The following is a 48,054-nucleotide window of genomic DNA, read 5'->3' on the forward strand; positions in this document are numbered from 1 at the left end:
GACACTACGGATGTGGATGGTTTCTTTGACAATCCAACTGAACCTCGTGCGGTTCAATTCCTTTCTAAGATTATCGATCACAACTCTGATAATGTCCAAGTGGATGCCTAAGGAGGTTGCCTATGATTTTCAAAAAAATCTTACGTTACCTAACCGTTGCAAGCTTGGCAATTCTCACTATTTTTCTTATCACGAGTCACAAGACTAAGGCGGAAGACACTAGTAAGCTTCTTGATAGTAAAGCAGTCCAAAAGATTGTTAAGCGAGGGACACTCAATGTCGGTGTGAAGCAAGACGTTCCTAACTTTGGTTACTATTCTGCTAAGACTAATACCTACGAAGGTATGGAAGTTGATCTTGCCAAGAAGATTGCTGATGAGTTAAAAGTTAAAGTGAATTATATCCCAGTAACGACGCAAACTCGTGAACCACTTATGGATAACGGTACTATCGACTTGCTTATCGCTACCTATACCATTAATGATGAACGTAAGGCTTCTTACGCTATCTCAACTCCTTACTACTATGACCAAATCGGTTTCTTGGTTCTTAAGGATTCAGGTATTAACAAAATCTCAGATTTGAATGGTAAGACTATCGGTGTTTCTCAAGGGGCGTCAACTAAGGCTGCGTTGCAAGAGTACGCTTCAGCTAATAACCTTAAGTTCAACTATGTTCAACTCGGATCTTTCCCAGAATTGGCTGTTTCTCTTTACGCTCACCGTGTAGATGCTTTCTCAGTTGATAAATCTATCCTCTCTGGATATGAAAGTAAGAAAACTAAAACCTTAAAAGAAGGTTTCAAAACACAAGAGTACGGTATTGCTTCAAGCAAGTCTAACCAAGAGTTGATTGATTATACCAACGATTTGATTGCTAAATGGCAAAAAGATGGTAGCCTTCAAAAACTCTACGATAAGTATCACTTGAAACCAGCTAAGGCTGAAGATAAATAGAAAGGAGTCCTGAATTTATGTATCTTTTAACTGAAACGGCTAGTCCTTTCGCTCTTGAACGTTGGGCTGCTTTCTTCGCTAACTTTGGTCAGTTTGCCAAAGGTTTCTTCTATACCCTCGGTATTTCAATTGGTGCCTTGATTGTTGCCCTTCTTCTTGGGCTTATCTTTGGGGCTATGAGTTCGACTCACAACAAGGTTCTTCGTGGCATCTCACGTGTTTATGTCGAAATCTTCCAGAATACACCCTTGCTTGTCCAATTCGTGGTCGTCTTCTATGGGATTTCAATCTTAACTGATGGTCATGTCATGATCCCAATTTCATTGACAGCCATCCTTTGTGTGGGGGTCTACACAGGAGCCTATATCTCTGAGATTATTCGTACAGGTATTGAGGCGGTTCCTAAAGGTCAAACCGAAGCGGCCTTGTCTCAAGGATTCACCTACGCTGATACCATGCGTATCATCATCTTGCCTCAAGCAGTCCGTACTATCTTGCCGCCATTGACCAACCAAGTGGTTAACTTGATTAAGAATACTTCTACAGTTGCCATTATTTCTGGGGCTGATATCATGTTCACTGCTAAGGCTTGGGCTTATGATACCACTAACTATGTACCGGCCTTCGCTGGGGCTGCCTTCCTCTACTTTATCATGTGTTTCCCTCTAGCTACTTGGGCACGTCGTAAAGAAGAAGAGAATAAGAAAGCTTACTAAGGAGGTCCACTATGTCAGAAGTTTTATCAGCTACTAACCTTAAATTCTTGGCACAAGGGATGTGGACGACCCTTTACTTGTCTTTCTTCATCATTGTGCTGTCTACCTTGTTCGGAACTATTCTGGCGGTTATGCGTAACGGAAAGAATCCTATTCTTCGTTGGATGGCTTCTATCTACGTTGAGTTCGTTCGTAACGTTCCTAACTTGCTTTGGATTTTCATTATCTTCTTGGTCTTCCAGCTTAAGTCTACAGCGGCAGGAATTACCTCTTTCACGGTCTTCACTTCAGCGGCCTTGGCGGAAATCATTCGTGGGGGACTGAACTCTATCGACCATGGCCAAACGGAAGCCGGCTTGTCTCAAGGGTTTAACAACAGACAAATCTTTATTTACATCATCTTCCCACAAGCTATTCGTAAGATGTTACCATCTATCATTTCTCAATTCGTAACGGTTATCAAGGATACTTCTTTCCTTTACTCTGTTATTGCCTTACAAGAATTGTTTGGTAAGAGTCAGATTTTGATGGGTGGTTACTACGAACCTAGTCAAATCTTTACCTTATACGGTATCGTGGCTTTAGCCTATTTCGTGGTCAACTTTGCCATCTCTAGCTACTCTCGCTACCTCTCTAAACAATGGGAGCAAGCTAGTGAATAAAACAAACAAAAACTCACCTGCAGGTGGGTTTTTGTTTTCTGGATACTAAAAACGACTCCAATCAGAGTCGTTCGTTGCTTTAATTCACCGTTACTTTTCCTGAATAATAATCTAGGGTAATCCCTTCTTGTACATTTGGAACAAAGACATTGAACTCAAGTGAGCCATCAGCTGACTTGGCTTCAAGATGTGATCCTGATGGAATGAGGTTATCCCCTTCATAAATAAGGGTAACGCGATAACGGACACGTTTGTTTTTATCCTGAGCTTTTCGTACCAGGCTTTCATAATAGTTTTGTCCCGTAGAACTTTCGCTATTAGCTTGGTTAGCCCAAGCAGTTTGAACGGCAATATTTTTTGGATTTGAAGTCGAGGCATCAAATCCTTTGAGACCACCTACAAGTGCATAGCCCAACAAATGACCTCTATCTACGGCATGGCTATACTCTCCTGAAAGATTGTGAACTTGATGCCATCCCGCAGGTGTCCAAGAGGTTGAGCCATTCCCTGTTTCTTGACGATTTTTGTACTGTCTGGTTGCTTTACTTAATAAGGCATTCGCAACTGTAGGAACCGTTTGTCCTTGAACCGTTTTGACTTGGTTATTGGCATAGGGTTGGCTAGAAACCTTAGCATTTAGATTAGTCTTATTACCATTAACAATATAAGCCCCTGCCCCATTCCATTCTAAGGAGTTTCCTAGTTGACTCTTGACGGAGCTAGTCATCACTGACTCAGCAAGCTGTTCTTGTGGCGTAGCCTTTCCATTTGTTGAACCGTTTGATTTGACGGAGTTATTGGATTTTCCCGAGACTAGACTAGCTACCTGCTTGATTGGATTATTAGGCGATAGCTTATTGCTCGTCCCAATGTAACCTAAAACTGCAATCAAGACCGCTATTAGTAACGAGACTAGCTGACGTTTCTGTTTATTTGTTAAAGATGTCTTTCTTTTTGCCATTGTTCTCTTTCTTTTATATGAATGTCATGACTAAAGGAGCGGGATTACTTCCCACTCCCTTTTATTTTCCTGTAAATTTAGCAACAATTGCCTGCCAGGTTTCTGGTTTTAAGATGCTTATAGGATCCTTGCCCTCTCCTAAAACAGCATAGCCAATCATCAATCCGATTGCTAGAAAAGCAAGGCCAATCACACACACACTCAAAACAAGTAATAATTGACGAAAAACATAGCCTTTACCAGTTTCCATACTAAGCCTCACTTACACGTGAAATATTTGCTCCTAGTTTAGCTAGTTTCTCATGGAATTGATAGTAACCACGATCCAAGTGTGTCAATTTACCAACAGTAGTTGTTCCTTCAGCCACCATCCCTGTAAGAATTAGTGCTGCCGAAGCTCGAAGGTCAGTAGACATAACTTGAGCACCTTGAAGTGGCAAACCACCGTGAATCATAGCCGTGTCACGAAGGATTTCTGAATGAAGTCCCATACGACGCATTTCTTCTAAGTGTTGGAAGCGATTCTCAAAAACTGTCTCAATCATGGTTGATTCCCCGTTTACCACTGCCATAAGTGCTGTAAATTGAGCTTGCATGTCAGTTGGGAAACCTGGGTGAGGTAGAGTTTTAACGGTTACTGGTTTCAATTGTGAAACATCAGATTTAACACGAATACCGCCGTCTTCTTCCTTAACATAGACACCCATTTCCAATAATTTTGAAATCAAAGGACGGTTATGTTCCCAAATAGCATCTTTGATAAGGACATCACCAGAAGTCATGGCTGCTGCTACCATAAAGGTACCTGCTTCAATACGGTCCTGAACAACCGCATGTTTAGTACCATGGAGAGCTTTAACACCTTTAATCACGAGTGTTTCAGTTCCAGCACCTTTGACATCTGCTCCCATCTCGTTAAGAAGAAGGGCCAAGTCAACGATTTCTGGTTCACGCGCAGCATTTTCAATGGTTGTAACTCCATCAGCCAAAGTCGCTGCCATCATAAGGTTTTGAGTGGCACCGACAGATGGAAAGTCCATATAAATAGTTGCACCTTTTAGTTTTTCTGCTGTCGCAGTGATGTCACCGCCAACTTGGGTAATTTTAGCACCCATTGCTTCTAAACCTTTGAGGTGGAGGTCAATCGGACGGCTACCAATCGTACAACCACCAGGCATTGAAACCTTCGCGTCGCCATTGCGGGCAAGAATTGGTCCAAGTACTACGATAGACGCACGCATCTTGCTCACATACTCATATGGCGCCTGATCAAGAATTTCTCCACTAGCATCAACGACAACGGTATTGTTTTCCTCGTCAAAGTCTACAGCAATATCTAAACCACGAACAACATTATTCATCGTGTAAACATCTGACAAGATTGGAACATTAGTTAAGGTTGTTTGACCTTCCGAGGCCAAGATAGTCGCTGCCAACAAGGGGAGGACAGCGTTTTTCGCACCTTCAATGACAACCTCACCACTTAATCGAGTGTTGCCACCCTGCACAATAATTTTATCCATAAGGATTCCTTTCAAGGGTCATTTTCATCTTTTTGTATTATATCAAAAGTCTTTTAAAATCACTAATTTAAGAAATTGAGCTAGCCATATTCTGTCCAAAAGCTAAAACCGACAGAATAAAGGAACTGATAAGATAGCCTAAGGCAATACTAATAAAGAGCAAAAAGAGTTTCAATTTACCAGTATTTTCAATCGGATTTTTGATGATTTTTGCCCAATCAAAGAGGCTAATCAGCATATGGTAGCTCAATCCTATAAATACAAGGTGACTCGCCAAAGTGACGAATTGATTAATAATAGTCATGACTCCATTATACCATAGAAAGCTAAGCTAAAACATAAAAAGAGGGTGAGACAGTTCTAAATCTGTAATCATTTAGTGACTGCTTCCACTCCTCTTCTCTTTATTTTTGAAGCTACTAGATTAGGGATACTTTAAAATAATCTAGTGCTTAGCTTACACTCTCTAGGGACTTATAATTTGAGTTATGCAACTTAGTCTTCATAACCGTTAGGGTTAGTCGTTTGCCAACGCCAAGAATCTCTAACCATTTCTTTCAAGGTCTTCTTAGCTTCCCAGCCAAGAACTTCTTTGGCCTTTTCAGGAGAGGCATAGCAAGTAGCAATATCACCAGCACGACGTCCTTGAATACGGTATGGAATAGCAACCTTGTTTTCAGCTTCGAAAGTCTTAACGAGATCCAATACGCTATAACCATGTCCAGTACCCAAGTTGAAAATCTCAGCACCTTTATGACTCAAATTATATTTGACAGCAGCCAAGTGACCTGAGGCCAAGTCAAGGACGTGAATGTAGTCACGCACACCTGTACCATCTGGAGTTGGATAGTCATCCCCAAAGACGTTAAGCTCAGGAAGTTTACCAATAGCTACCTGTGTAATATATGGCATCAAGTTGTTTGGAATACCGTTTGGCAATTCCCCAATCAAACCACTTTCATGAGCACCGATAGGATTGAAATAACGAAGATTTGTGACAGACCATGAAGGATCTGATGCAGCTACATCTGTAAGAATTTGTTCCATCATCAACTTAGTATAACCGTATGGGTTAATCGCTGATGTTGGCATATCTTCGGTCATTGGAGAAGGATTATTGGTACCGTAAACAGTTGCACTTGAACTGAAGACGATGTTTTTAATATCATATTCCTTCATTTTTTCAAGGAGTGTAATGGTACCACTGATGTTGTTTTTATAATATTTCAAAGGTTTTTGAACAGATTCACCTACTGCCTTGAAGGCCGCAAAGTGAATAACTAGCTCAATATCTTCATTTGTGAAAACCTTATCCAAAAAATCAGTATCTAAAATTGATCCTTGATAAAATGGAAATTTTTTTCCTGTAATCTTTTCCAAACGTTCAAGTACCGCTGGCGAACTATTTGAAAAGTCGTCAACTAAGACTACATCGAAACCTGCATTAAGGAGTTCAACGGTTGTGTGGCTACCGATATAGCCAGCTCCTCCTGTAATTAAAATAGACATTTATTTTTCCTTTCTTACTTGCCAGTGCTTTTTTGATCCTTTTGAATCGTTGCTAATTTAGGCATGACTTCTCCTTCAAAACCTTTCATGGCAAAATGAACCGAAGGCTCTTGTGTCATTGGAGATAGAATTCCTATCTTCACTTGATAGTTCTGATCTTTGGAATAGGCGAAACTTGCCTTAAGTTCATTTGTTTGATCTGGAAGCAATTCAGACAAACGACACTCAAGTTGTTGGGCTTGAAGAACCTTGCCATTAGCATTACACAAGTATAATACCACAGGCCAATCCCCATATAAAGGGGCAACCCCAGAATTTTCCAAATTAAGGGTAATCTCCACCTTGCTCTCTCCTTTGGAGATTGTCAAACCTGATACCCAGAGGCGGTAGCCCATGTTTTTCAAGAGCTCCTTATAAGCAGCTTGCCCGTCACCAATATCTTCGGCAACCTTTGGACCCAAGAAGGTCAAATGAGCTGCCTTAGCTTCTTCAGTAAGCTCGTCTAAGCTATTACCAAGTAAGGTAGACATAGACTGTGAACTTGTCAATTCACCACCGATAGGAGCCTTTTCCCAAGCATTAGGCATGGCTTTCAAGGCTGCTTGCTCTTGAGTTTGATCGTATGAGCCACCATTTTGAATCCAATTTAACCAGGTTTTAGTTGCTGATTTGTCTCCAAAGACATCATTGTAGATTCCAAAATCACCTTCCAAACCTGTATCAAAAGGTCTTCTCATAAGAATCTTCGCTTTAGGAAAGGCTGGTTGAAACGGTGCAATATAGTCCTTACGAACTTCTTTGCGTGGCAATTGGCGAATACCAGCATCTGAGTGAACATGCCACTCACCCCAGTGTCCTAAGCCACCAAGTTCGATGTAGGCGATAAAATCATCATTGCCCCAACGCTGTCCCATAGCAGTAACAGCTTCTTTATAGTATTTTCTAAGCAGTTTATTTTGGTAATTTGGTGAAAATCCCTTACCGTAGGATGTGCTATAAGCATCCCCAAGGTCAGAAATTTCATTTCCCAACCAGTTAGGGATATCCTTATGACTTGATTTGCCAGGGTAATCTAGCAAGAAACGTAGGACGACCTGCTTGCCTTCTTTCTTCCATCGTTTAAACTGGTTACTTTCTTCAATTGTTTCCCAGTTATAGTGGCCCTTTTTAGGTTCCAATTCTTTCCATGTAATATCAACATAGACAAGGTGAACGTCTTCAGAAACTGTTTTTTCTTCAGCTGAAGGGACATAACCCATGAGCGGATTCCCAAAACTCTTGTCTGAAAGCGTATATTCAAACTTGGTACCTGTATTTCTGGTATTCAAATACACAAAAATGGCATAAAGACCACTCGTAATAATGATTAGACAGATGACGAGCCAAAGTTTCTTCTTTCGACTACTCCGACTTTTCTTCTCACGTCTTCTAGCCATGGTATTCGCCGTTGTATTGGATCAGTGTAAGGTCTTTGACACCTTCGATAGATTTAATGTTTTCAACGAAGGTAAGGTCGTTATTTTTCACAAAGACTTCAATAGCCATCTCAACACTGTCTTTTCGCATAGTTTCAGACTTGATAAAGTGCTTGATGCGACCAAGTTCTTGAATAACTTTGTCACCTGTATGCTCACCATCAAAGTGAACCACAGCGATATAAACCTTACCAGTCTCTTGCAAGCGGCTAAAGACAATAAGCATCAGTAGGATAACGATAGACGTTACAACGGCTAGGACATACATACCTGCCCCTACCGTAATCCCTGAGGTAATTGCCCAGAAAAGATAGAGCAAGTCCATAGGATCCTTAACTGCAGTACGGTAACGGACGATAGAGAGGGCACCGACCATACCAAGTGAGATAACGATGTTTGAACTGATTGCCAGTGTTACCATTGACGTAAGCAAGGTCATACCGACCAAAGTCATGGCAAAACTGCGTGAATAAATAACGCCTGTAAAGAAATGCTGGTAAACCTTATAGATAAAGGCTCCAATCAACAAGGCAAGTAGCAAGACGATAACAATACGAAACGGTGACTGCGTCGCATAGTTATCAGACTGCAAAATAGATTTTTTTATAAAGTCTTGAACACTCATAAATTCCCCTTCTTATACTAAGTTCTTCCAAACTTAGCACTTTTCCTATTTATATATTCCCATCTTCCCAGTATTCAAAACCATTTAGATACTGAGATTTTTCATAAGCCAATACGTACTTAGAGACAGCCATCATGTCTGCTTTCCCTGGTAAGACACTTTGGACAATCTTTGGCAGATACTCTGTATATTTAACTTCAAAAACCATCTTTTCCGGATCAATGACTGGAATTGTTGGTAAGTCCGGATCAAAAATATCAAAACTTCCAACCGCTACTCTGACATTTTGGTCAAAGGTTAAGCGAACTGTTCCAAAGTCATAAACCCACGGCTCTCGTTCATAATCAACGATGGTCCGGGGACGCATCATGTTACTAACACATTCATAGTAAAATTCCTGACAGAGAGGATAGGGACTTTTCAAGAGAAAGTCATAATCCCCATCAATGATTTTATAAACTTCTTCGACAGTTAGTGGTGCATCCTCTTTCAGAATGTAGGTATCTACCTTTTTCTTACGCTCTAGCTTGATGCTATTGGTCCCGAAATTGTAGATACGAATCCGATATTTTTTACGAACCAGAATACCTGCATCTTTTTCAGCATAGGCACTATTCCAATAGTCGTCAAAGTAAAGACTTCGAATGGTATAACCACCATTTGTCGCATGCTTATCCAACTGAATCAAATGTTTGAAACGCTCAGTCAACAGGGCCTTTTCTGGTTCACCAATGACGTATTTCAACTCATGGCGAAAGGGCTTCTCTTTAGTCTTCATAACCATCTACCCCAATTTTTCCATCTTCGAGGACAAAGAAGCTCATGATACCAAATTGTTTAGAGTTATCACTATTGACATAGTAGTCAAAGGCACGTTGTGATTGTCCAGCCTCATTAGTTGCAGTCACACGTACGAAGTAGTGTCCCTTAGGCAAGGTATCTGTTTCAGCACTAAGAGTTTTAAGACCAGATTTTTCAAAGACCTTGTCTTTAAATTCATAGTCTTTAGCTAATTCTACAGTGTAAGTCAACTTGCTGTTATTGAAATCGTAAGAGGCACCCCAACTTAATTTCAATTTGTTATTGGCCACTTCCGGCTTATTGATAAAGAATGGTTGTGGTTTTTCAAGACTTGTTTTATAAATCTTGTAGTTGTTCTCCAACTCATTTGGCAAATCTGCCAAAATCTTGTCGTAATTGTCAGGAGTTGTCTTAGCATGCATTTGGTCAGGCATCTTAGCTAGGTAAGGTCTAATGACTGCTGCGTATTCATTACTCATAGAAGTAATCTTATCACCAGTAATCGTCTTACGTAGCTCATCCATCTTCTCATCTAGTCCCTTGCGGAACTCTTTTGATTTGAGCAAGCGTTGGAAAAGTTGGTTCCCCCAATAGTTGCTGACACCGACTTCCCAGCTATTGGCTTGGTCGCTGTCCTTACTTACCAAACGACGTTCATTCTTCATCAAGATACTATCGTTATCCCAAGGAATGATGTACCATTTGGTTGAGTTTTGTGGGCTATAGAGATACATGTTACGACTCTGTGTATCATCGTTACCAAGTAACATCTGGAAGGCCATCCAATATTGGATATTCTCAGGATCTACATACTTGTCCATGATAGTTTCAACCTTCACCGATGGATCGTTGAGCTTGGTGAGAAAATCAATAAGTTTGGTGTGATCATGGCTACCTTTGATTTCCAAAAGTTTCTCGAATTTATCCTTGTCGAATTTAGGATCTTCTTCTTTAACAATCGTATCTTCATAGCGGAAGAATTCGAAGAAGTTTGGTTTATAAAGGTTGGCATTTTCATCCAGACCATGATCTTTCAGATAGTTTTTATTAATCTGTTCGACTTGCGTGTAGAGACCATAATCCTCAAATTTACCTGATGGATTGTCAGAGGTTTCATCCTTAACGTAGAGGTGGACAAAACTCGTTCTAGCACCCATGAGTTGAGGAATTTCTTCCATTAGGTCATAGGACAACTTATTTCTAAAGCGAAGGGCTTCAGTCTGGTGTTTGTTAAGGTTAATGGTACGTTGGCCGTTCCACTCGCCCTTGTTCTTTTTAATCTTGATTTTATAGTTCTTTTGGGCGTTCTTACTTGAACTTTCCCCACGAATCTGAACACTGGCGTTTGGCACGTCCTGGTCATAACCCAACTCACCAGACACAGGACCGTCCTCATTACCAACTTGAAGAAGACCTGCTACTTGGTATCGTTTAACACCCATCTTCTGATAATCTTCAACAGAATATTGGTTGACCTCAGACCATGAGTGATTTTGATTTTCTGTAGCGTCTCCTCGACGTACAGTCAGGTACATGGTCGTTACCTTGGTATGATCTTTATCATAGAGACTCTTTTTGTCTCTTAAGTGTACATTAGAGATATCAGTGGCCGCTTGTTTATCTACTTTTTTAGTTGTCACACCGTTTTTTGTCTGTTCCTTGGTTCCACATGCTGTAAAACCAAATACCGTACAGAGCAACAAAACCGCTGCTAAACTCTTTTTCCTATTCATTTCCCCCACCTCTTTTGTATGTTTTCTAAACGCTCAGTCCATTTTTCAAAATAGCCCACGTCTTTCTTAGATACCATGGTTTGGCTTCCTAAGAAATGATACTGAAGATCACTTGTGTATTTATCGATTTCCTGACCACTTTCGATGAAAAGAACTAAAGAAGAAATCAGGAAGGCATAGCCTAGGAAGGCTGAGTCCAAGAACTGAGAACCAAAACTCAAAACTACTGTCAGAATGGCAAAGTGTTTGGCAAGCTTCTTGGCACCCTTATAATCTGCAAAATACATCAAAAGCAAGATATTCACATTGCCTACAGCATAGAGACCATAAGCTAGACATAGCGTTAAGAAGTAACCATGCATTTGATTGTTAAAACCAATTGGTAAGTAAGTCAAAACCACGCTTCCGAAGAACATGATGAAAATTGTCGCTAGCAATTGTTTCCAAAAAACATATTTGAGCTCATTACTCATGACATCCAACATTTGAGTTTCAGCTTCCTGAATATCCGAAAGACTTCCCTCTTCATTGTAGAGCTTAAAATAACGTCGGAAATGCGGATAGAAGGAAACCTCGACAGACATAACGAAATTAAGTGTTGATACTAAAGTCGTTAAGTAGGCTAACATGGCTGGCACATCGTAGACTGGAGCTGTACGGAAGAAGCCATCAAAACTCTTACTAATTGGCCCAAACCAGTTAATAACAATATGAGCAAAGAGGGCCACCAACATGTAAAGTCCAGTCTTGGCAAGATCAGAAAATTGATCAAACCATTTCAAAAACTCAAAGGACATTTTAAGATTAGATGGGAAATAATCATGGATCAGACGAACCATCCAAAACATCATTCCACCATATCCCAAACAAACACTTAGGAATATACCATACTTTTGATGTAGGAAAATACTAAGTAACCCAGAGACAAGCGTCATACCAATCGCTAAAAAGAAACCTTTGATAATTTCTTTATAGGATTTAATCGCTGTCAAATAGGTAATTACATTCCAAACGAGACAAAGCTCACCAAAGAGCAAAACTCCCATAGCCACTTCTGCTAAACTTCGACTAGCCAGGGCTAGATAGAGCGCATACAGTGGCGTTCCAATCATAAGCATCAAGGCACTCGACGCATAAAATGAAGGAATGATAGTCTCAAACTTCTTCTCGTAGAGCATGTCCGCAACAAAGCGGGTTACCACCAGAGAAAAGAGACTGGTAATCACGAGAGAAAAGATGATAGCGTAGGTTAAGTTCGAAAGAATATAATCACGCTCATTTTCACTGATTCCCGCTACCATTGTCAGAACAACGACACCAGCTGTAAGTAAAATCCCCAAAAGCATAGGACCGGTATACACAATTCCAGCATAAGCATAGGCCTTTTGTTTTGAAAAAAGGTTATCCTCGTTGTAAATTTTACGTAATTCAAATCCAATACCGGCCATTAAACTGCCACCTCCTCATATAAGCGTCGGTACTGACCGATCATTTGCGGATATTGATATATCGCTTCAACACGCTTACGCGCAATTTCACCCATTTCAAGCCGTCTTTTATCATTAATCGCCATCTTCTTCATAGCTTCTGCAAGAGGCCCTGTACAAGTAGGTGGTGCACAAAATCCTGCAATCCCTAAATTGTCATCCTCACGACCTTCTAGCAATTCTCGACAACATCCGACATCTGTCGTCACACAAGGACGACTAGCCGCCATTGATTCCAAAACAGAAAGTGGCAAACCTTCAGAAAGGCTGGTCAAAAGCGTAAAATCAATTTTCTTCATATATTCTCGAATATTAACACGACCAGTGAATAGGAGACGATCTCCCAAATCCATCTTATCGGCCAAGCTAAAACACTCATCCGCATATTCTTGGTCATCTATACCACCCATGATATGCAAACGAACGTTTGGCACTTGCTGAGCCAGTTCGTAGAAAGAATACAACATGGTTTTGATGTCCTTAATTGGAGCCAAACGTACCACGGCTCCAATATCAATCCAACCATCTGGTTCTTTCAAAGGAATTTGAGAAAAGGCATCGTAGTCAATCCCGTTTGAAATAACCTGACATTTCTCTGGATCACAACCCATCTCGATCTGAATTTCCTTGGCCTTAGTAAAGAGGCTGGTAATTTTTTGAGCATTTTGATAAATCGCATCAGACAACATATAGAAGAACCTTACCCACTGTTGGCGCATTGTAGGTAAAACCCACTTGGCACGAAGCAATTCTTCCTCACGTTCACGCGTATAAATCCCGTGTTCAGTTAAGAAGAGAGGTTTGTCATAAGTCAAACTTCCCAAAGTTGCAAGAATACCACCATAACCTGTAGAGATTGAGTGGTAAACATCTGCTTCAGGAGGTGGACAAGATAAAATATTTAAAAGTGGAAACAGCATAGAACGGATCGTGTGAAAAACATCTGAAAAAGATAGCTGCGTGTAGCGCTCACTACAGAGATCCTTCAAGACCTGAAAAAAGGCCTCACTACTCAAGAGATCGTTAGGAACGACCTTACCATCCTGTAAAATTTTAAACAAGACTTTCCAATCAGGTTGTTGACAAAAAACCATATCTTTAAGGGCTTGTTTTTCCTCATCTGTAAACTGATGTGGCTCTATGTCTTCTTCTTTATCTGGCACAACATAGTCCAAAAAGACTTCGTGTACTTCTACGACATTTTCAGGAAGTTCATAAACAAACTTTCCCTTTTGCTCATGTGTTGCCCCCACAACCCAGAGAACAAATTCATGCTCTTTCATTTCTGTAATATATTGATGCATCCAAGTAGAGACACCACCGTGAACATACGGATAGGACCCTTCAAGAATTAAACATATCTTCATCGGCATTTTCCCCTATTTTGCCTTATTTTAATGTGATGGTGACTGACTTATTCGTAGCCTCCAATAGGTAAAGATCACCCGTTAAATGCGTAACCTTACCATTTTTTACCTTCTTAACCTCGTTTTGATTTAAACGAACCATAAGGTAAGCATGATCATGAAAATTCTCAAGATCAATTTTTAGGGCGTCTTTGGTATATTTTTGAGAAACTTTCAAAATACCGTAACGCTGAACAGCACCTGCTAATTCTGAACCTGTTAGATTCCTGAGCGAAGGTGACATATTGTGGACCCAACTAACTTCCTTGTCCAAGGCCTTATACATCTTTGCCCAACCCAATTCTGCACCACGATCGACATCAAGAACATCATCAGGGTGAAGGAAATGGTTATTGACATAGTGCATATTCATTTCAGAAAAGACCGTCATCTGTGAAAAATCGTCCCAAACCGCACCAGAAACTGTACGTGGCTCTTCAATCATTCCATCAGGTGACACTTCAAACTCTTGCGAATAAGTGAAATCTCCTGGGAAATAGTTACTTGAGATAGCCTTGATTTCTGGGAAATCATTAACGATTACCTCTCGCCCTTCTTTTGAAAGGATATTTGATGGTGGAACGTATACTGATTTTTGCGCTTTAGGAAAGAGTTGGTTGACAAAACGAATCAACTCAGACAGACTGGCCTTCATAGCAGCCTTATCCTTCCAAGTCTTGTAGCTGGCATACTTTTCACCATAATTAACAGATGAAGGACTCAAAGGTTGGTGGTTGTAACCATGATAACCAAGTTCACCACCATTAGCCAAAAGCGAATTTCCAAAATACTTGAAACGATCTAAATCATTTTGTTGAACAATTTTACCATCTGTCTGGGCCTCATAGTTTTCGATGACCACACCTGTATGAACAATACCATACTTTTCATGTAGTTTTAGAAGGTCTGGCCACCAAACATTGGTATAAAATTCAGACACAGACATGTCATAGTCACGTTTAACGAAACGACCATCTCCGGCTGGAACAGGTGATGGGAAATCATCTATATAATAGGTAGAACCATTGATTACTGGATAAACTGTCGCTTCAGTCAAAAGACTATAGGAAGCAGCATAAATACCACGAACATTACGCTCATAAATTCCAAGGTTATCAACGACAAACTTCCCTTTGCCGTATGATTTTTCCCAAATCAACGGTGTATGAGAATCATCTGTTGTTTTAGCATGTACCTTAACATCACTTTCAAGTGAGACTTTTCTAGCTGACTCAAAAGGTTCTTCAATTTTATAATTGCGTCCCCCACCAATCATGAAGTCAGGATCCACGTAGATTTCCTTGACCTCATCCATCTCAAAATTGGAATAACTTACGCCAAGATTATGATCAATGGCATCCAGATTACTTTCTTTCCCCATGGTTACTGCAAAAAGTGTTTGACCACCTTTTTCAGTCCAATCCATTAGTGGCTGAACCTGGTCCTCCATTCGAGAAAGGTCAGTGACAAGAAGGACTACTTTTTTATAATCTGAAAGTGAATAGGACTCGTGTTTAGCCACATCGACTAACTTAGCTCCCATACGCATATCTTTTAGAATTTGCTCAAACTGTTTCCAAGCCCTTTGACTCGTCTCGTTTTCACTATCATAAAGAACCAGTGTATCTTTATCTAAATCCTTGACAACTGAGGCCGTAGAAGGTACTTTTCCGGTAAGATAGGCTTCCTTACCTTGAGTTGGGTACCATTCCCCTTTCTTTTGAACAAAGAGTCCGATGGCCAAACACAAAATAAGTCCGACACCTAGCAAGGTTTCTTTGCGGATAACATTCTTTTTACCTAATTTCATGCCATCACCTCTTTTCCTTGCCAGAAGTTCAAGAGATCTTGTTTGTCCTTAGAAAGAACAACCTGTTTGCCTTGCATCTCACGAATCATGTTCTTAAATTCATTAAACTGACCAGTTTGATAGTAATATTCCAAATACAAATAATACACATCATCCGCATGTGATTTAATTGAAAGCTGTGTCAAATGCTTTTGGGCCAAGTCATAAAAACCAAGAGCTAGTTCATTATGGATAACTCTCACTAAGTCCGTAGCAGTCGTTCCATGACTAAGTTTCTGCAAGAGACGCTCCTCGTACTCCTTACGAAGCAAACCTTCCATTTGTTTGCTTAGAAGTTCCTTAGATAGGTAGTCTTCCATAAAGTCACAATACTCGGTTAAGAGGTCAAGGTCTTCTTCACCCTTTTCAAAACGTTTCTCAAAGGCACTCAACTTCTCATCGTATTGACTTGAAATTTCAGAAATAAAGGTTGTCGCATAGTGGACGATTTCACTATCCTCATTTAAACGAGCCAAGTAGAGCAAATCCATAAAATGAGACGGATCATCATTAGCCAATCCCATCAATTGTTGACGAGCTTCCTTAGCCTTATTCAAATAGAGAGATTCTTCAAGAGGTACGATGTCTTCTTCAGCCAATTCCTTCGGACGTTGAAAATCATCGATATTTCCAAAATCAATGGTCAAATCTTTAACTTTACCACCAACTGCTTCTTGACCACGGCGATGTCTACCAGGATTTGGTTTAGAAATCATATGAATCAGACCTGCCCCAAAGAAAGGTAAAGCAATCGGGAAAATCAAGTAAAAAATTGTTAAGTCTGATTTGCCACTGACAATAGCCTTATAGACAAGTGCTATAGATAAGAAGTAACAAACCGTTAAGATACTAGTAATAAGGACTGGAATCATTGTGCAACCCTCCCTTGAAGACTAGTTTGTTCAAGAAGTTCTGCCTTTTCAATGAAAGAACGACTCATTTTTGAAAGAACCTCAAGCTCATTTAACACTTTAGTAGACATGGCTTCAAAAGGAACAGCCTCTACCCAAATGATAAAAGTACCCTCTGCCTTGGTCTTAACTTCCATGGCATACGCTGGACGATTCTCAAGCAATGATTTATTAGCCCAGACACGTCCATGACCAAAGGCACCTCCAATTTCTTTAAAATCTGTCAAAGATACTTGCTTCTTATCGTTATCTCCCAAAAGAAGCTCGTATTGGAAAGGACCACCTCCATAAAGTGAAACAGGAGCATTCAAAATTTCTGAAACCAAATCAAGCGTCTGTCTAAGAACCTTCTCAACACTAGTATGATCTAAAGTCACAAAGTAAGAATAGGCTTTTCCAAGACCATCTTGACTTGCTAACAAGGCATTTTTCAGGTCTTTATTTTCATGGAGTAATGTATCGTAGGATTGATTAAGGATAAGATAGTCTTCCTTAACTGTTTCCAACTGTTTATCTAGTTGTAGCTTGTCATCTTTCTTCTTCATTTCCACAAAACCACAAACCACAGCGATAAAGATATAGGCAATAAAGGCAACCCAACGGTCAGTATTATATAGAAGCAGTTGCCAGCTAGTTCCAGACATGATTTGACTGATGGTCAAACCAATAATTGCAAGAACTGCCGAGAACAAGCCATACCCCATGCCCAAAACTGTACTAATCAAGACAACAAAGAGCAAACGTAGGTCGATCAATTGGAACTGTAACTGACCTTGAGTCATATATCGAAAAGCTTCAAAGACTAAGAAGGTCACGACAACAGCAGCAAGTTTCTTATTTCTCTTTTGCTTAACGATATTATCTATGATATTGCGGAACTTAGAAACACGCAGAGACCCTTTTCGCTGTTTTTGATAGTCTTCGTAAATATCTGGCAAGTCACGCACCAAGGCATAACGCATAAACCAAGCAAACCTATCACGCAAATCATGATGCTTTTCAGGATCATTATCATATTTCCTAATTCTTCTTTCCTCTAGGAAATGAACCTGCTTATTAGGGAAATATTTATCCAAAGCTTGCAAGAGCTCCCCAAAAGTCAGTTGGAAAGGATCCGGAATAATAATGCTTTCATAGGTGTCATTCCATCGCTCACATAATTTGTGAAGCAAATCTCCCAAGTCAGATAGACTGATAAAAGTCGCCTGACTTTGTGATGACTCCTTTAACTCTACCTGTTCATGGTCATCTAAACGCACAAACAGTTTATAAAGATAATCTTCTTTATTAATAACTGAATAAAGAAAGGGACTATATAGAACTTTAAGGTTGACCCCAAATTCTCGACTCCAGGATAATAAGGTATCCTTTGTTGTCGTCTGTAAACTTCTTTTCCCATCCTCAAGGATAGGACCTGTGATATAAAGTAATCGTTTGTTTTTTCTATCTTTAAGACACTCTAACAATCTGATGAGATTTTCAATCTCCCCTGAACTTTCATGTCCGTAATTGAGATATTCCGAAAAATAGATGATTTGATCATAATCATGAAAATCAAAAACGTCTTCTAATTGGTTGTTCTCATAATGCTTGGTATAAACGGTGATTTTATTCTTACGAGAGTTCTTTACACCTGTATGACCAAAAATAAAAACTGCTTGATTAGGAAACGTTTTCAAAATGAAATCGTTTGTTAATCCAGCAGTATTACCAAGTATCAAAATATTCATAAACTTCTCCCCACTTTTAAGAGTGTCCCCTTAACTACACTCTCTACCCATTCTAATCATTAGTCTCAAGTATTTCCCAATACTCTCAAGACCACAATGTAATGCCTTTCTTAAGAAAGCCCTTTGAAAGCTATGTCTTCCTCCCCAATGAGTGATAACCTAACTCTCATCAGAATCTCTTTTGAAGATTCTTAAAGATTTCAAAAAACATAAGAAAGAACAAGATTATCCTAAATAAACATTAAGTAAAATTAATATTATTAAAGAATAGATTAAATTGACTAATTAAATATCTTGTTATGTTGATTAGCTTCCCCAAGAAATCACAAACTAACCAGATCACTTTAGATTATCTAACACCTGTTAGACCTTATTTAAAGGTATTTCTTCTTACTCTATCAATCTAAAATGACTCTAGTTTCATATTTACATCGTCACTCTTATTATAGCAATTTTTTCTTATTTTTCAACTCCTTTCAAAGTTTTTCACCTAAAGAATTTATTTTTAGCTAGTCGTTTTTACCCTTTAATTACTCAATCCTTTGGGTTTACATGTGTCTGAAGTCAGAAAATTCATATTATTCATTTTCAAAATAAAAAACAGAATTCAAAAAAATTAAATTCTGTTGTTTTGATATTATTAAATTGAAAGTTATATTAAATATTTTTAATCTCCTACAGCTGCTTTGAGGGCATCTACCTTATCCAATTTTTCCCATGGAAGATCGATGTCAGTACGTCCCATGTGACCATAGGCTGCTGTTTGACGGTAGATAGGACGTTTAAGATCAAGCATTTGAATGATACCTGCAGGACGCAAGTCAAAGAGATCACGGACAGCAGCTTCAAGTTTGCTTTCAGCAACTGTCGCCGTTCCGAAGGTATCAACACGGACAGACACAGGATTAGCAACACCAATAGCATAAGCCAATTGTACTTCTGCTTTCTTAGCAAGACCAGCAGCTACGATGTTTTTAGCAATATAGCGAGCGGCATATGAAGCTGAACGGTCAACCTTAGTAGCATCCTTACCTGAGAAGGCACCACCACCGTGTCTTGAGTAACCACCATAAGTATCAACAATAATCTTACGACCAGTCAAACCAGAGTCCCCTTGAGGTCCTCCAATAACAAAACGACCTGTTGGGTTGATAAAGAATTTTGTCTCGTCATCCAAGTATTCGGCTGGAATAACTGCTTTAATGACTTTTTCAATGACGTCTTGACGAATTTGATCGTTAGTTGCTTCAGGATCGTGTTGCGTTGAGATAACGACTGTATCAACACGTACTGGTTGGTCATTCTCATCATACTCAACAGTAACCTGAGATTTAGCATCCGGACGAAGGTATGAAATCTCACCAGATTTACGCAAATCTGCCAATTTTTTAACCAATTTATGTGAAAGGCTAACTGGAAGTGGCATAAACTCTGGAGTTTCATCAATAGCAAAACCAAACATCAAACCTTGGTCACCAGCTCCGATAAGATCAAGTGGGTCTTGGTCACCAGTTCCACGAACTTCAAGTGATTCATTGACACCTTGAGCAATATCTGGAGATTGTTCGATCAATGATGGGTGAACCCCAACAGATTCTGCTGCAAAGCCGTATTCTGCATTGTTATAACCAATTTCAGCGATAGTATCACGAACCACACGGTTAATGTCCACATAAGCTGTTGTAGAAACTTCACCGAAAACGTGGACAGAACCAGTGTAGACAGCTGTTTCTGCTGCAACGTGTGCATCTGGATCCTCTGCTAAAATCGCATCAAGAATGGCATCTGAAATTTGGTCTGCAATTTTATCTGGATGCCCCTCAGATACAGATTCAGACGTGAAAAGTTTACGTTCTGACATATAAAATGTCCCCCTTTTAATATGAAAAATAGTATTAGATAAAACAGATTTGACCGTCTCCTAATAGGTAAAACGCTATACTCCTAATAGAGCTAGACGCCGTTAAAAAGTTACAAAGAACCAACAGCCAACCCTAGGATGACTGTTGCCTTATCGGGACTTAATAACTACCTTCCATTATATCATGTTTTTTCAGTCTAGTCATATAGTTATTTATTATCAAGCTTTATCAATAATTTATAGTGAGCATTTTACCATCTTTTGTATTATACTTAGGATATGAAAACTTATGAACACGTTTATGACATCTTATCGAAGAGTCCTGACTTTGTGACGGGAGAGAGTTTGGCAAAAAGCCTTGGTGTCTCACGGACAGCCATTTGGAAGGCAATCCAAACACTACAAGAACAAGGAATTGACATTACAAGTGTACGGAAGAAAGGCTACTATTTAGAAAAGGGAGATATTCTTCTTCCTCAAGACATCTCTAAGCAACTCAACATTCCAGTCTACTTTAATCCAGATTCTAACTCTACCCAACTAGATGCTAAACATGGCATGGAAAAGAATAATCCAACACCTGCTCTATACCTGGCATCAAGTCAAAAAGCAGCCAAAGGACGATTTGAACGTCACTTCTTTGTCAGTCCACAAGGTGGTATCTACATGAGTATCCACTTAAAGCCCAACTGTCATTTTGAGGAGTTACCACCTTATACGATGATGGCGGCAGCTGCTATTGTCAAAGCTATCCAGCGTCTAACTGGCATCAATACAGAAATCAAATGGGTTAATGACATCTACCTCAACAACAAAAAAATGGCTGGTATCCTTACCGAAGCCATTAGTTCTATCGAATCTGGTCGCATCACAGATGTCATTATCGGGGTTGGGCTTAACTTCTCAATCAGTGATTTTCCTGAAGAGTTAGCTAATAAAGCTACTAGTCTTTTTACTTCTAAAAAACCAAGCATCACTCGAAACCAGCTCATTTCAGAAATTTGGAAACTCTTTTTAACCATTCCGACTAGCGATTTGGTCAAAGTTTATAAAGAAAAGTCCCTCGTTTTAGACAAACAAGTGACCTTTGAACAAGCTGGAAGGACTTATACTGGTATTGCCAAGGAAATTGGTGATAAGGGCCAACTTCTCGTTCTTACTGATGATGGCCAGGAAAAATGGTTGACCGCTGGCGAAGTAAGTCTTACTTCTTGGTAGACTTGTCGGCTGCACGCGCAATGCGTGAAACAACATAGGTTGTCCAAAGACGACGAAACAGTAAATAACCAAAAAAGGCTGTAAAAAAGTAATAGCCGTGCTGTAAACTGTAATTAAAACAAACCGTTTCAAAAATAGTTTCAAGCGTAATAAACAAAATTTGTTGAATCATAAGATTATTATATCAATAGATAGAGCCTAGGACAAGCAGTCTAGGCTCTTTTCATTTTTACAAGGATAAACCTTCCAAATATCAGATTCAGAAATCTATCAAATTACACTGAATCTCCTCGCTTTTCTATTTCTAGGCTCGGACCTAAAAAGGTCCACTGGACCTTTTTAGTCCTCTATTTCTACAACATCAGAGAGAAATTCAAGTTCTTGCGGGATATACTCTTCACGATCTTCTTTTTCCAATTCTTCTTTGGATTTGAGGCTTCGTGCAAATTCTGTTCGGAGTTTTTCAAATTCTGCTTTTGGAACAGCCATAATATTGGGTGAGAAACCGGCAGCTGAACTCATGATATTGCCAAACATATCATTGAGATCACTGCGTTTCATGACCTGTTCAGCATTAAAGGCAGCATTAAAAGCCAGGATGGCATTTTCCTGATTGGCTAATACAGGCTCAGATCCATTCAAAAGGGCCCTATTTTGTGGGCTAATAGAATCCAAGATTTCAGGCCAAGTTGCCTTTAGGGCATCCAGACATTGGCGTGATTTCTGCGGATTTTCCATGGTTTCACGCATAATAGTGAGAATTTTTTCACGATCCACCTTATACTGATAAGCAGGTTTGGCTTTTCGAGTTGGTGCTACTTCTCCTTGGACTTTGCCCTCTTTAAGAGCTTTACGTAGGCCTTCTACTTCGCGACGAAGACTATCTAACTCTTCTTGTAAATTTCCTGGAATTTCTTGTGACATCTGACTATGGGTTTCTGACAATTTTATAGTCAGCATCTCCGCATAGATTTTAGGATGTGTTCCAGTTTTAATTTCTGGTAAGGCACTTGTAACCAAATCAATCATTTGGAAAAGTCGGTCTTGGCCCAGAGAAAGATTCTCTTCAAAAAGGGGACTATGGTGACTGTTCTCTCCACCTGCTTTGACAATCAAAAGATCACGGAAATACTCCAAGAGATCAGTCGCAAAACGGGTCATAGACTTACCATTATCAAAGAGAGTTTCGAGATTTGATAAAGCTTGCGTAGTATCTTGATTACGAACGTTAGCGACGAAACTATCCAAGGCTGTCAAACCAATAGAACCAGTGATTTCTTCAGCTACGGCTTGGCTGACATGATTGTCAGGAGACAGACTCAGTGCTTGGTCTAAGATTGACAACGCATCACGCATACCACCTTCTGCACGACGAGCAATAATAGTCAAAGCCTCATCATCAAAGGTCAGTCCTTCTTTTTCCAGAATTGAAGCTAAGTGCTCTTTAATAGCTCCCTGTTTGATCGATTTAAACTCAAAGCGTTGGACACGAGAAAGGATAGTTGCTGGAATCTTATGTAATTCAGTGGTCGCTAGGATAAAGACCACATTTTCAGTTGGTTCTTCCAAAGTCTTCAAAAGAGCATTGAAAGCACCTGTCGAGAGCATGTGAACTTCGTCAATAATATAGACCTTGTAAGTCGCACGACTTGGGGCATAGGTCGATTTGTCACGAATTTCACGAATCTCATCAACACCATTATTGGATGCCGCATCAATCTCGATAACATCTTCAAGACTTCCGTTTGTAATATCGCGACAAATATCGCAGTAATTACAAGGCTCACCATCAACTTGATTAGGACAGTTCATAGCCTTGGCAAAGATTTTTGCAGCACTGGTTTTACCGGTACCACGTGGCCCAGAAAAGAGATAGGCATGACTGATTTTCCCTGACTCTACCGCCTGTCTGAGCGTGGTTGAAATCACTTTTTGACCAACCATTTCGCCAAAGGTCTGACTACGGTATTTACGATATAAGGCTTGATACATTAGTTTACCTCAAACATTCCAAATGTAAGCTCGGTTTTCTCAAGTAAAATTTTGACAAATGCTTCAAGATAATCTTGGTCTACTTGGTTATAGTCTCCTACTTGGTGAGAATCCAAATCGAGAACACCAACTAATTTGCCATCTTTGACCATTGGTACAACAATTTCACTTCGAGCAGCGGAATCACAAGCGATGTAATTAGCGTGTTTGGTGACATCTTCGACAATTAGGGTTCTATTTTCTGCTGCAGACTGACCACAAACACCCTTACCTAAGGCAATTCGAACACAAGAAACATTACCTTGGAAAGGGCCAAGGATTAACTCATTCTTGACATTATCCATCAGGTAGAAGCCTGTGAACACAGAATTTGGCAGGGTTGTATTCAAGAGAGCTGAGGCATTAGAAAAGTTGGCCAGAGCATTGTTTTCATTGGCAAAAAGCACTTTAGCCTGTGCTAGCATTAATTCATAGGCTGATTTTTTTTCTTCGTTAGTCATAACTACCATTATAGCAAAGATTGGTTCTTAAAACTAAGATTGACCTACCTTTTCTCCTTCCCTTTCATTTAAAAATAATTCAAGATCTTGAACGACATTTTCAGGATATTCTGGACTAGAAATCTGATAAAACTTAACAGTCATTCGATTTCTGAACCAAGTTAATTGCCGTTTAGCAAATCGACGCGTATTTTGCTTGAGTTTTTCCAAGGCTTCGTCCAAGCTCTGGTTCCCAGAAAAATAAGGAAACAACTCCTTGTAGCCTATACCACGAGCTGACTGGGCATTAGGATAATTATCGTACAACCACTTGGCTTCTTCCAAGAGCCCAAGTTCAACCATCTTGTCTACTCGTGTATTAATTCGATTATAGATTAAGGAGCGTTCATCATCTAATCCGATAAGAAAGGGATCATAAGTCGTCTCAGTATTTTCAAGATTCTTCGAAAAACGATGAAGCTCAAGTGCTCTGATAGCACGACGACGGTTAATCTCTTTAATCTCAATACCTAAGCGATCAATTTTTTCAAAAAGTTCCTGATCAGATAATTGCTCTAATTCTGTGCGATAGGCTAAGACCTGCTCCTGATCTACCTGCCCCCCTAGGTGATACCCTTCTAGGAGACTTTGTAAATAGAGACCTGTTCCTCCTACTACAATAGGTAACTTGCCACGACTAACTATATCTGTAATGGCAACCTCTGCCTCTGTCACAAAATCATAAGCTGAATAGGACTCATCAACATTGCGAACATCAATCAGATGATGTACTGCTGCTGCCTGCTCTTCAGGAGTGGCCTTGGCGGTTCCTATATTCAATTGTCGGTAAACCTGCTGGCTATCTCCTGAAATAATTTCGCCATTAAAACGCTTGGCCAATTCAATTCCAAGCGCTGTTTTTCCCACAGCAGTAGGACCAGCTACTACAATAAGTTTGGTTTTCATAATGTTTTCACTTGCTATTCTAGATATTTTTTTAGATAATATAAGCATATTATAACATATACGGAGGATAGTCTCATGGCTAAAAAACATTCATTCGCTAAAGGTGTCGCTACTGGCGTTATCGGAACTGCTGCTACTGTAGCAGGTGCTGTCTTCGCAGTTAAGAAAACCATTATCGAACCAGAAGAAAAGAAATTGGCTTTCATCGAAGAAAACCGTAAAAAAGCAGCTCGCCGTCGTGTAAGCCGCTAATAATGAGAACCAGGGAAACCTGGTTTTTTACTGTTATTTTTAACTCTTCATCTATGACTAGGAACGGAGCCAAATTTGAAAAGAAAAAAATATAATATCATCACCTTTTCTTTGCTAGCTTTCTTCTTTCTCTTCGGTTATTTATCAAAACATTTAAAAGAACCTGTAAAGCCAACAGCAAAAACGCATCACATCTCTCACAGCCTTTCATCAAAAAGTAGCTCATCTCATAAAAAAGAGAATACTAAATCTTCAACTGCTACTTCGACGGAAGATCATAAGAAGGAGGCTAAGGACGAAAATAAGCATCAAGCATCTCCTTCTGCTCAAGGAGCAAATCAAAAACAAAACAACCAAACACCTCATCAAGATGGAAATCAAGAAAAGTCCAAGCCTACTGAAGGCGGACGAGGTTGGGGCGGACCAGAAGATGGCTCCTATGCCACTAACGGAGGAGGCGGTGGAGGTCACGATGCAGCCTTCGCCGCAGGTGCTGGTGGAGGAAGCAATCACTCAAGCTCAACTGATCAGAGCAATGAGTGGATTAACGACGTTGATAACAATCCTTACGAGTACCCACAAGCTTCATCAAGCACAGACACAACTGCCAATTCCAATTAATGAGATAACAGAATACTTATCATCACCAGTATTCTATTTTCAACCCTAGTTAGGACTAATCCTGACTAGGGTTTTTGCTTATCAAAAAAACACCTATAATTCAATAGGTGTCAAATACATTTGGCTTAAATTTGGGGCAGAATAGCTTAAACCCGCATGGTTAAAGGCTTAAAAATGTCCCCTGCCGGAATCGAACCAGCAACGACTCCTTAGGAGGGAGTTGTTATATCCATTTAACTAAGAGGACTTATGAAAAAATCTGCCACGAGGACAGATTTTTTATGTGAAATCTGTAAATTATTTACGGATTTCTTTGATACGTGCAGCTTTACCTTGCAAAGCACGCAAGTAGTAAAGTTTAGCACGGCGGACTTTACCGTAGCGTACAACTTCAATCTTTTCAACACGTGGAGTGTGGATTGGAAAAGTACGTTCTACACCGATACCGCTTGAAATTTTACGAACTGTGTACATTTCTGAGATCCCTTGACCTTTGCGTGAAATAACTACACCTTCAAAGATCTGGATACGTTCGCGAGTTCCTTCGACAACTTTCGCGTGAACGCGAACTGTGTCACCAGGACGGAATGATGGGATGTCAGTACGAAGTTGACCTTCTGTCAAACTTTGGATCAATGGATTCATTTTTATATACTCCTATCTTACTAATCTTAAGAGCAACCTCTGTGTCTCAGCGGATTAGCCGTTATTTTTGTGTGTCCATTACACACTCTTAGTATCTTATCAAAAAATTATCAGGTTGTCTAGTATCTTATTGCATTTCTAGCATTTTTTGTTGCCCATAAATGCTCGTCTTATGATTGATGAGGTAAGCAAAAGCCATGACAATCGCATAAGGAATTGCATTGACGGGACCAAAGACTTCAATGCCAATGAAAATAGGCGCTAAAAGGGTATTGGTACTGCTACCAAAGACAGACAGATAGCCTAGACCTGCTACAAGTGGAATTGGAAGGCCTAGAACTGGTGCTAAAACAGCACCAAGACTTGCTCCGATGGCAAACAAAGGAGTTACTTCCCCTCCTTGGAAACCAAGAGATAAGGTAAAGACGGTAAGGAGCAATTTCAAGAGCCAATCCAATGGATAAATGGTACCACCACCAACACTTAAAGCAATCAAATTCGTTCCAAGACCTGTATAGCGTCCCTTCCACAAAATCAAAAGAAGACAGGTTAAGACGACACTTCCTAATAGAACACGATAATAAGGATTTGGGAGCAGACTTGCTACTTTCTTTTTAGCTAGTGACAAGAGATAAGCAAAGAGATTTCCTACTAGACCAAAGGCCAGACCTAAAAGAGCTAATTTCATAAACGTCTCAAGGTCAATAGTCAAACTTTCGGATACAAAGTGGCTAAATTTTTCAAGACCTAAGAGATGGCTTGTTGTACTAGCCACAAAAGATGCAATAAGAGTCGGTACTAAGATTGGCAGGCTTAACTGTCCTAAGGTCAAGACTTCAAGAGCAAAGAAGGTCGCGGCGATTGGTGTTTGGAAGAGCCCTCCAAACCCAGCTGCCATCCCCATGGTTAAGAAAATGCGTGAAGCATTAGGGAGCTTAAAGTAGCGACTAAAAGCATGGGAAACTGTGGCTCCGAGCTGAACAGCCACTCCCTCACGACCTGCAGATCCCCCGAATAGGTGGGTCAGCCATGTGGTCACAGTCACAAGTGGAATTAACCTTAGGGGGACTTGATCCTCCTCATTATGTCCTACCTTGAAAATCAATCCCATTCCCTGTGCTGCCTTGCCAGCAAGCTTTTGGTAAAGGTAAACTATCAAAAGGCCTGCTAAAGGAAGTGCTGGGACCAGATAAAAGATATGCTGGTCACGGTATTCCGAGAGTCCTATAAGCACGCGCCCAAAAATAGCATCAATCAGCCCAACTATCACTCCTAGAAAGACAGCATAGAGACTTAAAATCACTAAATTGGAGTATGAGAGACCTTGACTCTCACTTAATTGTCTAACTTTCATCTTAATAACCTACTTTCCTTCAATCTTGCCTGCTTGATAAGTGCGTGAATGTTTCATAATATCTGCAAAGCTAGCTACGATAGGCTCTTGGTACTCTGGATTTGCGACACTCGCTGCTACTTTATCTAGCAAGGCTTGCTCACGCTCAGGATCATAGATCGCCTTTCCAGTGCGCTGTTTAAAAGCACTAACTCGAGTTACTAATTTCATACGTTCTTCCAACAAGGCCACAATCTCATTATCAACTGTGTCAATCTGTTGGCGAATCTCATTTAAGTCCATACTGACCTCCTTTTTTCTCTTCATTATAACAAAAATGACCTGAGGACAAAAGAGCCTCAAGCCATTGAATTGCTTATAAAAAGAGTTTTCTTACCTGACTGATATTACTTTCATTAACAACCAAATATAAGGTTGCTCCTGCTTTTAGACGTGTGTCTCCACGAACAACCTCAGACTGGTCTTGAAAAATCTGAGTGGAAATCAAAACCCCGTCAGGTAAGGTTAAATCCTTAACCAAGCGACCAGCTAAACTCTCTGTAACTGGTAAATCAATCATCGTCGGTATATTATCAACTTGTTTTGGTTCGTGGGCAATCAGATTGTGAAGCATGGCTTCATAGACGGGTTCTCCTCCCATGAAATCCATGACAAGATAGGCAATCAGGGTCACAACTCCAATTGTCATCAATTGGTGAAGGTCACCCACCATCTCAGTCACTAAAATCATAGCAGTGAGCGGTGCCTTAGATACCGCACCGAAATAACCAGCCATACCAAGAATGATAAAAATAGGGAACTGACTGACTTGTAAGAATCCTAGATTTTCAAAAGCTGCCGCAAATACGCTACCAGAAAGAGCACCTAGAGTCAAAATCGGCAAGAAAATCCCACCAGGAAAACCTGAACCAAAGGACAACATACTCCAAATAAAGCGAATAGCCAAATAGAGGATAGCCACAGTTAGAGCAGGATGTAAACCATTTAAAGCAAGAATCAATTCATTCCCACCACCTAAAAGATGTGGGAAATAAAGACCAATAGGAATGATAAACAGAACTGCCAAAAGGCCATGAAAATGAGATGGCAAGTGAAAGATTTTCCCTAACCCTTGGTAGACCTTACCAATACGTAAGACAACCCACTCATAACCGTATCCAAGAACACCTAGAAAAATCCCCAAAACAATAAGAATCCAATAATCTTTCAAAGGAAATACGGGTAATTTTTCTGTCATAGCAAGGACCGGTACCTGACCAAAGATGCGTAGGGAAACAGCATTGGCTACTAAGGATGCCGTTAAAGCTGTCACCCAAACATGACGAGAGAAATGATGATAGACTTCTTCGACGACAAACAAAAGACCAGCAATCGGGGCATTAAAGGCAGCCGATAACCCTGCTGCTGCTCCAGCAGCAATCAAGACACGCTTCTCACGTGCAGAGAGCTTAAGTCCCTTGGCTAATCCCTTAGCAGTCATGGCACCTAGTTGAATACTAGGTCCCTCACGTCCTAACATCAGTCCCATTGAAATCCCAAGGACTCCACCTAGGAATTTACGCCATAATACTGACCACCAGGACGGATGTAGGAGCCCCATCAGTTCCCCTTCAACATGGGGAATCCCTGAGCCCTTGATGTCTTTTTCCTGCTTAATAAGGTAACCAATAAAAAGGGCAATCAAGAGATTAACAAGTACAATTCCCAGAATCAGAAGTGGATTATGAAGGGCGTCTTCGTAAATAGCTACAGAAAATGCGGCCCCTTTGGCAATTAACCAACGAAAAAGACTGACCACTGCTCCTGCTGTCACCCCCACTAAGAGCCCTCGCCAAACGGACCAAAGGAGATGTTGAGATTGCGTCCTAAAATCTCTTTCTATTTCATTCATAAAAAACTCCATTTTTGACTACAATAAAAGCAGACTTTACTCTGCTTTTTTCTTATGCTAATGCTTCTGAAACTTTTTCAGCGAAAGCTTCAAGGTTTTCGATATCTTCATCTTCAGCAGAAAGGTCAACCTTGACGCTATCAGCACCCTTAGTCGCCCCTGTGAATGTGAATTGATTTTCAAACTCATCCACTGAATGACAGAAATAATCGTAGAAGGTATCTCCTGAACCTACAACACCAAAGATTTTACCTGACAAGTCGAGGTCAGCCAAATCTTCGTAAAAGTCAACGATTTCATCTGGCAACTCACCATCACCATAAGTGTAAGTCGCTACGATACAGATGTCCGCATCTTCAAAATCAGCGGCATCAACCGTTGTACACTCGTCTACATCTACAGTGTGACCCAATTCTTCCAATTTTTTGGCAACGATATCTGCGATTTCTTCCGTGTTACCGGTCATACTGGCATAAACGATTTTTGCTAAAGCCATAATGTCCTCCAAAATAATAAATTAGCTATATTATATCATATTTCTTCAGAAAATAAATGACCTAACAACTCAAAAAAACTGCCCATCAGGACAGTTTTAGATTTTGTAAGAGTTCAAAGTGTCGATAAACTAGCCATAAGCCAAGACCAACTATCAGAATGAGAATCACTGCTCTCATGAGACCTCTCAGAAAAGTCAAGAGCCAAGTAAGAAGCATAGAGGTGATTAGCCAACTCCAACCAGAGGCCCCGTATAGGGTTTGAATACTCTCAATAGAATGGCTGGTCAGCATTTTTACCCAATTGGGAATATAAATCCAAATACCTTCACCTGATAGGCCCAAACGATTGGCAATCATGGTTCCTGTTGTTTGCAACCAAGTAAAGACCCCAGCATTGAAAAGAAAAAGGAAGGTTTGCATGGGGTAACGTCTAGCAAGGCGTTTCAAATAGCGCATGACAGCCCCTCCTTAATTAGCATAAAGAGCATGGACCGTATCAATATCCACCTGTTGAATCCCGTAATAAGATCCTGCTGATTGCATAACGGATGTCTTAGAGTCATCATGGTCTAAGCCAATGGCATGTCCCAATTCGTGTTCAGCCGTATTCACAATACGCTTGTGAGTATAACCAAAATCACTATTCAAGAGGAAATAACGGTTCAACTTCACATCTACATGAGTGATGCGATTGGTCAAAACATTGGTTTGAGTGTCTGCTAAACCTGCTGCCTGTGAATTCACATCGGAATAGTCAGTCGCAACAATGTCAGCTGTTGAGGCATCATCAGTTAAAGTAAAGATGAAAGCACCCGTGTTATTCCAGTTGGTGATAGCCTCCTTATAAGCAGCTACCAAGGTTTCATCGGTAGACTGAATATAGATGCTAGCTGTATTTTGTGCCCATCTAGCTCCATTAGACTCTGGAATGGTATCTGTCGTTGATAGGTTAGAGACAACTTTCTCAACGTCACTAGTACTGGTTCCACTAAAACCTAGCTCTACTTGATGAAAGGCTTGGTTAATGTTTGTGGCTAAGGTACTTGAAGAGTTATTGGCATAGTAGACGAGTCCATAACCAATAAGGGCTAGGACTAGGGCAAGTTTAAATATAGCCCAAATAAGATTCCAAATAAATTGTAAAAGAAGTTTGGGAATATAGAAGATTACTCTGAATAATTTTTTCATTATTGAGCCTCCTTTTCGAAACTTCCCCTAGTATATCAAGCTCTAATAGTTCTGACAAGCAAAAAATATCACTTTAAGCTTTTATCATCTCTTTGATAAGATGTTACAAACTTGACCTATTAAGACAAGCGTTCTTCTTTAACGTAATCAATAGGTAACCATTCTAAGTAGGCTTCTAGTTGTTTTTCCCAGTAATACCACTCATGTCTTCCATGGTCTGTGCTGTAGTCAATGTCTAAACCAAGGGCCTTCAAATCAGCAACTGCCTTATCTTGAGAATCAAAAAGGAAATCCTCGAGGCCACACCAGGCAAAGAATTTGGTTTTCTTATCATGTTGTTTGGCTAGGTTAACCAGTTTATGCTGCTTAATGTCTTTTCCTTCCAAATCGCCAAAGACTCCTTGCCAGTATTCCTTAGACTCACTCGTTTCATCTGTAATCATCTCTACTGATAATCCAAGGGCACCAGAGAAGGAACCCGCACAAGCAAAGTTATTTGTCGTTAAGGCTAGTTTGAAAGAACCATAGCCACCCATAGAAAGTCCAGCGATAAAGGTCTTTTCACGCTTCTTAGTCATACTAGGGAAGAAACGTTGCATGACTTGAGGAAGCTCCTTAGCAATGGCATCGTAATACTTAACCCCGTAATTGGTATTTGTATACCAGCCATTTTCAGAATTAGGCATAATAACAATGAGATTAGTCTTACGAAGGAGACGCTGAATATTGGTACGGAAGGCCCAAGAATTATGATTGCCCCCCATGCCATGAAGGAGATAGAGAACTGGGATGTCCGTATCACTTTCCGTTTCAGCAATCTGATCACGATCTGGATAGATGACATCCACTTGGCGGTATTGTCCTAGAACATCTGATGAGTATTCAATTTGAAAAAAAGCCATTTGTTTTTCCTTTCTTAATGTTAGAAAAGCTGGGACACCCCCAGCTTTTGATTTTAGAACAAAGTCTTGTTAAAACTTTCCTCAATGTCTATGGTGCAAGCGACACGCTCACACTCTTATGTTTTAGTCAGTTATTAGCGGACTTCCATGACAACTGGAAGGATAGCTGGGCGACGTTTGGTTTGGTCGAAGAGGAACTTAGCCACATCGTCTCGGACAGCACCTTTAAGTTCACCCCAGTCGAAGCTGTCTCCTGCCAAGTAATTTTCAACGGTAGCATTAACAATGTCAGCAGCCTCACGGAGAATATCACGGCTCTTCTTCACATAAACGAACCCACGTGTATTCACACGCGCTTTAGAGACAATCTTACGTTCCTTCTTGTTAACAGTGATAGCTACGATAAAGATACCATCTTCAGACAAGACCTTACGGTCACGAAGGACGATATTACCCACATCACCAATGGCATTACCATCAATCATAACATCACCAGCTGGGACAGCTCCTTCATGAAGGAAACCTTGATCCTCTGACAAGTGCATGATGTCACCGCGTTTAACGATATAAATATTTTCTGGAAGAATACCAACTTCCAAGGCTAACTCTGCATGTGCTTGAAGGTCACGGTACTCCCCTTGGACAGGGAAGAGATACTGTGGACGAAGGAGGTTAATCATCAATTGAAGTTCGCGAGCATTGGCATGTCCAGAAACACGAAGGCTCTGCGTAATCATCTTAACAGTTCCACCAGCTTTATAGATAGCGTTGTTGACACGTGCCACTACGGCTTCCTTAGCAATGCTTGGAGTTGTAACGATATAAACCAAATCTCCATCCTTGATTTGAACGTAACGGTGACGACCAACAGCCATCTTTTGAAGGCCATCGATTGGTTCACCCATACGACCATTTTCGAGGATAATCAACTCGTGGTCTTCAAACTTGTTCATGTCTTTTGGTTTGACAATAAGTTTTTCATGCTCCACAGTCAATTTTTTGAGACGGATGGCTGTGCGAACAATATTTTCAACGTCAAAACCAGTAAGAACAACGCGACGTCCGTGATCAGCAGCTGAATCGAAGACTTGTTGAATACGTACCAAGTTTGAGGCAACTGCAGCAACAATAACACGTCCTTCTGCATCGGCAATGACTTGGTCAATTTCTTGACCAACTTCTGCTTCCGAAGCTGTTTGTTCAGTACTTGTCGCATTTGCTGAGTCTGACAAGAGGGCCAAAACACCTTCACGTCCAATTTCAGCCAAACGACCTAAATCAGTTTTGTAGTAAGGACGGGCAGCTTGGTCAAACTTGAAGTCACCAGTATAGACAATATTACCTTGGTCAGTGCCAAGAACAATCCCCATTGATTCTGGAATAGAGTGCGTTGTTTTGAAGAATGAAACTTCAGCATCTTCAAATTCAATTTCAGTTTCTGCATCAATAACATGGAAGTTATTGAATTTCTTAACGCCAGCATTTTTTACAAAAAGCTTAGCCAACTCAATAGTAAGTGATGACCCAAAGACTGGTACTTTGACGTCTTGCAAGATATAAGGTAGGGCACCAATGGCATCAGCATGTCCGTGAGTCAAGAAAATCCCTTGGATACGATCTCTATTTTCAATCAAGTAATCTAAGTTAGGAATGACAAAGTCAACACCTAGTTGTTCATTTTCAGGATACTTTAGACCAGCATCCAAGATAAAGATAGAGTCGTTAATCTCAACAATATAGAGGTTCTTAGCATTTTCACGTACTCCACCTAGGGCAATAATTTTAATATCGCTCATGCTTGTTTTTCTCCTTTTTAGTTTGACTCTCTTCTAGAGCCTATTTTTACAGACGGTCCAAGAAGCTGAACGTTCGTGCGAACAGTCTCCTTGTCGATTTACAGGCCACAACAAAAAGTTGCATACTCTTTAAGTATACAACTTTTTAGCTTATTTTACAATTTAGAGTCAGACGAGACTTACTCAAACATAGCGTAATAGTCTGTGATATCCAATTGACCTTTTTCTTCCTTGGTAAGGTCTTTAATGATTTGACCATCCTTCATAACGATCAAACGATTGCCATATTTTAGGGCATCTTCCATGTGATGGGTAATCATCAAGGCTGTAAGATGGTCGCCCGTCACAAACTCATCAGTCAACTCCATGAGGGCTACACTGGTCTTAGGATCCAGGGCTGCAGTGTGCTCGTCTAAGAGCAAGAGCTCAGGACGTTTAAGTGTCGCCATCAACAGACTGAGAGCCTGACGCTGACCACCTGAAAGGAGACCTGCTGGTGTATCTAAGTGCTTTTCTAAACCATTACTGATACGTTCGATCAGACCTTGAAATTCCTCTGTGTAGAGATGAATTTGGCGTGATTTAAGGCCTCGTTTTTCGCCACGGTATTTGGCAATTAAGAGGTTTTCTGCAACAGTCATACGAGGAGCTGTCCCCATTTTAGGATCTTGGAAGACTCGTGAGAGGTACTTAGCACGCTTCTCAGCAGGGAGAGACGTAACATCCTCACCCATGATGAAAATCTGACCACTGGTCAACATGAGGGTCCCTGCAATGACATTGAAGAGGGTTGATTTCCCGGCACCATTTCCACCAAGAATGGTAATAAAGTCACCTTCTCTAATGGTAAGGTTGACATGGTCCAGGATGGTTTTTTTGGTGTCAAAACCGTTATTGACCTTAACAGTCGCATTTTTAAGTTCTACAATAGCTGTCATCGTGATAAGGTCACCCCCTTAAAGAATTTTCGGCGTAGAACAGGCGAAATCAAACAAATAGCCAAAACAATTGCACTAAAGAGTTTGAGGTAGTTTGTGTTAAAACCAAGAGCAATAACCGCTGTCAAAAGGAACTGATAGAGGATTGAACCAATACAGATGGCAATCAAACGTTCCAACAGAGTCAAGTTAGTCGCATAAAGGACCTCACCAATGATGATGCTGGCAAGACCAATGACGATAACCCCAATCCCTTTAGAAACGTCGGCATAACCGTCCTGTTGGCTAATCAAGGCTCCTGAAAGGGCAATGATACCGTTTGAGATAACGAGACCCATCACTTCCATATTGTCTGTATTGATACCAAAAGATTTGGCCATGTCTCTATTATCACCTGTGGCAATATAAGCTTGACCTAGGCGCGTGTTAAGAAAGGCAATCAAGGCAGTGATAACAATGGTCACAGCAATGAGACCAACAATCAAGAGATTGTAGTCCTTGCTGAAAGGAAGCAAATCTTGGATAGTCTTGATATCTAGAAGTCCCAGGTTGGCCCTCCCCATAATCATAAGCATGACTGAGTTAAGAGAGGTCATGACCAAAATCCCTGCCAAAATAGTAGGAATTTCTCCCTTAGTATAGAGGAGACCAGTCACAAGTCCAGCACCACAGCCGGCCAAAACGGCAACCAAGGTTGCTAAAATTGGGTTCCAACCAAAGTTCATAAGGGTTACTGCTACTGCCCCACCAAGAGGGAAGGAACCTTCTGTTGTCAAATCAGGAAAATCCAAGATACGGAAAGTCATGTAAATCCCAAGACCTAGGATTCCGTATAGAAGCCCCTGATAAATAGATGAAATAATCATAAGTCCTCCTTATTTATCAGCTTTAACAGCGATATCTGACTGTTTAAGCACATCGTCAGGGATGGTGATGTTGAGGTCTTGAGCAACTTTAAGGTTAAGTGTTGGTGTGCCATCATCGATAACATCTACAGGGACATCCTTAACTTTTTTACCTTTAAGAACCTTAACGGCACTACGAGCTGTAGCCTTTCCAAGTTCATATTGGCTTTGAGCAACTGAAGCCAAACCGCCCTCTTTCACCATCGTATCAACTGTCGTATAAACTGGAATCTTAGCCTGGTTGGCTGATGAGATTACTGTTGAAAAGGCTGAGGCAATAGTATTATCTTGAGGCGTCCAGATGGCATCTACCTTACCAGTCATGACTGACATGGTTGTATTGATTTCATTGGTTGATGGGACGGCGTACTCGACCACATTTAGACCATCTTTTTCAGCGTATTTCTTAAAGCTTTCAACCTGTGATTTGGAATTGTCCTCACTTGAAGCATAGAGAATACCAATCGTTTTGGCATTTGGTGTCAGTGATTTGACCAATTCTACTGTCTGCTTAATCGGCACTTGGTTAGAGGTACCAGTGACATTGCCTTCCGGATGTTTGAGATTCTTAACCAATTTTGCCCCAACAGGGTCTGAGATAGCCCCCATGATTACTGGAATATCCTTGGTAGCTGCCGCTAGTCCTTGTGCTGCTGGCGTTGCAATACCGATAACGACATCATTCTTGTCATTGACCAATTGTTTAGACATGGTTTGAATTTTAGACTGGTCTCCTTCGGCATTTAGGAGGGTGATTTTAACCTTGTCTCCCTTATAACCAGCTTCCTTAAGACCATCCTCAATTCCCTTCTCGATTTGATCCAGGGCATCGTGAGTCACGAACTGGAGGATTCCTACTTTGACGACCTTATTAGCATCTTGGTGCTCTTTTTTGAAAAGATCTGTACCAATAGAACCGAGCGTCAAGATAGCTAAGAAAACCAAAGTCCAAATTAAACGCTTGTTTTTCATATGTGTCTCCTTCTATAAATTCTTCCTTTCTATTGTAAGTCATTTTCAGTCAATTAGCAATATTCTTAATTTATAAAAATTACCTTTCTCAAAGAAAAAGAATCAGAACACAATGTCTGATTCTTTTTCCTATTATTACTGATATTGTGCCAAGTCTAGCTTCATAATATAAAAGTAAAGGTCGCCATATTGTCCTTTGTAGCCAATATCATGTCCGTTTATCGTCACCTTAGTGACTGGCGTTGAATCCGGTAAGGCAATCCAACAAGCTTGCTGTGCTCTGACAAATTCATTGTAATCTTCAAAAGAAGTGTGTTTTTCTTGCTTTGCAGTATTTAAATAAGTTACTTCAATCATCGAGGGACCTCCTTTTAATCCTTTAATTAAATTCTAGATTACGCTTCCTAGAGAGTAAAGTCAATCATGACGTCTTAAAAAAACTAGCAGGCTAGTCCATACAAATAGACCCCATGGCAAATGCCATGAGGTCTATTTTAATTGGAATCTGGATTCTTAAGGTCCTATCCGACCGTTACATCATTTTAACGTTTGCGTCGTTTTGCGCCATAGAGTCCAAATCCAGCTAGAAGACTTGCCAAACCAAAGATTGCAAGGTTTGAATCCTCACTACCAGTTTCTGGAAGTTGAGCTGTCTTATCACTTGGATTGATAAAGTGAGCTTCTTCTTTTGTTTCTGGAAGTACTGGAGCCTTAGGCTCTTCTGTTTGTGGAGCTGGCTGTGGCTCTGGTGTCGGAGTTTTATCCGGCACTGGTGTTGGAGTCACAATTTGTTTGTAGATGTGTTGAGTATTACCATTTTCATCTACAATTGTCTTCACAAATTCATAACCTGGGATTTCTTTCTTAGGTTGTTGGCCATCTTCAGTTGGATAACCAGGGATTGGCGTACCATTTTCATCAACGTATGACGTCGTTACTTGCTCGTAGACATGTTCGATATCACCATTAGGTAATTTCTTAGTTTCTACGAAGCGGTAACCTGGAATTTCAACTTTTGGCTGTTCACCATCAACTGTAGGATATCCTGGGATTTCCTTACCTTCTTTATCAACAAACTTAGTGATTGGAAGGACAGTTGGTGTGTAGGTTGCTGAAGCCTTAGTTCCGTTCACATCTTCACGAACCACTGTGACTGCTGGGGCAGTTCCTGTAAATTCAGTTTCTGGTGTGAATGTTACAGTGCCATCTGCAGCTACTGTGTAAGTTCCTACACCTGCAATAGTCTTAGTTGTTGAGCCATCTTCAAAGGTAGCTGGTACTTGGTTATTCATTGGTACACGGCTATCGCCTTCAGTGAAGCTTGGCTTACCTGTTTGCGTTTGGCCTTTATTTCCAATCGAGGTAACTGATTCTGCAGTTGGTGTTACTGGTGTTACGGTTGGCGTGTAGGTTGCTGTAATGGCTGTACCGTTCTTATCAACACGTTTCACGGTCACACCTGTACCTGTTCCTGTGAATGCTTTTTCTGGGACGAAGGTTACAGTTCCGTCTGGAGCAACTGTGTAAGTTCCTTCACCTGGAATAACTTTAGTTGTTGAGCCGTCTTCAAAGGTAGCAGGTACATCATCATCCATTGGGACACTTGGGTTACCAGGCGTGAAGCTTGGTTTACCTGTTTGTGTTTGACCTTGAATATCTGTAGATGTTGCTGGCTCTGAAGTTGGAGTAACAGGAGTTACTGTTGGTGTGTAGGTTGCTGAAGCCTTAGTTCCGTTAATATCTTCACGGACAACTGTCACAGCTGGTGCAGTTCCTACGAATGATTTTTCTGGAACAAAGGTTACGGTTCCGTCTGCTGCTACTGTGTATGTACCAACACCATCAACAGTCTTAGTCGTTGAACCATCATCAAATGTTGCTGGAACATCGTCATTCATTGGTACACGGCTGTCACCTTCGGTGAAGGTTGGCTTACCGGTTTGAGTTGCACCTTGAATATCTGTTGATGTTGCTGGTTCCGCTGTTGGAGTAACTGGAGTTACTGTTGGTGTGTACTTCGCTGTAATTTCAGTTCCATTCTTATCAACACGTTTCACGGTTACGCCTGTAGCAGTTCCAGTAAATGATTTTTCTGGTACGAAAGTTACTGTACCATCTGGAGCAACGGTGTAAGTTCCTTCACCATCTACTGTCTTCGTAGTTGATCCATCTTCGAAGGTCGCTGGAGTATCTTCATCAATTGGAACATTTGGATCACCTTCAGTAAAGGTTGGTTTACCAGATTGTGTTTGACCTTGGATATCTGTTGATGTAGCATCTTCAGAAGTTGGAACGACTGGAGTAATCTTAGGTGTGTAAGTTGTGTCTACAGTTGTTCCATTTGTATCAGCTGCTTGAACCTTAACTGGAACAACATCACCTGAATAAGATTTGTCTGTTGGTGTGAAGGTTACAACACCTGTCTCTTTATCAACTGTGAAGGTACCAATAATATCGCCCGCTGGTGATTTCGCAAACACTGCCGCTGCTGGTTGGCCATTTTCATCAAGAAGAGTAATGGTATCCTTATCAATTGGTGCAACTGGGTCACCTTCAGTGAAGGTTACTGTTCCAGTTTGAACCACGCCTTGAGGTGCTTCAGATTCAGCAGGAGTTGCTGTTGGAGTTACTGGAGTCACAGTTGGTGTGTAAGTCGCAGAAGCCTTAGTTCCGTTCTTATCTTCACGAACAACCGTTACGGCCGGCGCTTTACCCGTGAATGATTTCTCAGGAACAAAGGTTACTGTTCCGTCTGCTGCTACTGTGTATGTACCAACACCATCAACAGTCTTGGTAGTTGAACCATCTTCAAATGTTGCTGGAACATCGTCATTCATTGGTACACGACTATCACCTTCAGTATATTCAGGCTTACCTGTTTGGGTTTGACCTTGTTTACCTGTTGATGTTGTTGGTTCAGCAGTTGGTGTAACTGGGGTTACTGTTGGTGTATATTTTGCTGTAACTGGAGTACCGTTCTTATCAACACGCTTAACCGTTACGCCTGTACCTTCTCCTGTAAATGATTTTTCTGGTACGAAGGTTACAGTTCCGTTCGGAGCGACTGTGTAAGTTCCTTCTCCTGGAATTGTCTTCGTAGTTGAGCCATCTTCAAAGGTTGCTGGTACATCATCATCCATTGGGATTGCAGGGTTACCAGGTGTAAAGCTTGGTGTACCAGATTGTGTTTGACCTTGGATATCTGTTGATGTAGCATCTTCAGAAGTTGGAACGACTGGAGTAATCTTAGGTGTGTAAGTTGTTTCTACTGTTGTACCATTAGTATCCGTAGCTTGAACTTTCACTGGAACAACATCACCTGAATAAGATTTATCCGTTGGGGTGAAGGTCACAACACCTGTTTCTTTATCAACGGTGAAGGTACCAATCACGTCACCTGCTGGTGATTTCGCTTCTACTGATGCTGCTGGCTGACCAGTTTCATCAAGAAGAGTAATGGTATCCTTATCAATTGGTGCAACTGGGTCACCTTCAGTGAAGGTTACTGTTCCAGTTTGAACCAAACCTTGAGGTGCTTCTGATTCAGCTGGAGTTGCTGTTGGAGTTACTGGTGTCACAGTTGGTGTGTACTTAGCAGTAACTGGAGTACCGTTCTTATCGACACGTTTAACCGTTACGCCTGTACCTTCTCCAGTGAATGATTTTTCTGGAACAAATGTTACGGTTCCGTCTGGAGCAACTGTGTAAGTTCCTTCACCAGGAACGGTCTTCGTAGTTGAGCCATCTTCAAATGTTGCAGGTGTATCATCATCCATTGGAACATTTGGATTACCTGGTGTGAAGGTTGGTGTACCTGTTTGCGTTTGACCTTGTTTGTCAGTAGATGTTGTATCTTCTGCAGTTGGTGTAACTGGTGTTACTGTTGGGGTGTAAGTTGCAGAAGCTTTTGTTCCGTTCTTATCTTCACGAACCACTGTTACAGCTGGTGCAGTACCGACGAATGATTTTTCTGGTACGAAGGTTACTGTTCCATCTGCTGCTACTGTGTAAGTACCAACACCGTCTACAGTCTTAGTCGTTGAGCCATCGTCAAATGTTGCTGGAACATCATCGTTCATTGGCACACGGCTATCGCCTTCAGTAAATACAGGTTTACCAGTTTGTGTAGCACCTTGGATATCTGTCGTTGTTGCATCTTCAGAAGTTGGAACGACTGGAGTAATCTTAGGTGTGTAAGTTGTTTCTACTGTTGTACCATTTGTATCAGCTGCTTGAACCTTAACTGGGACAACATCACCTGAATAAGATTTATCTGTTGGTGTGAAGGTCACAACACCTGTTTCTTTATCAACAGTGAAGGTACCGATCACGTCACCTGCTGGTGATTTCGCATCTACTGATGATGCTGGCTGACCATTTTCATCAAGAAGGGTAATTGAATCCTTGTTAATTGGTGCGACTTCATCACCTTCAGTAAAGGTTACTATTCCAGTTTGAACAAGACCTTGAGGACCAGTTGATTCTGCTGGTGTAGCAGTTGGAGTCACCGGTGTTACTGTTGGGGTGTAAGTTGCAGAAGCTTTGGTTCCGTTCTTATCTTCACGAACAACCGTTACGGCCGGCGCTTTACCTGTGAATGATTTCTCAGGAACAAAGGTTACTGTTCCGTCAGCTGCTACTGTGTAGGTACCAACTCCATCAACTATCTTAGTCGTTGAACCATCGTCGAAAGTAGCTGGAACATCGTCATTCATTGGCACACGGCTGTCGCCTTCAGTAAATTCAGGCTTACCTGTTTGAGTTTGACCTTGTTTACCTGTTGTTTCAACTGGTGTCGCTGTCGGTGTTACAGGAGTTACTGTTGGTGTGTACTTCGCTGTGATTTCAGTTCCGTTCTTATCCACACGTTTCACAGTTACACCTGTACCTTCTCCTGTGAATGATTTTTCTGGGACAAAGGTTACTGTGCCATCAGGAGCTACAGTGTAAGTACCTTCTCCTGGAATAACTTTAGTTGTTGAGCCATCTTCAAAGGTTGCTGGTACATCATCATCCATTGGGATTGCAGAGTTACCAGGTGTAAAGCTTGGTGTACCTGTTTGCGTTTGACCTTGGATGTCTGTAGATGTTGCAGGTTCAGCAGTTGGGACAACTGGAGTGATCTTCGGTGTGTAAGTTGTTTCTACTGTTGTACCATTTGTATCAGCTGCTTGAACCTTAACTGGGACAACATCACCTGAATAAGATTTATCCGTTGGTGTGAAAGTAACCACACCTGTCTCTTTATCAACGGTGAAGGTACCAATTACATCACCTGCTGGTGATTTCGCTTCTACTGATGCTACTGGTTGACCATTTTCATCAAGAAGAGTAATGGTATCTTTATCAATTGGTGCAACTGGGTCACCTTCCGTGAAGGTTACTGTTCCAGTTTGAACCACACCTTGAGGTGCTTCAGATTCAGCAGGAGTTGCTGTTGGGGTTACTGGAGTCACAGTTGGTGTGTACTTAGCAGTAACTGGAGTACCATTCTTATCGACACGTTTAACCGTTACGCCTGTACCTTCTCCAGTGAATGATTTTTCTGGAACAAATGTCACTGTTCCGTCTGGAGCAACTGTGTAAGTTCCTTCACCTGGAACCGTCTTCGTAGTTGAGCCATCTTCAAATGTTGCAGGTGTATCATCATCCATTGGTACATTTGGATTACCTGGTGTGAAGGTTGGTGTACCTGTTTGTGTTTGACCTTGTTTGTCAGTAGATGTTGTATCTTCTGCAGTCGGTGTGACTGGAGTCACAGTTGGTGTATAAGTTGCAGAGGCTTTGGTTCCGTTCTTATCTTCACGAACAACCGTTACGGCTGGCGCTGTTCCGACGAATGATTTTTCTGGAACGAAGGTAACAGTTCCGTCTGCTGCTACTGTGTAAGTACCAACACCGTCTACAGTCTTAGTCGTTGAACCATCGTCAAATGTTGCTGGAACATCATCGTTCATTGGCACACGGCTATCGCCTTCTGTAAATACTGGCTTACCTGTTTGTGTAGCACCTTGGATATCTGTAGTTTCAACTGGTGTTGCTGTCGGTGTTACAGGAGTTACTGTTGGGGTGTACTTAGCTGTGATTTCAGTTCCGTTCTTATCCACACGTTTCACAGTTACGCCTGTTCCTACTCCAGTAAATGATTTTTCTGGTACGAAAGTTACTGTACCATCTGGAGAAACGGTGTATGTTCCTTCGCCATCCACTGTCTTAGTGGTTGAGCCATCTTCAAAGGTCGCTGGAGTATCCTCATCGATTGGAACATTTGGATCGCCTTCAGTAAAGGTTGGTTTACCTGTTTGAGTGGCACCTTGGATATCTGTCGATGTTGCATCTTCAGAAGTTGGAACGACTGGAGTAATCTTAGGTGTGTAAGTTGTTTCTACTGTTGTACCATTTGTATCAGCTGCTTGAACCTTAACTGGGACAACATCACCTGAATAAGATTTATCTGTTGGTGTGAAGGTCACAACACCTGTTTCTTTATCAACAGTGAAGGTACCGATCACGTCACCTGCTGGTGATTTCGCTTCTACTGATGCTGCTGGCTGACCATTTTCATCAAGAAGGGTAATTGAATCCTTGTTAATTGGCGCTACTTCATCACCTTCTGTGAAGGTTACTGTTCCAGTTTGAACCAAACCTTGAGGTCCCGTAGATTCAGCTGGTGTTGCTGTTGGAGTTACTGGTGTCACAGTTGGTGTGTAAGTCGCAGAAGCCTTAGTTCCGTTCTTATCTTCACGAACAACCGTTACGGCCGGCGCTTTACCTGTGAATGATTTCTCAGGAACAAAAGTTACAGTTCCGTCGGCTGCTACTGTGTAAGTACCAACTCCATCAACTGTCTTGGTAGTTGAACCATCGTCGAAGGTTGCTGGAACGTCATCGTTCATTGGTACACGACTATCACCTTCAGTAAATTCAGGCTTACCTGTTTGGGTTTGACCTTGTTTACCTGTTGATGTTGTATCTTCTGCTGTTGGTGTAACTGGTGTTACTGTTGGGGTGTAAGTCGCAGAGGCTTTGGTTCCGTTCTTGTCTTCACGAACAACCGTTACAGCCGGTGCAGTTCCGACAAATGATTTCTCAGGAACAAACGTCACCGTACCGTCAGCTGCTACTGTGTAAGTACCAACTCCGTCAACTGTCTTAGTCGTTGAACCATCGTCAAATGTCGCTGGAACATCTTCATTGATAGCTACTGTTTTCTCAACACCATCAACGGTTACTGTTCCACCCTTGAATTCAGGTTTACCAGTTTGAGTAGCACCTTGGATATCTTTTGTTTCAGCTGGAGTTGCTGTCGGTGTTACCGGTACGATTTCAGGCGTGTAAGTTGTGTCCACCTTGATACCGTTTGAGCTTTCAGCTTGAACCTTGGCCGGTGTTACTACACCTGTGTATGATTTATCAGTCGGTGTGAAAGTGACTTGACCAGTAGCTGAATCGATAGAGTAAGTACCGATTTCAGTTGTACCATCAGCAGCATAAGCTGGTGTACTTGTTACCTCGTTACCATCATTATCCAAAAGCGTGTAGCTATTATCTTTGATCGTAATAGCTTTATCTTCACCATTCACTTGAACAGTTGTTCCTGCGAAGGTTGGTGTCCCTGTTTGTGTTGCACCTTGAACATCTTTAGAAGTTGCAGGGTTTGCAGTTGGAACTGCTGGCACAACAGTTGGTGTGTAGGTCGCATCTGAAGTAATGGTTGCAGTCTTACCATTAGCATTTGTAATCGTAGCAGTTGCCTGAACAGTTACTCCTTTTGCAGTACCAACAAAGTCTTTTTCTGGCGTAAATGTTACTGCTCCAGTCGTTGGGTCGATAGTATAGCTACCTTCACCTGCTACTGTCACTGTTGTTTCATCAGTTGGTTGACCAGTTGCGGGATCCACCAATTTCTTGCTTGTGATTTCAGCAGTCTTATCATTACTCAAATCAAAGGTTGGTGTTTGGGTTTGAGGAACATTTTGAACATCCTCAGAAACCTTGTCTGTAGGAGTCACTGTGATTGGTGTGGCAGTTGGTGTGTACTTAGCAGTTGCAGTCTTAAGAGCATTATCTGGCACTCTACCATCTTTGTCACGACCAACTGGAGCCGTAAGAGAAACTGTTACCCCCTTGGCAGTTCCAGTAAATCCTGGTTCTGGTACAAAAGTAACCTTGCCAGTCAACTCGTCTAGATAGTAAATTCCTTCTCCTTCTACAGTCAAAACAGGATCATTGATGACATTTCCAGTCGCTGGATCGACAAACTTAGCCGGATAATCAAAATCAGGTGTGATTTTAACTTTCTCACCATTACTATTTGTTCCTTCAAGAGCGAATTCTGGCGTACCAGTTTGACTAGCTCCTTGAACATCCGTAGATTTCTTGTCTTCCCCTTCGATATTTTTAGGTGTTACTGTTGGAATGTAAAGACCATCCATATTATCCATCACTTCATTAATTGATGGTAATAATGTTTTATCTTTAGAAACCCAATCAGTTGTATAACCATTATCATCTGTACGACGGATACTTATACCGCTCGCAGTTCCTACAAAGTTATCTTCTGGAGTAAATTCAATATCTACGTTATTACCGTTTGGAGTAATTTTATATTTACCTTCTCCTGGTATTACATAATATCCATCAGCTTTTGGATTTACTACTTGTTTCGTTCTATTATCAATAATAACTGGAGCTACAGTTTGATCGATTTCTGCATTTTTATCACGACTGTACTTGGATAGTCCTTGAGCCGTGAAAGCAACTGTTGCTGTTTGTGTCGCTCCTTGAACATCGATTGTTTCTTTACGTTCACCTTTTGGAGGGAAAGTAATTTGAGTTTTAAAGTCTTCTACTTCTCCAGATAAAGCTAAACCTGTTGGGTTTTCAATATCTGATTGATTACTAGCAATACGAACACGTGTACCTAATTCAGTAACACTTGGATCAATCATTGTTTTTGCATTTCTGAATTCAAGTCTAACTGTTCCATCTTTTGTAACAGTTGCCAAGTCAGAACGTTCATCCTCATCGAATGTTCCATTTTGGTTAAAGTCGATCCAACCGTAAACATACGCTTTAGCAGCACCATCAGTATGTGCTTCAACATCTAAAGTATACGTTCCTGGACGAGTACGGTCTAATTTAATCATATCATTAGTTTGACCTTTTAAGTTATCAGGTACGATTTGATCAACACCTTCATCAGCAGAAATAGTGTTATCATCACCTGTCCAGTCATTTGCGTTATTTTCATCCATATCAGGACTTACAGTTCCTAAGTATGGTTGAGCAAGTTTTGTACCTGTTACACCGTCTACCGTTCCAATTGAGTGTTGTGCTTTTCCATAACTTTCTGGAGCGTCTCCTTCATCAAGAGGGAAGAATCCAAGCATAGCAGATTGTTTACCTGATGATGCGATATAAAGTCCCACTTCTGAAGCTCCTTGAGTCATAACTAGAGGTACTGAAAAACGGCTAGCAGACACGTTCGGTCCGAAAACTCCAGTTCCTAATCCACCCGTAACTTGGTCTGGACTACCAAAGTATTTCCACGCTACTGGTTTTTTATCTGGGCCAACCTCATTAGCATTACGAAGTAATTCCAAGTTTAGTCCTGATATTCTAGCACCATTTACATCAACAAATTTTGATCTACTATAGTTATTTGCGGGATCAAAATAATTGTGTGTGTCTTGAACTACATACGTTTCAGTATTAGAAGCTTTTTTCCATTCTCCGATATGTTTCCAACCAGCACCATTTGTAGTGAATAACACTAATTCACCAGGGTTAGCTGACTCACCATCAGCAGCTACTACTGCAGGTTTTACTGATTTACCACGGAATGTTGCAGAAATCTCAAATTGAACACCGATATTCGCACCATTATACTCTGATGAAATTGTTGTTCGTTTTGAACCAGTATCAATTCCTTCTTGACGAATTTCAGTCCAACGATTTTGAGCGTCTGCTACTACTAATGCTTCTTCTCTGTTTGCGAAAGCTGCTCTAGTTGTAGGATCTCCAATAGTTCCAATGTATCCATTTTTTGCATTTGGATCATATGTAGCTTTTTCAGCTTCTGTAGCACCTTGTGCTTCCATACGATTTTTATAAATTTCAGTTGCTTGGAATGGTTTAAGACTCTTAACCTTAATGTTAACTATATATCCAGGCATAATTTCTTTAGTGTAAGTTGATCCTACTTGAAGAGCTGTTCTACCGTCTTTAGATGTTGTAGTATTGGTCCAAGCAGTTGTATCTCCAAAATCTAACCAGTTAATTTGTTTAACTAGTTCTTTTGCATTAATTTTAGAAAATTCTGTTGGTTTTTCAACTTTTGGAGTTGAGGTTGCATCTTCTACATCATCACCAATCAAGCTTTCGTCATTAGGGTCACCGATTGCACGACGTGTACGACGGCGACCAGAAGTTTCTGCTGTTACAACAGGTTGCTCTAGAGCAGACGCTTCGGCACCACTTGAAAGAGCATTCGTTGTAGAAGCTTCTGCTTGAACGTCCACACCTTGTGCTTCAGATGCTGTTTCTGAAGCAGTTGTCTCAGATGATGCTGGTGTAACAGAGGCTGTCGTTGAAACTCCCGTAGTATTGCCTACACTTGTAGAGCCAGCAACACTAGTGGTAGATGCTGCAGTAGTTGCTGACGTTGATGTAGCTGCTTGAGATGTAGTCTCACTAGAAGCTTGTGTTGTAGACGTTTCAGAAGTAGCTGCGCTAGCATTTGAAACTGTTTGAGACTGACTATTAGTCTCAGAAATTGATAAGAAATTTGCGACTTCCGTCGAAGCTTGAGCAGCAACAGCATTCTGAGAAGATGTCTCATCACTCACTGTAGCAGTAGTGCTAGCTACATCTCCTGCTTGGACTTGGTTAGCTGTTTCATCGGCAGATACTTGACTAGCAGTACCAACCATAACCAGAGTCCCAAGAAGAACGGAGCAAACCCCTACATTCAGCTTACGAATCGAAAATCGACTTATACGATCATTAAATAAATCTTTACCCACTTTGGTAATCCTCCACACTTATACTATTAAGTATCTCACCCCTCAATGAGATTAAAAGTATTTAAAAATACTAATCGTTAAATATTCTAACAAAATTCCTAATATTTGTGAAAAGAAATGCTCTTATTTTCAATTTTTTTATAAGGTTCACTTAAAAATAATCATGTAAACAATAGAATGATTATAGATATCACTATTTTTATAAA

At 40.8% G+C, this 48,054-nt stretch carries 39 protein-coding genes, 1 tRNA gene and 1 pseudogene; 7 read left to right on the forward strand and 34 right to left on the reverse strand.

All coding sequences use genetic code 11. From position 1 onward, the window contains the following. The 4 genes and pseudogenes from H7T98_RS09005 to H7T98_RS09020 all read left to right on the forward strand — a co-directional run. Positions 1 to 111, forward strand: a pseudogene (locus H7T98_RS09005) (amino acid ABC transporter ATP-binding protein); the annotation flags it as partial. 11 nt (positions 112 to 122) lie between these two features. Further along, positions 123 to 956: a transporter substrate-binding domain-containing protein gene (locus H7T98_RS09010; protein WP_021146932.1), complete on the forward strand. Its 834-nt coding sequence runs from the start codon at positions 123 to 125 to the stop codon at positions 954 to 956. 17 nt (positions 957 to 973) lie between these two features. Then, positions 974 to 1,672, forward strand: a complete 699-nt coding sequence (locus H7T98_RS09015; protein WP_002886251.1) for an amino acid ABC transporter permease — start codon at positions 974 to 976, stop codon at positions 1,670 to 1,672. An 11-nt stretch (positions 1,673 to 1,683) separates the two neighbouring features. After that, entirely contained in the window at positions 1,684 to 2,334 is a 651-nt protein-coding gene (locus H7T98_RS09020) for an amino acid ABC transporter permease (protein ID WP_037601175.1), read from the forward strand. Positions 2,335 to 2,413: 79 nt separating this feature from the next. Here the strand turns inward: H7T98_RS09020 and H7T98_RS09025 are convergent, their stop codons facing one another. From H7T98_RS09025 to metK, 15 genes are all read right to left on the reverse strand, one after another. Continuing rightward, complete coding sequence (locus tag H7T98_RS09025) at positions 2,414 to 3,295, reverse strand: DNA/RNA non-specific endonuclease (protein WP_060972112.1); 882 nt, start codon at positions 3,293 to 3,295, stop codon at positions 2,414 to 2,416. A gap of 61 nt (positions 3,296 to 3,356) precedes the next feature. Continuing rightward, positions 3,357 to 3,545, reverse strand: coding sequence for a DNA-directed RNA polymerase subunit beta (locus tag H7T98_RS09030; protein ID WP_003097027.1), 189 nt, complete (start codon positions 3,543 to 3,545; stop codon positions 3,357 to 3,359). 1 nt (position 3,546) lies between these two features. Continuing rightward, entirely contained in the window at positions 3,547 to 4,818 is a 1,272-nt protein-coding gene (gene murA, locus H7T98_RS09035) for a UDP-N-acetylglucosamine 1-carboxyvinyltransferase (protein WP_201061697.1), read from the reverse strand. Between the two features lie 67 nt (positions 4,819 to 4,885). Then, positions 4,886 to 5,122, reverse strand: coding sequence for a DUF1146 family protein (locus tag H7T98_RS09040; RefSeq protein WP_002890830.1), 237 nt, complete (start codon positions 5,120 to 5,122; stop codon positions 4,886 to 4,888). Positions 5,123 to 5,313: 191 nt separating this feature from the next. Then, a complete protein-coding gene (gene galE, locus H7T98_RS09045) occupies positions 5,314 to 6,327 on the reverse strand; it encodes a UDP-glucose 4-epimerase GalE (RefSeq protein WP_201061699.1) in 1,014 nt (337 codons plus the stop codon). A 14-nt stretch (positions 6,328 to 6,341) separates the two neighbouring features. Beyond that, complete coding sequence (locus tag H7T98_RS09050) at positions 6,342 to 7,763, reverse strand: DUF4832 domain-containing protein (RefSeq protein WP_155123999.1); 1,422 nt, start codon at positions 7,761 to 7,763, stop codon at positions 6,342 to 6,344. Next, positions 7,756 to 8,427: a DUF4956 domain-containing protein gene (locus H7T98_RS09055; protein ID WP_002890827.1), complete on the reverse strand. Its 672-nt coding sequence runs from the start codon at positions 8,425 to 8,427 to the stop codon at positions 7,756 to 7,758. The genes H7T98_RS09050 and H7T98_RS09055 overlap by 8 nt, the downstream gene beginning before the upstream one ends. Before the next feature lie 49 nt (positions 8,428 to 8,476). Then, the gene (locus H7T98_RS09060; RefSeq protein ID WP_201061701.1) at positions 8,477 to 9,205 is read right to left on the reverse strand and encodes a polyphosphate polymerase domain-containing protein; all 729 of its coding nucleotides are present in this window, start codon (positions 9,203 to 9,205) and stop codon (positions 8,477 to 8,479) included. After that, positions 9,195 to 10,961, reverse strand: a complete 1,767-nt coding sequence (locus H7T98_RS09065) for a CotH kinase family protein (protein ID WP_207186160.1) — start codon at positions 10,959 to 10,961, stop codon at positions 9,195 to 9,197. Before H7T98_RS09065 ends, H7T98_RS09060 begins: the two co-directional genes overlap by 11 nt. Continuing rightward, entirely contained in the window at positions 10,958 to 12,409 is a 1,452-nt protein-coding gene (pelG, locus tag H7T98_RS09070; RefSeq protein WP_201061704.1) for an exopolysaccharide Pel transporter PelG, read from the reverse strand. The genes H7T98_RS09065 and pelG overlap by 4 nt, the downstream gene beginning before the upstream one ends. Then, on the reverse strand, positions 12,409 to 13,815 hold the full coding sequence (pelF, locus tag H7T98_RS09075) for a GT4 family glycosyltransferase PelF (RefSeq protein ID WP_201061706.1): 1,407 nt from the start codon (positions 13,813 to 13,815) through the stop codon (positions 12,409 to 12,411). Before pelF ends, pelG begins: the two co-directional genes overlap by 1 nt. Positions 13,816 to 13,837: 22 nt before the next feature. Next, entirely contained in the window at positions 13,838 to 15,664 is a 1,827-nt protein-coding gene (locus H7T98_RS09080) for a DUF2194 domain-containing protein (RefSeq protein ID WP_002883492.1), read from the reverse strand. Further along, complete coding sequence (locus H7T98_RS09085; protein WP_201061709.1) at positions 15,661 to 16,575, reverse strand: hypothetical protein; 915 nt, start codon at positions 16,573 to 16,575, stop codon at positions 15,661 to 15,663. Before H7T98_RS09085 ends, H7T98_RS09080 begins: the two co-directional genes overlap by 4 nt. Next, entirely contained in the window at positions 16,572 to 18,344 is a 1,773-nt protein-coding gene (locus H7T98_RS09090; protein ID WP_201061711.1) for a DUF4118 domain-containing protein, read from the reverse strand. The genes H7T98_RS09085 and H7T98_RS09090 overlap by 4 nt, the downstream gene beginning before the upstream one ends. 667 nt (positions 18,345 to 19,011) lie before the next feature. Then, complete coding sequence (gene metK / locus H7T98_RS09095) at positions 19,012 to 20,205, reverse strand: methionine adenosyltransferase (RefSeq protein WP_037601155.1); 1,194 nt, start codon at positions 20,203 to 20,205, stop codon at positions 19,012 to 19,014. A gap of 279 nt (positions 20,206 to 20,484) precedes the next feature. Here metK and birA point away from each other — a divergent pair, with 279 nt between their 5' ends. Further along, on the forward strand, positions 20,485 to 21,423 hold the full coding sequence (gene birA / locus H7T98_RS09100; RefSeq protein WP_201061713.1) for a bifunctional biotin--[acetyl-CoA-carboxylase] ligase/biotin operon repressor BirA: 939 nt from the start codon (positions 20,485 to 20,487) through the stop codon (positions 21,421 to 21,423). Here the strand turns inward: birA and H7T98_RS09105 are convergent. From H7T98_RS09105 to miaA, 4 genes are all read right to left on the reverse strand, one after another. Next, a complete protein-coding gene (locus H7T98_RS09105) occupies positions 21,410 to 21,595 on the reverse strand; it encodes a DUF3272 family protein (RefSeq protein ID WP_002883500.1) in 186 nt (61 codons plus the stop codon). The genes birA and H7T98_RS09105 overlap by 14 nt on opposite strands. Before the next feature lie 167 nt (positions 21,596 to 21,762). After that, on the reverse strand, positions 21,763 to 23,415 hold the full coding sequence (dnaX, locus tag H7T98_RS09110) for a DNA polymerase III subunit gamma/tau (RefSeq protein ID WP_107372996.1): 1,653 nt from the start codon (positions 23,413 to 23,415) through the stop codon (positions 21,763 to 21,765). Then, a complete protein-coding gene (locus tag H7T98_RS09115; protein WP_282185667.1) occupies positions 23,415 to 23,915 on the reverse strand; it encodes a GAF domain-containing protein in 501 nt (166 codons plus the stop codon). Before H7T98_RS09115 ends, dnaX begins: the two co-directional genes overlap by 1 nt. A gap of 33 nt (positions 23,916 to 23,948) precedes the next feature. Next, positions 23,949 to 24,860, reverse strand: coding sequence for a tRNA (adenosine(37)-N6)-dimethylallyltransferase MiaA (gene miaA / locus H7T98_RS09120; RefSeq protein WP_049545618.1), 912 nt, complete (start codon positions 24,858 to 24,860; stop codon positions 23,949 to 23,951). A gap of 75 nt (positions 24,861 to 24,935) precedes the next feature. On the opposite strand from miaA, the gene H7T98_RS09125 reads away from it, so the two are divergent. Together H7T98_RS09125 and H7T98_RS09130 are read left to right on the forward strand one after the other, a co-directional pair. Next, positions 24,936 to 25,112 carry a DUF3042 family protein gene (locus H7T98_RS09125; protein ID WP_002883513.1) on the forward strand — a complete coding sequence of 59 codons (177 nt, stop codon included), beginning with the start codon at positions 24,936 to 24,938 and terminating at the stop codon, positions 25,110 to 25,112. A 75-nt stretch (positions 25,113 to 25,187) separates the two neighbouring features. Further along, entirely contained in the window at positions 25,188 to 25,733 is a 546-nt protein-coding gene (locus tag H7T98_RS09130) for a hypothetical protein (RefSeq protein ID WP_073686997.1), read from the forward strand. A 175-nt stretch (positions 25,734 to 25,908) separates the two neighbouring features. Here H7T98_RS09130 and H7T98_RS09135 read toward each other — a convergent pair. The 15 genes from H7T98_RS09135 to H7T98_RS09205 form a co-directional block, all read right to left on the reverse strand. Further along, positions 25,909 to 25,980: transfer RNA gene (locus H7T98_RS09135), tRNA-Arg, on the reverse strand. A gap of 50 nt (positions 25,981 to 26,030) precedes the next feature. Then, the gene (gene rplS, locus H7T98_RS09140; protein WP_002883489.1) at positions 26,031 to 26,378 is read right to left on the reverse strand and encodes a 50S ribosomal protein L19; all 348 of its coding nucleotides are present in this window, start codon (positions 26,376 to 26,378) and stop codon (positions 26,031 to 26,033) included. Positions 26,379 to 26,505: 127 nt separating this feature from the next. Beyond that, positions 26,506 to 27,732, reverse strand: coding sequence for a voltage-gated chloride channel family protein (locus tag H7T98_RS09145; protein ID WP_021145511.1), 1,227 nt, complete (start codon positions 27,730 to 27,732; stop codon positions 26,506 to 26,508). Between the two features lie 9 nt (positions 27,733 to 27,741). After that, the gene (locus H7T98_RS09150; RefSeq protein WP_021145512.1) at positions 27,742 to 28,014 is read right to left on the reverse strand and encodes a chorismate mutase; all 273 of its coding nucleotides are present in this window, start codon (positions 28,012 to 28,014) and stop codon (positions 27,742 to 27,744) included. Between the two features lie 73 nt (positions 28,015 to 28,087). Further along, a complete protein-coding gene (locus H7T98_RS09155) occupies positions 28,088 to 29,623 on the reverse strand; it encodes a ClC family H(+)/Cl(-) exchange transporter (protein WP_175057556.1) in 1,536 nt (511 codons plus the stop codon). A 52-nt stretch (positions 29,624 to 29,675) separates the two neighbouring features. Next, positions 29,676 to 30,119: a flavodoxin gene (locus tag H7T98_RS09160; protein WP_002883520.1), complete on the reverse strand. Its 444-nt coding sequence runs from the start codon at positions 30,117 to 30,119 to the stop codon at positions 29,676 to 29,678. Between the two features lie 85 nt (positions 30,120 to 30,204). Then, entirely contained in the window at positions 30,205 to 30,576 is a 372-nt protein-coding gene (locus H7T98_RS09165) for a hypothetical protein (protein ID WP_021144289.1), read from the reverse strand. A gap of 12 nt (positions 30,577 to 30,588) precedes the next feature. Further along, complete coding sequence (locus H7T98_RS09170; protein WP_014633224.1) at positions 30,589 to 31,308, reverse strand: matrixin family metalloprotease; 720 nt, start codon at positions 31,306 to 31,308, stop codon at positions 30,589 to 30,591. 119 nt (positions 31,309 to 31,427) lie between these two features. After that, positions 31,428 to 32,210 (reverse strand): alpha/beta hydrolase, encoded by a 783-nt coding sequence (locus H7T98_RS09175; RefSeq protein WP_021146944.1) that lies wholly within the window; start codon positions 32,208 to 32,210, stop codon positions 31,428 to 31,430. Positions 32,211 to 32,344: 134 nt separating this feature from the next. Further along, positions 32,345 to 34,006, reverse strand: a complete 1,662-nt coding sequence (locus H7T98_RS09180) for a ribonuclease J (protein WP_155164676.1) — start codon at positions 34,004 to 34,006, stop codon at positions 32,345 to 32,347. Positions 34,007 to 34,185: 179 nt separating this feature from the next. After that, positions 34,186 to 34,944, reverse strand: a complete 759-nt coding sequence (locus tag H7T98_RS09185) for an ABC transporter ATP-binding protein (RefSeq protein ID WP_021144291.1) — start codon at positions 34,942 to 34,944, stop codon at positions 34,186 to 34,188. Next, positions 34,941 to 35,810: an ABC transporter permease gene (locus H7T98_RS09190; protein ID WP_002883493.1), complete on the reverse strand. Its 870-nt coding sequence runs from the start codon at positions 35,808 to 35,810 to the stop codon at positions 34,941 to 34,943. Before H7T98_RS09190 ends, H7T98_RS09185 begins: the two co-directional genes overlap by 4 nt. 9 nt (positions 35,811 to 35,819) lie before the next feature. Further along, positions 35,820 to 36,821, reverse strand: a complete 1,002-nt coding sequence (trpX, locus tag H7T98_RS09195; RefSeq protein WP_014634336.1) for a tryptophan ABC transporter substrate-binding protein — start codon at positions 36,819 to 36,821, stop codon at positions 35,820 to 35,822. Between the two features lie 135 nt (positions 36,822 to 36,956). Continuing rightward, the gene (locus H7T98_RS09200; protein WP_002890796.1) at positions 36,957 to 37,178 is read right to left on the reverse strand and encodes a DUF4649 family protein; all 222 of its coding nucleotides are present in this window, start codon (positions 37,176 to 37,178) and stop codon (positions 36,957 to 36,959) included. A gap of 185 nt (positions 37,179 to 37,363) precedes the next feature. Then, the gene (locus tag H7T98_RS09205; protein ID WP_201061715.1) at positions 37,364 to 47,848 is read right to left on the reverse strand and encodes a GEVED domain-containing protein; all 10,485 of its coding nucleotides are present in this window, start codon (positions 47,846 to 47,848) and stop codon (positions 37,364 to 37,366) included. Positions 47,849 to 48,054 lie beyond the last annotated feature (206 nt).

Source organism: Streptococcus sp. 23.2, assembly GCF_016648665.1.
Classification (GTDB): Bacteria; Bacillota; Bacilli; order Lactobacillales; family Streptococcaceae; genus Streptococcus; species Streptococcus salivarius_E.

Bases quoted from the DNA above. Each gene is read 5' to 3' on its own strand.
- H7T98_RS09010 (WP_021146932.1), top strand. From the start codon at position 123: ATGATTTTCAAAAAAATCTTACGTTACCTAACCGTTGCAAGCTTGGCA.
- H7T98_RS09015 (WP_002886251.1), top strand. From the start codon at position 974: ATGTATCTTTTAACTGAAACGGCTAGTCCTTTCGCTCTTGAACGTTGG.
- H7T98_RS09020 (WP_037601175.1), top strand. From the start codon at position 1,684: ATGTCAGAAGTTTTATCAGCTACTAACCTTAAATTCTTGGCACAAGGG.
- H7T98_RS09025 (WP_060972112.1), bottom strand. From the start codon at position 3,295: ATGGCAAAAAGAAAGACATCTTTAACAAATAAACAGAAACGTCAGCTA.
- H7T98_RS09030 (WP_003097027.1), bottom strand. From the start codon at position 3,545: ATGGAAACTGGTAAAGGCTATGTTTTTCGTCAATTATTACTTGTTTTG.
- murA (WP_201061697.1), bottom strand. From the start codon at position 4,818: ATGGATAAAATTATTGTGCAGGGTGGCAACACTCGATTAAGTGGTGAG.
- H7T98_RS09040 (WP_002890830.1), bottom strand. From the start codon at position 5,122: ATGACTATTATTAATCAATTCGTCACTTTGGCGAGTCACCTTGTATTT.
- galE (WP_201061699.1), bottom strand. From the start codon at position 6,327: ATGTCTATTTTAATTACAGGAGGAGCTGGCTATATCGGTAGCCACACA.
- H7T98_RS09050 (WP_155123999.1), bottom strand. From the start codon at position 7,763: ATGGCTAGAAGACGTGAGAAGAAAAGTCGGAGTAGTCGAAAGAAGAAA.
- H7T98_RS09055 (WP_002890827.1), bottom strand. From the start codon at position 8,427: ATGAGTGTTCAAGACTTTATAAAAAAATCTATTTTGCAGTCTGATAAC.
- H7T98_RS09060 (WP_201061701.1), bottom strand. From the start codon at position 9,205: ATGAAGACTAAAGAGAAGCCCTTTCGCCATGAGTTGAAATACGTCATT.
- H7T98_RS09065 (WP_207186160.1), bottom strand. From the start codon at position 10,961: ATGAATAGGAAAAAGAGTTTAGCAGCGGTTTTGTTGCTCTGTACGGTA.
- pelG (WP_201061704.1), bottom strand. From the start codon at position 12,409: ATGGCCGGTATTGGATTTGAATTACGTAAAATTTACAACGAGGATAAC.
- pelF (WP_201061706.1), bottom strand. From the start codon at position 13,815: ATGAAGATATGTTTAATTCTTGAAGGGTCCTATCCGTATGTTCACGGT.
- H7T98_RS09080 (WP_002883492.1), bottom strand. From the start codon at position 15,664: ATGAAATTAGGTAAAAAGAATGTTATCCGCAAAGAAACCTTGCTAGGT.
- H7T98_RS09085 (WP_201061709.1), bottom strand. From the start codon at position 16,575: ATGATTCCAGTCCTTATTACTAGTATCTTAACGGTTTGTTACTTCTTA.
- H7T98_RS09090 (WP_201061711.1), bottom strand. From the start codon at position 18,344: ATGAATATTTTGATACTTGGTAATACTGCTGGATTAACAAACGATTTC.
- metK (WP_037601155.1), bottom strand. From the start codon at position 20,205: ATGTCAGAACGTAAACTTTTCACGTCTGAATCTGTATCTGAGGGGCAT.
- birA (WP_201061713.1), top strand. From the start codon at position 20,485: ATGAAAACTTATGAACACGTTTATGACATCTTATCGAAGAGTCCTGAC.
- H7T98_RS09105 (WP_002883500.1), bottom strand. From the start codon at position 21,595: ATGATTCAACAAATTTTGTTTATTACGCTTGAAACTATTTTTGAAACG.
- dnaX (WP_107372996.1), bottom strand. From the start codon at position 23,415: ATGTATCAAGCCTTATATCGTAAATACCGTAGTCAGACCTTTGGCGAA.
- H7T98_RS09115 (WP_282185667.1), bottom strand. From the start codon at position 23,915: ATGACTAACGAAGAAAAAAAATCAGCCTATGAATTAATGCTAGCACAG.
- miaA (WP_049545618.1), bottom strand. From the start codon at position 24,860: ATGAAAACCAAACTTATTGTAGTAGCTGGTCCTACTGCTGTGGGAAAA.
- H7T98_RS09125 (WP_002883513.1), top strand. From the start codon at position 24,936: ATGGCTAAAAAACATTCATTCGCTAAAGGTGTCGCTACTGGCGTTATC.
- rplS (WP_002883489.1), bottom strand. From the start codon at position 26,378: ATGAATCCATTGATCCAAAGTTTGACAGAAGGTCAACTTCGTACTGAC.
- H7T98_RS09145 (WP_021145511.1), bottom strand. From the start codon at position 27,732: ATGAAAGTTAGACAATTAAGTGAGAGTCAAGGTCTCTCATACTCCAAT.
- H7T98_RS09150 (WP_021145512.1), bottom strand. From the start codon at position 28,014: ATGGACTTAAATGAGATTCGCCAACAGATTGACACAGTTGATAATGAG.
- H7T98_RS09155 (WP_175057556.1), bottom strand. From the start codon at position 29,623: ATGAATGAAATAGAAAGAGATTTTAGGACGCAATCTCAACATCTCCTT.
- H7T98_RS09160 (WP_002883520.1), bottom strand. From the start codon at position 30,119: ATGGCTTTAGCAAAAATCGTTTATGCCAGTATGACCGGTAACACGGAA.
- H7T98_RS09165 (WP_021144289.1), bottom strand. From the start codon at position 30,576: ATGCGCTATTTGAAACGCCTTGCTAGACGTTACCCCATGCAAACCTTC.
- H7T98_RS09170 (WP_014633224.1), bottom strand. From the start codon at position 31,308: ATGAAAAAATTATTCAGAGTAATCTTCTATATTCCCAAACTTCTTTTA.
- H7T98_RS09175 (WP_021146944.1), bottom strand. From the start codon at position 32,210: ATGGCTTTTTTTCAAATTGAATACTCATCAGATGTTCTAGGACAATAC.
- H7T98_RS09180 (WP_155164676.1), bottom strand. From the start codon at position 34,006: ATGAGCGATATTAAAATTATTGCCCTAGGTGGAGTACGTGAAAATGCT.
- H7T98_RS09185 (WP_021144291.1), bottom strand. From the start codon at position 34,944: ATGACAGCTATTGTAGAACTTAAAAATGCGACTGTTAAGGTCAATAAC.
- H7T98_RS09190 (WP_002883493.1), bottom strand. From the start codon at position 35,810: ATGATTATTTCATCTATTTATCAGGGGCTTCTATACGGAATCCTAGGT.
- trpX (WP_014634336.1), bottom strand. From the start codon at position 36,821: ATGAAAAACAAGCGTTTAATTTGGACTTTGGTTTTCTTAGCTATCTTG.
- H7T98_RS09200 (WP_002890796.1), bottom strand. From the start codon at position 37,178: ATGATTGAAGTAACTTATTTAAATACTGCAAAGCAAGAAAAACACACT.